This window comes from Nitrosopumilus sp. (assembly GCF_025699255.1).
Lineage (GTDB): Archaea > Thermoproteota > Nitrososphaeria > Nitrososphaerales > Nitrosopumilaceae > Nitrosopumilus.
Genome location: NZ_JAILWA010000002.1, coordinates 171,574 through 227,754, shown reverse-complemented (window position 1 = coordinate 227,754; position 56,181 = coordinate 171,574). Strand labels below are relative to the sequence as shown.

Sequence of the window (56,181 nt, the reverse complement as noted above, 5' to 3'; positions counted from 1 at the left end):
AGGCTCAAAAACTATCGAGGAATCTATTGAAATTAATTTGTCAGTTCATAAAGAACTTCGTAGAGTTTTAGAAAAAGAAGATCCTAATTTTACAAATGGTAGAGGAGATGAAGGTGGATGGGCACCAAAATTAGACAATCAAAAAGCATTAGAAATTTCTGCAAAGGCTTGTGAGAATTTAGGATTTACTTTAGGAAAAGAAGTATCCTTAGGAGTAGACTTTGCATCATCAACACAATGGGATGAAGAAAAAACAAAATATATTTACGATAGAGCAGGATTTGAGAATTCTACAGGAGAACAAATTGATTTTGCAGCAAACATTATTGAAAAATTCAAATTAATTTATGCAGAAGATGCAGTTCATGAGGAGGCTTTTGAGGACATGGCAGAACTAACAAAAAAATTCCCAGACACACTGGTAACAGGGGATGATCTAACTGTCACAAACAAGAATATTCTGAAGAAGGCTATTGATGGAAAATCATGTAATGCTGCAATATTAAAAGTAAATCAAGCAGGGAGTCTTTTTGATGCATTAGAATTTGCTGATGAGGCAACTCAAAACAACATCAAATTAATTACTTCACACAGATCTGGAGAGTCTACAGACTCACAAATATCCCATATTGGTCTTGCTACAAAGTCAAAAATGCTCAAAGTAGGCATTGTAGGAGGAGAAAGAGTAGCTAAACTTAATGAATTATTACGACTATCAGAGCATGATTTAATACGCGGTATGGCAGAGATTTAAAATCGTCATGAGTCAACAAGCTGAAGCAACAGACATCAAAAAGAAAGTTCTAGCTACTGGGATCAGGGTAGGAACACAAGTAAAGACAAAATTCATGAAACCATTCATCACAAAAGCCAGCCCAGAAGGGTTGTACATGCTTGATTTGGACATTACTTTAGAAAAAATTCAAACTGCAGCCAAATTCATCAATAGATTAGGAGCAGAAAACCTCATAGTTTGCTCAGGAAGACAATATGCAGAGACTCCAATTGAAAAATTCTGTGAAAGTTTAGGCTCAAAGAAATTACTTGGAAGATTCATGCCAGGAACATTAACCAATCCATCATTGCCATATTACATTGAACCAAAATTAGTTTTAATTTCAGACCCACAAGTAGATGAACAAGCTATCATTGAAGCAACAAATGCAGGTATTCCAATTATCGGAATTGCAAATACAGACAACATCACATCAAATCTAGATGTGATTATTCCAGCAAATAATAGAGGAAGAAAAGCTCTTGCAACAGTTTACTGGTTATTGGTACGTCAAGTCTTAATTGAAAAAGGAGAATTAAAAGAAGACGATCCAATGAAAAATGAAATCGATGATTTTGAAACAAAAATTACCGAAGAAGAAATCGAATAATCTTTAGAATTAAGTGTCCTATTGAAATCCAAAGCTTCTGCACCTGCAAAAGTTATTCTTTTTGGAGAACACTTTGTTGTTTATGGTGTTAAAGCAATTCTATGTGCAATTGATAAAAGAATCACAGTTACTGCAGAGATTATTAAAGAAAAAAAGATTTCAATTAAATCAAACATTGGGGAGTTAGAACTAGAATGCGACAAAAGAATTTCTGAAATTAATTCACCATTAAAACCATTTTATTTTTTGGCAAACAAATTTACAAAAAATCAAAATTGTGGAATTAAAATTTTTGTAGAATCTGAAATTCCATTAGGAGTAGGTCTAGGATCATCATCAGCATGTTGTGTTGCAGGGGCTGCAGCAATATCACGACTATTTAAAAAAACATCTAAAAAAGAAATTTTGGAACTAGCTATTGAAGCTGAAAAAACTATTTTTGAAAATACATCTGGTGCAGATTGTACTGTTTGTACATATGGAGGAATTATGGAGTATGGCAAAGAAAACGGGTTTAATAAAATAGAATCCGAGCCTAATTTTCATCTAGTTATTGCTAATTCAAACATAGAGCATTCAACTAAATCAGTAGTAGAAGGAGTAAAACAATTTAAAGAAAAAAATGAAGAGAGATTTTCTGAACTATGCAATAAAGAATCAAAATTAGTAGAAAATGTTTTGAATATATTAAAAGAAAATAATTTAAAAGAACTAGGAAAAAAAATATCAGAAAATCAAGAATATTTAGAGACAATAGGGATTTCAAATGAAAAACTAAGAAAGATGGTAAAAATTGGTCAAGACAAATCATACGGTGCAAAAATTACTGGTGCTGGAGGAGGGGGGTGCATCATATCATTAACTGATGAACTAAATCTCAAAGAAACTATGAAACAATTCAAAGATGAGAATTACGAATGTTTTTCTGTGAAAATTGATTTTAGAGGACTGGATACTTTTTAATTGATCAATTAATTTTGAACAACATGATTCTAATCAAATTAGGAGGATCAATAATTACAAATAAAGAAAAACCACTTTCACCTAGGAAAAAAACAATAGAAAATCTTGCTAAAAGTTTAAGGAAAATTGAAGAACCAATCATCATTGTTCATGGAGGCGGCTCCTATGGACATTATTGGTCGGTAAAATACGATATGCATACAAAAGAGAGAAAATATAATCTCAGAGGAGTTTCCATAGTTAAAAATTCAATGATTGAATTAAATAAAATTATTTTAGATTCAATGTTAAAAAACAAACTAAATCCATACTGTCTTCCACCAACAGATTTTATGGATGGAAATAAACCAATTACAAAAAAAATTAAAGAAATCGAAAAAATTGCCAAGTCAGGTCTAATTCCAGTCACATATGGAGATGCGTTATGGTTTGGTCAGAAAAAAACATACATTTTATCAGGCGATAAAATTATGACTCATCTTGCAAAAATCCTAAAGCCAAGACTCTGTATTTTTGCATTAAACGAAGATGGATTGTATTCTGATTTAAAATCAAAAAAATTAATCTATGAATTACATGGAGAACGACCAACAATTTCTGAAAATAAAATGGATGTTACTGGAGGAATGACTAGAAAAGTAGAAGAAGCATTAAAAATTGCCAAGAGTGGATTAAACGTTTTCTTTGTAAACGGTAACAAGCCTGAAAGAATTGTGAAAGCGGTTAAAAATAGGACATTTGAAGGAACACTGTTTAGAGGTAAAAGAAATGTCTGAAGAATTTGTGATTTTAGTTGATGAAAATGATAATCCAATAGGTAAAGAAGAGAAAGTAAAATGTCACTTGCCAAATGGGAAATTACATAGAGCATTTACGGCCTTGTTGTTTGATAATGAAGGAAGGCTGGTTCTTACAAGAAGAGCTAAAGAAAAAATGTTATGGCCAAATGATTGGGACGGAACATTTGCAAGCCATCCAAGAGAATCAGAAACGTATGTTTCGTCAGGAGAAAGAAGAATGCCTGAAGAATTAGGAATTACAGGTACTTTAGATTATTTACATAAATTTGAATATCATGTTCCCTACAAAAATGTGGGTTCTGAAAATGAAATTTGTGGGACATTAATTGGGATTATAGACAAATCAACAGAACTAAAAGAAATCAAAGGAGAAATTGATGAAATTAAATGGATGTCACCTAAAGAATTACTTGAAGAAATAAGGATTAAGCCAGAAATTTATTGTCCGTGGATGTTAATTGCCCTCCAATTATTAGAAAAATCGGATAAATCTATGCTTGAAAAGCATGCAAATATCTTATCTACGTGGATGAATAGTGAAATTAATGATGAATTACAAAAGGCAATCAAGGTTCATCTACCAGTAGACAAATGGAGATTAGTAAATGAAAAAAACTAAACAAATGGAACAAAACGCAAAAACCGTCAACAAATATCTTAATTCAAAACTAAAAGGAAATCCAAAGAAACTCTATGATGCTGCAGGGCATCTAATCGTGAATGGAGGAAAGAGGCTCAGACCATATATGGTAATTAGAAGTTGTCAAATTTTAAAAGGAAAAGTCTCCAATGCAATGCCTGCAGCAAGTGCAGTAGAAATGGTACATAATTTTACATTAGTTCATGACGACATTATGGATAATGATGAAATGCGACATGGGGTGCCAACAGTTCATAAAAAATTTGGAATGCCAATAGCAATTCTTGCAGGAGATGTATTATTTTCAAAAGCATTTCAAGTAATCACAGATTCAAAATTATCAACAGATGCAACTACTCAACTAGTATCAAGACTTGCAAAAGCTTGTGTAGATGTATGTGAAGGTCAATTACTAGATATCAAAATGGCAGAGGAGAAAAAGATACCATCGCAAGCAGAATACATTACAATGATAGGTAAAAAAACGGCTGCACTGTTTGATGTATCTTGTGCAATGGGAGCAATTTGTGCAACAAGTAAGGCAAAAGATATTTCGAATCTTTCATCATTTGGAAGGAATTTAGGAATAGCATTTCAAATCACTGATGATCTTATTGGGGTCATGGGCGATCCTAAAATTACCAAAAAGCCAGTAGGCAATGATCTTAGGGAAGGCAAAAAATCACTTCCAATTCTAATGGCAATCAAATTAGCAAAAGGTAAAGATAAAAAAATCATTCTAAAAGCATTTGGAAATTCAGAAATTTCAAAAACAGATCTGAGCAAAGCGGTTGAAGTCATTAGATCCCTAGGTATTGAGCAAAATGTAAGAAAACAGGCTCTAAAATATGCAGAAAAAGCTGAAAAATCATTAGCGATGTATTCAGGTCCTTCAAAATCAGAATTAATTTCATTATTAGATTTTGTTGTTAAAAGAAGCGTATAGACACAACAGGTTAGATTAGCATGGATGAAGAATTGAGAAAAGAGATAAGAAAAATGTCTCTGCAAAATGCTTTTGAGCATGGTGGGGAAACCAGAGATAAAATTATTTTAGGGAAAATTCTCGGAACAAAACCAGAATTTAGAAGTAAGGTAAAAGAGATATCACCAGAAATTTCAGAAATTGTTGCATCAGTTAATCAATTATCATCTGAAGAACAAGAAAAAGAAATTAAGGAAAATTTTCCAGAACTGCTAACACCCAAAGAAAAAATTGAAGAAAGAGAGGGTCTTCCAGAACTAAAAGGTGCAGAACAGGGTAAAGTGATAACAAGATTTCCTCCAGAACCAAATGGATATCCACATATTGGTCATGCAAAAGCTGCCATCATTAACTCAGAATACGCCAAAATGTATGGAGGTAAATTCATCCTTAGAATGGATGATACAAATCCAGAAGCAGAAAGAATGGAGTATCATGCAGCAATCAAAGTAGGATTAGAATGGTTAGGAATTGAATTTGATGTTGTAAAAAGTACATCAGATGATATGGAATTATTTTATGAGAAAGGAAATGAATTAATTAATTCTGGAAATGCTTACGTTTGTACTTGTAAAAGGGAAGACATAAGCAAAAACAGGAGAGAAAGAAAAGCTTGTAAATGCAGTAGAGAAGATATTGAAAAAAATATTAAAAATTGGGAGAAGATGAATCAAAAATTCAAACCTGGAGATGCAATTGTGAGATATCGTGGAAATATGGAAGCAGATAATGCAGTAATGCGTGATCCTGTATTATTTAGAATTATTGAAGGCAAGCATTACACATTGGGAGAAAAATATAGAATTTGGCCAAGTTATGATATGGCAGTTGCCATCGAAGACAGCATTGACGGGGTAACTCATGCATTTCGTTCAAAAGAATTTGAACTCAGAAAAGAGTTAATCGATGCAATATTAGATGCTCTTAACATGCGAAAACCAATCCAAGGATTTTTCTCAAGGTTAGAATTCAAAGGAATGCCCATTTCTAAAAGAATTATCAAACCTTTGATTGAAGAAGGAAAGGTATCATGGTATGATGATCCAAGATTACCCACACTAGAGGCATTAAGAAGAAGAGGCATCAAGCCCGAGGCCATTAGAAAATTTATCATGTCTTTAGGATTAACAAAAGCCAACACCTTAGCACCATTTGATTCACTTGAAGCATTTAACAGAAAATTTGTAGATGCAAACAGTATCAGATTATTCATGGTAAGTAATGCCAAAAAGCTCAAAGTGAATAACTTATCATTGTCATCAGTTGAAATTTCAAATCATCCAGTAAACGATATGGGTAAAAGAAAAATCGATGTAGATGGAAATTTTTACATTTCTGGTGACGATGTGCAAAATATCAAAGAAGGGACAGAAATCAGACTTTTAGGTTTAGGTAATGTATTAATTAAAAAATCAGGAATTGAATTAGAAGGAGAATTTGTAGAAAATGGTAAAACAGACAACATTTTGAAAATTCAATGGGTTCCTCAAAAAACAGCTCATGAGATTAAAATGATTATTCCAAAAATTTTATTCAATGGTGAAGAGTTTAATGAAAATAGTTTAGAAGAATTAGACGTTTATACAGAACCACATTATCTACAATTAAAGGAAGGAGAAGAAATTCAATTTGTTAGATTTGGGTATTGTAGAAAGGATTCACAGAATCAAGCAATTTTTACACACAAGTGAGTAATAATGAAAATTGCACGATTGTCATATGGAAATAACGAAACATATGGTTTTGTTAAAGGAGACAAAGTATCTACAAAAGATGAAATTACTTACTTAACAGGAGTTCCCATTCCACAAAATGTAAAAGATTTTCTTTTTGACGGGTGGTTTGATGAAATTAAAAATAAAATTAAGGATCTTCCATACGAAGAAAACATTTCAAAATTCAAATTATTGTCACCAATTCCAAATCCAAACAAAATCATTTGTTTGGCATTCAATTATGTAGATCATGCAAAAGAACAAGGATTACAAGCGCCAGAAGATCCTGCCATTGTTATCAAACCACGAACAGCGTTAAACAGTACAAATTCAAATATTGTATGTCCTGATTTTGTGACTCAATTAGACTATGAAATTGAATTAGCCCTGATTATTGGTAAAAATTGTAAAAATATTAGCATAGATGATGCCAATGATGCAATATTTGGCTATATGGTATTCAATGATGTTTCAGCAAGAGACATTCAATTCAAAGATAAACAATTTACAAGAGGAAAAAGTTTTGATTCTTTTGCTCCTTGTGGTCCATGGATAACAACAAAAGATGAAATCCAAGATCCTCAAAATTTGAAAATGACTACCAAAATTAATGGAGAGATGAGACAAAATTCATCAACAAATAACATGTTTATTAAAATTCCAGAAATAGTTTCAAAAATTTCCAAAGTAATGACATTAGAAAAAGGAGACATTATTTCTACAGGTACGCCAGCTGGGGTAATGCTCAACAAACCTAATGCAGTATTTTTGAAAGATGGAGACAAAGTTGAAATGGAAATTGAAAATTTAGGGAAATTAAACAATACAATAAAGATTGTGAAATCTTAGTCTAAAGATTTCTTCATCAAATGAAATGATATTTTATGTTCTAATGTATCAAAAAGAGGTAATTTCTCTTGAGTTAAAATTTGAATTCGTTCATAATTTTTTTCTGTACCTAAATTTTGGATAAATGAAAGTAAATCCAAAACAGATTCATCTGAATGAGAAAACAAAGTTACAATCAAAGTTTTGTCAAAATGTTCAGAATCACAAAGAATAGCAACAGAGTTTTTCTTTGCAACACAAGATTTCACAATACTGTTTTTTTCAGATAAAGTGTTCATGGTTTTTCTATCAATTGGAAACCATCTCCAAGATTTCACATAATGAGAATAAAGTTGCAGATTAAGAGATTTTTCAAATGTGACATTATTAATTGAGTTAATTTTTGGAGCAAGTGAATAAAAATTCCAGGTTTGAAAAATATCATACATTAGTGAATTAGCCATAGAAAGAGATATGGAATTTTCAGTATCAATCAGCATATAAGAAAAAGAAAGATCTTTGTCTTTTCCAATGGTTTCAGCATATGTGATCAATTTGGATGCAATATTTTGACGACGAAAAGAAGGATCAACTCTAATCCCTTCTATCCAAATTTGATCTTTTGAATAAAGAGCATGGCATATGCCTACAGGGTATTCTTTTTCTGCTAAAAACAAATGACCTTCAGAGATCCAAAAATCCCAAACATGTTCAATATAATCACCCCATGAAAAAGTGTTCTTACAAAATTTTAAAACAATATTTTTGTCTGAATTAATTGCATCTCTAATTTTTAGATTCATAAAGTACAAAAAATTATTAAGAATAATCGAATAAAAACTTCGATGGGAAAAATTATAGCTGGTAAAACATCTGAAATTCTGCCTGGAAAAATGATCAAAGTTTCAATTGATGGTAGAGATATCTTAGTTGCAAATATTGATGGAGAATATTGTGCTACAGATGATTCTTGCACACATTCAGGTTCCAGTCTATCCGAAGGAAAATTAGATGGATGTACAATTACCTGTGGATGGCATGCAGCAGAATTTGATTGTAAAACAGGAAAATTAGTTAAATTTCCAGCAAAAATTAGAGATTTAACCTCATACAATGTAGTTGTCGAATCAGACAATGTCTTTGTAGAGATATAACTATATTCTGCTAATTTTTAAGAAAAGGTGTAAAAAATGGCTGATGATACTCAAAATAAAGAATCAATGAAAGAAGCGATTGAAACATTAGAACAGATCACATCAAGTAATTCTACTCCAAAAACAATAAAAAAATCAATTACAGATTTGATTGCTGATCTAAATAATCAAGAATATTCATTATCAGTCAGAGCCGCAAATACAATTAGTTTACTAGATGATGTTACACAAGATCCAAACATGCCATCATATGTCCGAACACAATTATGGCAAGCTGTTTCAAAACTAGAAAGCATAAGAGAATAAATTCTCTACAAATGTATCAAACATAATGAAAATTGAAGAATATTTAGAAACACTTCCAGATAATTTACTCAGTGGAGAAGATGTTCAATTACCTGAAAAAGCATTTAGAGAAATTTTCAGATTTGTGGGTTTAGGTAGTGAAGATATTTTTTTTCATTTAGGTTGTAATGATGAAAAAGGAATTGAAATAGCCATAAATGAGTTTCATGTAAAAAAAGCAATAGGGATTGATAATAATTTAGAAAAAATACAAAATTCAAAGAAAAGACTAGAAGATAAAAATAGTAAAGGAGAATTAGTGTGTCAAAATATTGAAGAAGCAGATATTTCATCGGCTTCGGTAATTTTGTTTTGGTTTACTGATGAAGATGTAATAAGTAAAATGTTAGAAAAATTTGAAAATCTTAAATCAGGAACTAAAATCATTACAATCTGGGGACCTCTTCCTGATTGCCTTCCAGATAAAGTAAATTTTCCATACATTCTAAATCAAATTCCTTTCAAAAAGGCAAAAAACATGCAAGAACAACTTTTGGCAGTATTTGGTGTCAAATGTGTTGATTTTGTTACGGCATGGGAATTTGCTGAAAGATATACTAAATCTATTGGTTCGCCTGAAATCAAAAATGATCGATTTTTAACCATTATCCAAACTTTGACAATTTGGATTAATGCAAAAAAACTAGGTGTGGTGTGTGGTGATGAAATTCCAGAATCTATTAAAACATACATCAACATCATGAAGATGCATTTTGACATAGATTTTGAACATCTATTAAAAGAATAATTTGTGTAATCCTTTTATTTTGTTTTTATGTAAGTGAAATATGGAAAGCAGATTAAACATCAATGTTTCTGCTGTAGATTATGATAAAACTAGTAAAGCGCTAACTCATCAATTATCACTTTTAGAAGAAATGGTTCATGGTGAAGAAGATTTTGTAATGACAGATTCAGAATTTGCTTTTGGATGGCATTTTTTTGTATTGAGTGTCAATAAATCATTGATTCAAAAATTGATGGAAATGATGGGTCCTGATTTTGAGAAATTAAAAGGGAAAGGAACTGACAAGAAATTTTTGGCATGGCTAACAAAAAATGTAGAGACAAAATCACCTAGATTCAAGCTAGCAATTAAAGAAGAGATGGAATCTAGTAAGTTTGGAATTTTTTAAAATTATAGAGGGCCCTCGAGGGGAATCGAACTCCTGTCCGAGGATCCACAATCCTCTATACTAACCACTGTACTACGAAGGCCACAAAAAATAAAATTTGTTTATCCTGTAATAATCTTTAAGATTTTGTTGGAAATAGAGCTGTAGATTTATTATTGACTAGGTTAGAATCAGAGTATGCGAAAATGGTGGATTGCAATGGGAATTTCTATTGCACTAGTCTATGCAGGAACTAACTATTTACTCCCATGGGTACAATGAATAAATCAAATAGGTTAGCCTCAAATTTAATACAACAACTTTTCAAGTAAATCATAATTTTCAAGAACAACTATAGCGATCGCTTTAAATTTGTTAGATCAGGGTATTTTTCAACATGAAGAAAGGATTCATCACCAACAGATTACGTTCAGGTAGAAAATCAATAGAGAGTACTGTTGAAAGGAAGATGGAAACTATTCAAGGAGAGAAATTTGTATGGATTGATTTGCAAAATCCAGACAGAAACGATGTTGAAAAATTGGCTCAAAAATACAATTTCAATGCATTAAACATAGAAGATTGTATGACTAAATTTGAACTTCCAAAATTAGATAGTTATGATGATCATTTCTTTGTAATTCTTCATTTCCCACCACTTGCACAAAAAATAGCAATATCAAAGAATAGTCAATTATCAATATTTGTAGGAAAAGATTTCATAGTAACAGTTCATCAAGGAGATCTCAAACCATTGGTAGAATTAGTAGATATTTGTAAATCTGATACAGATCAACAAAGAAAAAACAAGTTATTGGAAAAATCCTCAGGATTGTTACTTCACGAAATCTTGGATGTATTAGTAGATGATCTTCTTCACACATCAAGAAAAATGATTGCAAATCTAGATGAAATTGAAGACAGGGTGTTTGATGAAACAAAACCAGTTGCAAGAAGCATAGCCTTGCTTAGAAGAGAAATTAATAGATTAAGAAGAATTGCAAATCCACTAAAGAAATTTGTGTTAGAAATTGCAAAAAATGTCAAAAGATTTTCAGAAAATGAAGATGATGAACTAGTATTGTATTATGACGATGTGATAGACCATATTGATAAGGTGATTGAAACTTTGGAAGAATCAAGAGAAACTATGGAAATTTACAAAGACACAGATTTTGTGTTAAGTACGGAAAAAACCAACAAAGTTTTGGCAGTTTTAACTATAATTTTTACATTAGCAATTCCATCCACAGTAATTGGAACATTTTATGGAATGAATGTGGATTTGCCTGGAGGAATTGGAAGTGATTCAACAATTTTGGGGCCATTTACAACTTTCATTGTTGTAATCATTGCATCAGCAACACCAGCAATCATGATGTTTGCATATTTTAAGAAATTAGGTTGGATTAGCAGTTAAATTAACAAAATCAGATCTAGGCATAAAAATAAGCTTAGATAAATACGAGATAATTTAACATAAAACATGGGGAAAATTAGAATTAGAACTGGCAGAGGCACAGGAACTATCGAAGTTGATGAAGATGCTTCAAAATGGTCTGGCGACGAATTTAGAAAGATCCAAGAAGCAAGGAAAAAAGCAACTGCAAATAGGATGGTTCATACAGGACGTGGAACCGGTTCAAGAAAATTAGGAGACATGCCTGAACCTAAAGCAAGACCTTCTACAGAAGGAATGACTAGAAGTACAGGTAGAGGAACTAGTTCAAGGAAAAGTAGAAACAAAGGTAGTTAATTAAAAAGCCTCAATTTTTAATTTTTATTGTTTATTTTTCTAGTGGATACTCTATATTTTGATATCAGAGTTTCCAGCTTTGAGTTTTTCCCAGTCTTTAAGAAAATTTTCTAAACCAATGGTTGTTAACGGATGTAACATCATCTTATCTAAAACTCCAGGAGGCAATGTTGCAACATCTGCACCTACTTTTGCGGCATCAATAACATGCAATGGATGACGAACGCTTGCAACAAGAATTTGAGTTTTGATTGTTTGAGGATAATTTTCAAAAATTTTTTTGATTTCTTTAATTAGTTCCATTCCATCTTGTCCAATATCATCTAATCTTCCAATAAATGGACTAACATATTTTGCACCAGATTTTGCTGCAAGTAAAGCCTGGTTTGCAGAAAATATCAATGTAACATTTACTGGTATACCTTCAGAAGACAGAGATTTGCATGCTTTAAGACCATCTGGAGTCATTGGAACTTTAACTACAACGTTTTCTCCATATTGACGGAGACGTTTGCCTTCTTCCATCATTCCAGAATAATCAGTACTGACAACTTCTAGACTTACATCTCCTTTGATAATTTTTGTAATCTCTGCCATGGCATCTTTTGGATTGCCTCCTTCTTTTGACATTAATGAGGGATTAGTTGTAATTCCATCAAGTAGTCCCATATCATTGAATTTTCTAATAGATTCAAGATTGGCAGTATCTAGAAAAATTTTCATAATTTTTTACTCCTAATTTCTTTGACTTGTTTTGCTATATTAAAAGATGTTATTCCATGTTTCTCCAAGAGTAATGGAATTTCATTATCTCTTGCAGATTCCCCAAACATATCCTGGGCTCCAATTCTTTTAATGGGTACAGCGTAAGATTCAGAAACAGATTCTGCCACAGCTGAGCCTAATCCACCAAAAATATTATGTTCCTCTGCAGTTACTATACAACCTGTTTCTCTTGCAGCTTTTTCTAAAATTTCATCATCAATAGGTTTGATTGAAAACAGGTCTAAGACTCTACAAGAAATTCCTTCTTGTTGTAAAGATTCAGCAGCTTCTAAAGCCATTCTAACTGTAATACCACATGCTGCAATTGTACAATCAGACCCATCTCTTAACATAATTCCTTTTCCGATTTGAAACTCTTGTGATTCTGAATGGACAAGAGGAGTTTTTGATCTTGCCATTCTCATGTAAAACGGCCCATATTCTTTTGCCATTAATTGAGTCAATTTAGAAACTGCTACTGTATCTGCAGGAATAAAGACTCGGAAATTCGGAATTACTCGCATAATTGCAATATCTTCAATTTGTTGATGAGAGCCTCCATCTGGACCTACAGATAGACCACCATGGGAAGTGACTAATTTTACATTTAGTCCTTTTTTTCCAGGAGGAGAAGGGTATGCAACATTGTTTCTGATTTGATCAACTGCTCTTCCAGGCAAAAATATTGCATAAGTACTTGCAAAAGAAATTTTTCCAGAAAATGCTAATCCAGCTGAAACAGTTACAAGATTTGCCTCAGCAATACCCACATTAAAAAATCGATTTGGGAATTCTTTTCCAAATCCAGAAGTTTTTAGTGAATCAGTAGTATCTGCACCTAAAACAACAACATTTGGATTCTCCTTACCAAGTTGAATTAATGACTTTGAATATTCTGAACGCATATCAGTCATTACAGGGTCGTTCAAATGTATCCAACCTCCTGTGCAATTTTTTTAATTTGTTCTTGTTTTTCTCCAATTACGTGTAAGCCAATCCATTTGTTTACTAATTCAGAACCACCTAGTTCGTGTGCTTTATCAAGTAAACTTCGTCTTCTAGATTTCAAAACCTCAGTTCTGAAATCTCTGATAGCGCCTCTAACATCTTGTTGTCCAATAATTGCACCACCACCAACAAAAGCACGTGCACCATCGACAAAAACAGAGCCAATATTTTCAAGATTTACTCCTCCATCAGCCTCAATATAGCCAGTAAAATTATGTTCTTTTAAAATAGAATTTAGTCTGGACATTTTTTCATGAGTTTCCTCAATGTATTTTTGACCAGATTTTCCTGGAACCACAGACATGACAATTAGTTGATCAAGTGTGGGTAAAAATTTGTAAGACCATTCAGGCAATTCGGTTTCAGGGTTTATTGAAAAACCAACACCAACTTGATTTTGTTTTAATAAATCATGAATTTCACCAAAACTAGATTCATCAGTCACTTCTGCGTGTACAGTGATTATGTCACTACCAGCATCAATGTAATCCTTAACATATTTTACAGGTTCATTGATCATCAAGTGAGTATCAAATGGGATTACGGTTAGAGGTCTTAGTTCTTTAATTTTTATATGATCAAATGTTTTAGTTGGAACAAACTGTCCATCCATCACATCAAGATGGATATAATCAGCTCTGCCAGCAACACATCTTTTAACTTCATTTTCTAAATTAGTCATATCGCCAGCAATGATTGATGGAGAAATCATGAATTGTGAATCTAATTCAAGATTAATTATTGGAACAACATCAGAATCAGGAGCTTTTCCGTGCCATTGAGGATTATCTTCCATATGTTCTATAGATTTTCCTTTAATTGTTCTAGAAATTATCATTGTAGGCACTCCTTTTGTTGCATTTGCTTTTGCAATTGCAGCATCAATTTGTTCAATTCTATGTCCATCAATTTCAATTACATTCCAACCAAAGGATCTCCATTTATCACCTGTTTTCCATCGAGATGCATCTTTCCACATTTCTGAAAGATTATCACCTTCTAACTTTTCATCAAGTGGCATAACTTTTTCAGTGTAAGAATCTTGTTGAATAAAATTCCTATCTAGAAAAGCCGTAAGATTATCAACTTTGTATTTAGAAGCAGTCATTGCAGCTTCCCAAACTTGTCCCTCATCCGATTCACCATCTCCGATTATAGTATAGACATGATGATCTTTAGAATCAATTTTTGCAGCAAGTGCAATTCCAATTGAATAGGATAATCCTGTGCCTAAAGAACCCCCACAAAATTCTACTCCAGGACATTTCAAGTCTGGATGTCCTTGTAATTTACTGCCAAATTTTCTCAGAGTTTCAATTTCAGATTCTGGAAAATATCCTGCAACTGCCATATTAGAGAATAATCCAGGTGCGGCATGCCCTTTTGAGAGTACCAGACGGTCTCGGTCTTCCCATTGTGGATTTTTAGGATCAAATTTGAGATATTTGTTGAAGAGACATCCCAAAATTTCAGCCATAGAAAAGGAACCACCTGGATGTCCAGAACCTGCAATATTGGTTCCTTTGATAACTAATTTCCTAGCTCGGAGAACATTTTTCTTAATTTGATAATAGTTAAGCCCCATTCGATCGTATTCTTTTGGAAATTGAATAAAAATCTACTTCTGTAAAATTTTAATTTGATCGCTACTATCCATAATTATGGAAATCAAAGAAGATAATCCAATTGTTTTGTTTGATAATCAATGTTATCTGTGTATAAAATTTGCAAAAATAATGAATTTTTTTTCTAGAGGAAAATTGAAAATAATTGGACATTATTCAGAACAAGGTAAAAAAATTCGAGATGATATTTTAGATGATTCAGCATTGCAGATGTTTTGGTTCATTACTAAAAACAGAGCATATGGGGGAAGAGCTGCTCTAATACCATTGTTTAAAGCAATTTTAGTAAAGAGTACAAACAATAAATCAAAAATTAGATTTGATGAAGAATGCAATCAAGATTGTAAAACAATAAAAGCAGTTTTTGTAAGATCAACTAGTTTGATTACAAATAGTAAGACGATAGAACTAAGTAAATCTAAATAATACTTTGAAAAAAGAGAATCCATATGAAGATTAAGGTTGAAAGTTCTGCGAAAAAGAAAACTAATCTTCTGTGTGGATTTGTGTTAGAAAATACTAACAAACCCATGGGATTGCCAAAATTTGATACTAAAACAACATCAGCGATTAATCAGTCTCTTAAAGACATGGAAGGGAAACTAGGCAAACTAAGCATTATTCCAATCCCTGGAAAAAAACCTATACAGAGAATTCTACTTGCAGGTCTAGGAAAAAAAGAGAATCTTACTAAAGATACCATAAGATTTGTCTCAGGAAAAATTGCTCAGAAAGCCAGAGAATTGAAATTAGCTGAATTTTCAATTATATCACCTCCAAGTTTTGTATCAGAACCAGTTTCAGCAGTTTCTCAGATAATTGAAGGGACCAAAATGTCTCTTTACAAATTTGAAAAATTCAAGAGTGAAAAAGTAGATGCATCGCCCAATCTTACAATTATTGTTTCAAAATCAAATAAAATTTCAAAAGCTGTAAAAACTTCCGAGATTGTTACAGATGGTGCAATATATACAAAAAGTATTGCCAATTTACCTCCAAACGAATGTACTCCTACAACACTGGCAAACTTTGCAAAAAGCATGTCAAAGAAAAATAAAATGAAATGTAAAATAGTTTCAGAACCAGAATTAAAGAAAAAAGGTTTTGGTGGAATTTCAGCAGTTGGTCAAGGAAGTAAGAATCAACCAAGACTAATCATTTTAGAACACAGTCGTGGACCAAAAAATGAAAAACCAATTGTGTTAGTAGGAAAGGCAGTAACATTTGACACAGGAGGCATTTCACTAAAACCGGGAGCTTCAATGGATGAAATGAAATTTGACAAATGTGGTGGATGTACAGTATTGGGAATTATGAAAGCCGTATCAGAATTAAAACTACCAATTAATGTTGTAGGAATTGTACCCTCAGTTGAGAATATGCCAGGAGGAGAATCATATAGACCAGGAGACATCATTAAACTATACAGTGGTAAAACAGCAGAAATTCTAAATACAGATGCAGAAGGCAGATTGATTTTAGCTGATGCATTATCGTATGGAGAAAAACATTATTCGCCAAAGGCAATAATTGATTTTGCAACACTGACAGGTGCATGTATTGTAGCTCTTGGTACTAACGTTGCAGCAATTGTATCCAATGATGAAAAATTAAAAAAGAAAATCAAAGAATCTTCAAAGAATACAACAGAAGAAGTGTGGGAGTTGCCATTAAATCAAGACTACATGGACATGATAAAATCAGATGTTGCAGATATGAAAAATGTTGGTATTGGAAGAGCAGCAGGAACCATAACAGCAGCTGCATTTTTGAAAAATGCAATAGAAAAAACACCATGGATACATATTGACATTGCAGGTGTTGCATGGACACAACAGGCTACAAAAGAAAAATCATACAATCCAAAAGGAGCTACAGGATTTGGCGTCAGATTGATTTTAGATTACTTACAAAATTTGAAAAGTTAGTACCCTCTACTGTTTCTGTCTGGTTTTCCAACATTTGGATTTCTCCAACCATGCTTTTCCATCATGTGATTCATCAATCTAATGTCGTTATCACAAATTTCTCCACAAACAGAACAATTTGGCATGAAAGATTTTGAAAAACTCGATATTAATAGATTGTAAATTAGAAAATGCCAGCACCGTTGCTTCCCAAGAGCTCTCGCATCTTAGTAGCACAACAGCGACGTCAGGTTTGACTTCCAAGTTCGGAAAGGGATTGGGTCGCACCCTAACGCTATGGCCGGCTTGAAATTTCAAGCCAAATTCTCATCTATTAACGTAACGCAGGTTTTGAAAATGCTCAAAATAGGTATAAAGCAAAGAAAATACTCGATTAGAACATGACTCACAGAGTAGCCGTATTAGATCAAGATCTATGTCAGCCTCAAAAATGTGGTCTAGAATGTATAAAATATTGTCCTGTTAACAAATCAGGTGCAGAATGTGTCACCATAAATGAAGAGTCAAAAAAAGCCCAGATAGACGAGGATGTCTGTAATGGGTGTGGAATTTGTGTCAAAGTATGCCCCTTTGATGCAATCACAATTGTGAATCTTGCAAGTGAATTAGCTACAGATAAAATTCACCAGTATGGGATGAATTCCTTTAGACTTTACAAATTACCTACTCCAAAGAAAGGAGAAGTTGTAGGACTATTAGGCAGAAATGGAATGGGAAAAAGTACGGTAGTCAATATTCTATCAGGAAATCTTAAACCAAATTTAGGACGATATGAAAATCCTCCAGAATGGGATGAGATCTTAAAACATTATAGTGGAACAGAACTCAAACAACATTTTGAAAAAATTGAACAAAAGCAAATCCGCGCTTCAATAAAACCACAACAAGTACATCACATTGCAGAAGCATTTGATGGAACAGGAAAAGAACTTCTTGACAAATATGATGAACGCGGAGTATCAAGAGAGTTGATCAAAGAATTAGGATTAGAAAACTCTATGGAGCAAAGTTTGAAGGAATTAAGCGGTGGAGAATTACAAAGAATTGCAGTAGCAGCAGCAGCATCAAAAGATACAGAGTTTTACTTTTTTGATGAACCATCATCATACAATGATGTTTTTCAAAGAACAGGGGTTGCAAGAGTAATTCAAAATTTAGCAAAAATTGGAAAAAGTGTAATGGTTGTAGAACACGATTTAACGTTGTTAGATTTTCTAAGTGATTATATCGAAGTTTTATATGGAGAACCTACTGCATACGGCATTGTTTCAAATATTTTATCTACCAAAGTAGGAATCAATGTTTTTCTAGATGGATATTTACCAAATGAGAACGTAAGATTTCGAGATAAGAAATTTTCTTTTGATGTATCATCAACTACTACAGACATCTTCCAAGAAGGAAGTGAAATTGTTTCATATCCCAAATTAGTAAAAAAATATCCTACATTTTCAGTAGAAATTGAGCCTGGGAAAGTCAGAAAAGGAGAAATTCTAGGCATTATGGGTGCTAATGCATTAGGTAAAACAACAATGATGAAAATGATAGCAGGTGTTGAAAAACCAGATGTTGGAAGTGTTGATAAAAAAATAAAAATTGCATACAAACCACAATATCTTCAAAATGATCTTGATGTGGAAGTAATTTCGATTCTAGATAAAGCAAATGGAGATCCAGTAGAAGGAAGTATGGAAGAAGAGCAAATACTTGATCCGTTAAAAATTAAAAAACTCTATAACAAATCTATCAAAAATCTATCAGGTGGAGAATTGCAAAAAGTGGCAGTTGCCTCTTGTCTATTACAAAAAGTGGATTTGTATGCATTAGATGAACCATCAGCATTTTTAGATGTAGAAGATAGAATTGCAGTTGCAAAATTTTTACAAAAATTTGTCCGCTCTTTTGGAAAATCAGCAATAATTATTGACCACGATTTACAATTAATGGATTTAATGTCAGATTCAATGGTAATTTTTGAGGGAGAGTCAGGTTCTGCAGGTAGAGCAACATCCCCATTACCAAAAGCAGATGCGATGAATAGATTTTTGAAATCACTGGATATGTCATTTAGAAGAGACGAAAAAAGTTTGAGACCACGTGTAAACAAATTAGAAAGTAGACTAGACAAAGATCAGAAAGCAACCGGAAATTTCTACTACAAGCATTGACTCGAATGTTGAAAAAAGCACTAGAGAATGTGCTTACAGAGAAAGAAAGTGATGAATTGATTTCAGCATTTGATCAAATAGGAGAAATAATCATTGTAAGAATTCCAGATTCATTATTATCAAAAAAGAAAATAATTGGAAAAGCATTGTTAGATGAAGTAAAAATCGTACGAAGTGTATTCTATCAGGCATCAGCTGTAGAAGGAGATTTTAGAACAAGAGATCTAGAAATTCTTGCTGGTGAAGACAATACTGAGACTGAATACAAAGAATTTGGATGTAAATTTAGAGTAGATGTTAAAAATGCATTTTTTTCCCCTAGGCTATCAACAGAAAGAGAAAGAATTGCAAATTTGATTCAAGATGGAGAAATAGTAACCAACATGTTTGCAGGCGTAGGGATGTTTTCAATAATGGCTGCAAAAAGGAAAAAATGCACAGTGTATAGTCTAGATATCAACCCAATAGCTTCAAAATTGTGTGAGACTAACATTGCATTGAATAAACTTGCAGGAGATGTAATTTCTATAAATGGAGATGCAGCAAAAATTATCAAAGAACAGCTGATAGACAAGTCAGATAGAACACTTATGTTGTTGCCAGAGAGATCTGATGAATTTTTACAATCTGCAATTGACACTACAAAAGATGGGGGCATAATTCATTATTATTCACATATTCATGCAGATAAGAAAATAGATGCAGGCAAACTTTCAGAACAGCATTACTTGAATGTTACACCAGTAAAATCAGAGATTTTAGATTCCAAAATTGTCAGAGCTGTTGGTCCAAGATACTATCAAACAGTTGTTGATGTAAAAATTTCTAAATAAAATTAATCGTCAGTAATCGAAGCTGGAGAAGGTTTTGTTGTTGCCATAACATATCCAATCCATGCTATAACACCTAAAATTCCACCTGCAATCATTAGTACAGATAATTGTAATACAATAGGACTCCATTCAGACAACATTAACAAATATGCATAGAGAAAAAAGCCGCCAATACATAAAATAAAAATGGTAATGCCCATTCCTTTTCTCTTATCCATGGCGAAGAATTTTTTGTGAGTTATTTATTGGTTTGAACTAATTTAATTCGATTGCCATGAGATATGCATCTTCACCATCTCGATAGTAAGCATTTAGTTGTTGTCTGATAACGAATCCTAGTTTTTCGTACAATCTTACAGCTTCAGTATTACTACATCTAACCTCCAGATAGAACTCATCGCATTTTCTTAATTTTACACCATTTACAGATTCTTCAACAAGTGCATTTCCAATGCCTTTTTTTCGGTGCTCCTCAAGTACGGCAATAGACACAACATGTCCTTTTTTTACAAACCCTAGTTTCTTAAAATTTGAAAATCCAAATTCAGTTTTACACATAATATATCCTACATGTTTGCCACCAATTTCTGCAACAATGAAAGCTTCTGGAAGTTCTGCAAGTAAGCTTTCATAGAAATAATCAGAATAATGTTCAGGTAGAGTTTTTAGATTAATTTCCATTACTGAAATTAGATCGCTTGGCTCTGCTCTTCGAATATTACAATCTCCTAATTGACGTAGGATTACTTGCATGATATTAGATATTTTTATCAATATTTAATTTTAAACCAAAAGACCATTTAATGGAAAAATCTGGTCATAAAGTGTGGAAGACCCCTCACAAGAAGAGATTATTTCGTTAGTAAATTCAATTTTTCAAGTTAGTGACTTTACCAAAACTGAATTTTCATTAGAGTTTCAGATACAAGATACGGATTTCAAATCAAAGTTTGAAGGATTAGCAAGGAGATTAGAAAACATGAGTTATGTTTGCAAATTAGAAAAAATGGAAGATGGTGGACTATATGTTATCATTCAAAAATTTTCTCCGAAAAAACAGAGAAGATGGATGAGTACTGCTTGGACTCCAAGAATATTGTTTGCAATTGTAATAGGATTTGTTATGATTGATGGATACTACAGAACATCTGGAACAAATTCGATTGTAGAGATTGGAGATCCTCTAGAAATGGCAGCGGTCTATACATTGTCGCTTTTGGGGATTTTAGGAATTCATGAACTTGGCCACATTGTTGCAGCAAAAGCCCATGGATTAAAAACAACTTGGCCATACTTTATTCCCGGTCTTCCAGTTATTGGCATTCCAACATTTGGTGCATTCATTCAATCAAGAGGATTAACCATAAATCGTGAGATTTTGTTTGATGTTGCAATTGCGGGTCCCATTGCAGGACTAGTAATTGCGGTAATTGTTTCAATTTATGGGGCATATACAGCACCAGTATTAGATCCAGAAATTGCTGCAGGATTCTTTGAAGAATCAAAATTAATTGAATGGAATCAAGGAGAACCACTACTGATGACTGCTAGTTTGGCATTATTTGGAAAAGGAGGAGCAGGACATGAAGTGATCTTGACTCCCGTAATGTTTGCGGCATGGATAGGATTTCTAATTACATTTTTGAATTTGTTACCAGCTTGGCAGTTAGATGGTGGACATATGGCAAGAACATTGTTAGGAGTAAAACTTCACAGATATGCAACTTTTGGAAGTATAGGAATACTTGTTTTGTTGAATTATTGGTTAATGGCAATTTTGATTCTTGTAATGAGTTCAAGAAATCCTAGTGCATCCCCATTAGATGATGTATCACCACTTTCAAGAAATAGAAAACTTGCATATATTGGAATTATAGTTTTAGCAGTTTTGTGTGCACCGCTACCATCAGATTTTTTGCCAGCTTTTCTACCGTAATAGCAATCTTGCACCATCAGTTACAACTGCAACTTTCTGACGTGCACCTTGTGTTTTTAGAATATAATCCATAGAATATTTTATTCCCTGCATTGATATCATGTTTAGTTTCTTGGCATAAAATTCAGGCAAAATTGAAACCAAACCAATTTGAAATTTCTTTTGAATTTCAGAAAGGAACAAGAGATCCTCCATGCCATTAAGATATTTGGTAGGATTTCTTAGTTGTTCAATAGTTAATCTATCTTCAATGTATTGTTGTAATGCATCAGAGCCCAATCCACCTTTACATTCAGCCACTAAGATTGCAAGCCCATCTTGTTTGATAGCATTTGAACAGTTCCAAAGAGATGAAAAGGAATTACCAAGAGTGTCATTACTTGCATCTTTTCCAGTACTGATCACCATTGTTTTATGCTCACCTACATCCTTGATAGAATTAGATTCAAGAATTTTGGTTGAGGACATAGTTTCTGAAGGGTGACCTATGGTGAAATCTAAAATTCCCTCAGAATTTGCAATAATTTCTATTCCTTGAATTTCAAAATTATCTGTGAATTTTTTTGCTTCAGTCAAACTTTCAGGATATTGTCCAGGTGTTGGAAGATTTCCCTGTCTTTTTGCATATGCTGCAAGCATTGATTCTTGACCAAATTTTTTGACTAGACGAGTAGAAATAGTTTCATAACCAAACAATCCATTAAACTCCATTTCTCCCATGAAAACGAGATTTGAATTTTCCATTCCAACACTATCAAATTCATTGATTGAACTTCCTTCAGGTAGACCAGATTTTACTAAATTCAGGATTTTTTTATCGGTTAATATTTTTGGAAATGGTTTTGACTTTTGTTCACATAATGTAAACAATGATGAGATAATTTTTAGAATAGACTTGGAATTATGTAATACTACTAGTTCCATAGGTTTTGACAAATCAAGAGTGTTGAGTTTTTCATTGATCGCAGAATCATCCAAAACTTTGCCTTCAGAATCAATTTTTTGTTCAAGGTTTTCTGCCTTTATATCCAAAACTACGTCTGTAATTCCATAATTTAACCAGATTTCAGGCATAATTATCACTCAATACAAAACAAAATAAATCCAGTGTAGTTAACTTTTGTATGGAATTTGTAAAAGAGTTTGCAACATTTTTGCATCAAAAAGGCATTATAAAATTCGGTGACTTTACACTAGCAAGTGGAAAGCATAGTTCGTATTATGTTGATTTAAGATTAGTACCAAGTTATCCGATAGAATTCAGAAAAATGGTGAAATATCTTGAAAATCAAATTGTAGAAGATATTGGATTAGATAATTTTGATTCTATTGTTTCAGTTCCAACTGGAGGATTAGTGATTGCATCAGCATTAGCAATTGAAACTGTCAAACCATTGATCTATGTAAGAAGCAAGCCAAAAGATTATGGAACATCCAAATCAGTTGAAGGTAAAATTCATGACAACATGAAAGTTGTAATGATAGATGATGTTGCAACAACTGGAGGGTCAGTGGTTAATGCAATAAAATCTCTAAAAGAAGTCAATATCTCAGTTAAAGATGCATATGTTATTGTGAACAGAATGGAAGGTGCAGATGAAGCATTATTAGAATTAGGAGTAAAAATGCATTCAATTCTAAATATTTTACAGATTACTGAAGCACTGTATGAGCAAAATCTAATTGATCAAGAGATACTAGAAAAAGTCAAAAAGCAAATCAACAAGTAATTTTTGGCAGCTCAGTCAAATGCCTTCCAATCATCAATTCAGATATAACTCTGATTCTTCATTGCGGCCAAATAATTTTTGATGTGCTTATTTTAAAACTAATTGAAAATAATGGGCCCGAAGGGCTTCGATCCCTTGGCTCACCGGTTATGAGCCGGTTACTCTACCAAGCTGAGTTACGGGCCCTAAGCAAAGGAATTTTTTCTCAGGTATAAAATGTTATGAGATTAGCAGTATTCTTCGTAACAACTGTCAAGTAACAAGTTTTGTGCAGATATTGATTTGTCTGCAATTTCAATCAATTTTTCTGAATCAACTGAAGATTTCTCAAGTATATTTCTCCATGATGCAGCATGTCTAATATCAGCTTCAGTATGAAGTTTGAAATATTCTGTTGCTTCATTGCTTGTCAATCCATAGAATTCTGCTAGTCCATCAAGTTTGGTTTGGCTAATTTTTGGAATTTCTTTTTCAAATGCATACATTGCACATGCACCTCCATCAAAAGTATCCATTAATTGATTCAAGTCAGATACTGCTTTCTGGGTTTTAGATGTTCCAGAATATGAAACCAATTCATCTTCAGAAATTCCAAGTTCTCCAGCAAAAGCAATCCATGGTTTAATATGATCAGATTCCTCTTGTTGATTCTCAACTAATTCACTAATTACGCCATCAGGTGATTTTTCAATTATAGGAGTCATAAAAGAAGGAACTGCTTTCACAAGTTGAAAATATTCTTTAGAATATCCTGCAAGAGATTCCTTTGTTAATTTTCCATCAGACCACATTTGGTAAAATGGGTGTTTTAGTAAACTTCTCTCTTCAATCATTTCATCAATTTTCTGTATTATATTCATGATTCATCATCAATAATGCCAATAAAAAAATCTTTGTGGTTTACAAAAGATTTTATGATGATAATGCAGAATTTTCATGGGTTCCAGTGGTGTAGACCGGTCAAGCATACTGCCCTTTCAAGGCAGTGATCCCGGGTTCAAATCCCGGCTGGAGCACCAAGATTTATTTACTTATGGGAAAGTTTTTTGATCAGGCTCATCTTGGACAGGAAAAATATCGAGATTAATCCTTTGCTTGAAACCTATGGAAAATATATTCAACGAATAGACAAGGCGTTAGAAAATGAATTGTCTATTTATTCTGAATCTGAATTTATTGAACCTCTAAAGTATTCCTTAGAAGGAGGTAAACGAATCAGACCAATTATTTTGAATTTAGCGGCTGAAAGTGTGGGTAAAATTGATGAAAATGTACTAGCCGCATCATGTGCCGTTGAATTTCTTCACATGGAATCAATCATTCATGATGATATTATTGATAATGAAACAATGAGAAGACAAAAAGATCCATTCCATGTGAAATATGGATACAATACCAGTGTATTAACTGGTGATTTCGTACTAGGGTTGATTCTTGCAATATCGTCTAGATTAGACAATGCTAGAATTACTAAAGATTTGGCTACAACTGCTATGTTAATGAGCGAAGGAGAAATGATAGAGGGGAGATTAGAAACAGGTGAAGATGTAACATTTGATGATTACCTAAAAGTAATAGAATACAAAACTGCAGTAGCTTTTGAAGTTGCTGCAAGAATTGGTGCAATTATTGCAAATGGAACAGAAGAACAAATTGAAGCCTTAACTGAATATGGGAAAAATATCGGAATTGCATATCAAATTAGAGATGATTTGTTAGATTGGAAAAATGAAGACAAGTTATTCAATTTGCTAATTAAGAAAAGCTCTGATCCAAGAGATGTTTTTAATAAAATGGAAGAATTGCTTAAAGAATATTCAGAAAAAGCTAGATCAGGTTTAAGAAAAATCCCAGATAGTGATGCAAAAATAAATCTAGATAATTTAATTAAATTTACTTCGTTTAAGGCATAAGGCCTAAACTAATTACTGGAGTTGCAAATTCTACAAATTTGAGTAGTGGTTCTGGATATACACCAAATCCGACTAAGAAGATTGTTGAAAAGATCATTACAGCTATTACAGATTTTGGTTCTGCAATTCTCTTTTCTGTTTCTCCTTCAAAGTACATTTTTCTTGTAATCCAACCATAGTAAGCAAGAGATAATGCACTGTTAAGAACACCAGCGATTGCAAGCCAAGGTGCCCACCATAAAGCAGAAGTTGCATCTAATGCACTTCCAAATAACATCAATTTACTCCAAAATCCAGATAATGGAGGTACACCTGCAAGTGCGAACAAAGCAATAACTAGACCTAAAGCAGTGATTGGCATTCTTCGTCCTAATCCTTTTAGTTTGTCAATGTGAGTAACTGCAAGAGTTGTAACAATACCAGCGATTGCAATAAAGGCAGCACCTTTCATCACAGCATGGTTCATGATTTGGTACAGAGAACCTTGTAAACCTAAAGAACTATGTGGAGCAACTGCAAGTCCAATTAGGATATAACCTGCATGTGCAATACTGGAATAAGCCAACATTCTTGAAATGTTCTTTTGCATAATTGCGGCAACATTTCCTACAGTCATTGTCATTACTGCAAGAATACCAAGAGCTAGTGTCCAATCAAGATTTAGAACAACCATACCAAGAACTACAATTCTAATTGTTGCAGCAAAACCTGCTTTCTTTGTTGCAGCAGCTAATAAGGCAGTAATGGTAGGAGGAGCTCCGTCATATGTATCGGGTAACCACTGATGGAATGGTACAAGACCCATTTTGAATCCGAATCCTGCAATAAACATTCCAACAGAAAGTAATGCAAGAGGCAACATGGAAGGATCAAGTGTTGAATAACCGTGAATAACTTCTCCAATGTTTGTAGAACCAGTTAATCCATAAGATATTGAAATTCCGTAAACTATGATAGCAGAAGACAGTGCACCAAACAAGAAATATTTCAGAGCTGCTTCGTTTGAGCTTGGATTCTTTTTCATATATCCAACCAAAATGTATGTTGGAATACTCATTAGCTCCCATGCAACAAATAGCATGATCAAATCAGTTGAATATGCAACAAGCACCATACCAATGGTGGCAAGTAAAATTAGTGAGTAGTAAACAGCAGGCGAATTATGTTTTCTCATATAATTGAAAGAGCCAACAGTTGTGAATACAGCAACAATTAACATTGCAATTGCAAAGAAACCTCCAAAGGCATCATCAACAATTACATCCTCTGAGAAAAGAGCAGATGAAGCAATGTTTTCATTAATGAATTGATATCCAACATATCCCATGGATACAATTAGGGCTGCAAATGCAATTACTGCATAAAATGAATTAGAACCTTTTTCTTTTCTTGCAATGCTGATTATTGGAAGAAGAATTCCAACGGTACCCAAAATTGCAATTATTATCAATGGAGTTGAAGTAATTTCGATCATTTCATAATTCTCCTATATCAACAATATCAGAACTACAAATAGTAATCCTGCTCCAAATACGAATAGATATGATTGTGAAACACCGGTTTGAGTTCCTTGGACAACTTTGGCACTCCAACCAACTGCTTTTTGAACTCCAGCATTCATACCGTAATCGATAGCCGTCTTTTCAAAGTATCGTGAAATTGCTCTTGCCAACCACAGTGGTGCCACTACAAAGCACCAGTAGATTATTGCATTAAGATACCATCTGTTTAAGATAACTTTGTGAATTGCATAAAAGAAAATATTTGAATTGATAAATTTCACTGGATCAACCCATCTTCCAATGTAAAATATGTACCCAAGTCCTATACCTGTTGCAAATGCTACTAATGATGAACCAAGTGCAACTGGGTTAAGTCCTTGTAAGAATTCTGGTAGTATTGATGCTTCATCAGTACCATGAGCAGTGTGAATACCAAATGAGTGTTCAAGATAATCAGTAAACAAGTGATGCAATCCTTCTTCAGTAGATAATCCAATAAGCCCAATACCGATTGTAAGAACTGCAAGAATTCCATATGGAACCCACATTGATAAAGATGCTTCATGAATGTGATGTCCTTCTTCTTCCATCTTTTCGATATGTCTACTCTTCTTTCCAAAGAAGACCATACCAATCATTCTTGTTGTATAAAATGCAGTTATGATAGCAGTAAGTACTGCAATTATGTATAGTGGTAAAGCCCATTCATTACCTGATTCATAGACTGCTGCAAAGATTGCATCTTTACTCCAGAAACCTGTTGTGATAAATGGAGCACCCATCAAACCAAGTCCTGCAGCCCACATGAATGCATAAGTTTTCTTCATCTGTTTTCTTAAACCACCCATATCAGTCATGAATCTAGAACCAACAATATGCAACAAAGAACCTGCTGCCATAAACAATGAAGCCTTGAACATAGCGTGAGAAATCAAATGGAAAAATCCTGCAGTGTAACCATCTACATATTGGTGAGATAGTCCTGCAACACCTAATGCCATCATCATGTAACCAATTTGTGAACCTGTTGAATAAGCAAGGACTTTCTTAATTTCAGGATTAACCATACCTTGTGTTGCAAGTAATAATGCAGTGATAGCACCAACCCAAGCAACAATTTCAAAGAACTGATCTGCCATAATTCCTGCAGCACCCAATGCAAATACAAGTGGACCAATTCTTGCAACCAAGAAGACACCTGCTTTTACCATTGTAGCAGCGTGAATTAATGCAGAAACTGCAGTTGGACCAGTCATTGCTTCTAGTAACCATTCATTTAGTGGGAATTGTGCAGATTTTCCTACAGCTCCGCCAAATAACAAAACAAATGCAGGAACTAACAATCCTTGAGCATTCATAGCCATTGCCCAATCAGTAGAACCCATTAATTCCTTGAATCCAAATGTTCCTGCAAATAAGAATATCAAAAGCATACCTGCAATCATCATTACATCTCCAACCTTGGTCATGATGAAGGCCTTCATTCCAGCGTGTGTTGGTGCATAGTAATCTAACATTCCTAGAACAGTACGTCCTTCTGTACCAACATGATCTTTCTTTTTGTCACGATACCAAAAGCTGATCAAAGCATATGATGCAAGTCCTACACCTTCCCATCCAAAGAATACTTGCAACAAGTTATCAGACAAGACAATCAATTGCATTGAACCAATAAAGAACATCATCCAGAACCAGAATCTTGTAATGTCTTTGTCACCTTTCATGTAACCAGTACTGTAAATCATAATCAAGAAGGAAATCCAACCAACTACATTTGCCATAATTATTGAAAGTGGATCAGCTAGAACACCTGCTTTGAGACCAATTGCCTCAATCCACATTATTTGATCATGAATTTCATGTGCTTCTAAAGCCATTGGTAGCATTGATGCTGCAGAAAGAGCACTCATTAATGCAAAACCAACTGCAACAAAGCCAGTTGCATTCTTGGATAATTTTCCAATTCCTGGCATAATCATTGCAGCTGCAAAGGGTAAAATCCAAACTAGCCAAGCACTTGCAGCTCCAACTTCAAATGGTAATCCAATAGCTTCGGTTGCCATAATCTATACTCCCAACACTCCGTTCATGTATGGAATAATTGTCTTCAAGAAAATATCTGGATAAATACCAACTACAATTGAGAAGCCTGCTAATACCATCATTGGAGCTGTCATGTACCAACTTCCTTCTTTGACATTTTCTAGATGTTCTGGAGTCTTTCCAAAGAAGACACGTTTTAGCATCCAAAGCATGTAAGACATTGTAAGTGCAGTTGCAACAAGACCCAAACCAAATGTTACAGCTCTTAATGTTGAACCTTCTTCGATGGCAGTCTCTAATGCACCGTAAAATAGAATCCATTCTCCCATAAAGCCACTTGTTGGTGGAACTCCCATGATAGTCAATGCACCAATAACTGCACATACTGCAGTAATAGGCATCTTTCCTGCTAATCCGCCTAATTTTGAAATACTTCTAGTTCCAACTTTAACAATAATAATTCCCGCCATCATGAAGAGAATGCCTTTTCCAATTCCGTGTGTTACATACATCATCTCTGCGCCTGTAAGACCAAGTGAGGACATAGAACCAATTCCAAACAAAAGATAGCCCATCTGACTGATACTAGAATAAGCAAGGAGACGTTTTAGATCATCTTGCATTAACGCCATTGCGCCACCATAAATCATAGTGACAAGACCCCAGATATGGAACCAAATTGAAAGTTCTGCAAATGTTAAGGGTAAAAATTCTACAATTAATCTGAAAAGACCATAAGCTCCAATTCCGATCATTGCAGGTGACAACAATGCACTGATTGGGGTAGGTGCTGAGCCGTGGACGTATGGTAACCAAACATGGAACATAAAGACTGCTAGTTTGACCCCAAGTCCTATTGAAATCGCAACAGCAGAATACATCGCAATGTCTGCAGGGATTTCAGATTCTTGAATATCTGCAAAGTCAAAGCTGCCAATAGTAAGCCCTATCATCAAAAATCCTAAGAGTAAAACAACTGCACCGGCATGAGTCCAAAACAGGAACATTAAACCAATCTTTCTTCGTGGACCATCACCCCAAAGAGCAACCAAGAAGAAACCAGGAATCAACATCACTTCAAAGAAGATGTAAAATTCAATCAAGTTTGTTGCAAGAACTGTTCCAAGCATTCCCATTGCAAATACAAGATAGAGTGCAAAGTAAAGACCAGATTTTGCATTTACATAATCAGATAGAGATGAAGATTCAACAACTGAAGTTTGGCCACTTCCAGAACTATGGAGATTCTTTTCTTCCTCAAATTGTTCATGGAATTTGTGAATCATATATGGTTTTGAGTAGAGTGCTAAGATTGTAGACAGCACATAGATGATAATTGCAAACGGAGATGCCAATCCATCCAGTAAGAAACCAAACTCACCAAACTGTTCAGTCCATGGGTAATGTTCTTCTACGGTTCCAGAAAGTGCTGCATTGATTACAAGAATTGTAGTGTATAACAAAATTGCAAATGTAAACCACATTGCAGGAGTTGGTCCTACTTTTCTACCGATAATGTATGCTACTGGTGATAATAATAGTGGCAAGAAAACTGCCTGTAGTAATGCGTATTCCATTATCCTTTCAAGCTCCTGAAGTCTGCAATATCGACATTCTGATACATTCTGTATGCTACAATGATTAATGATAGTCCAACTGCAACTTCTGCTGCAGCAATTGCAATGGAGAATAATGCCATGGTTTGGCCACCACTATGAGGTAAGAATCTACCAAATGCAACTATATTCAAATTTGCTGCGTTGATTATGATTTCAACGGCAAATAGCATTCTGATAAAGTTACGTTTAACTGCAAGGCCATAGATTCCTATGCCAAGTAAGGCTACAGATACAAGTGTGAAATCAACTAGCTCGCTGGTCATTCTCCACATCCTCACGTTTGGCTAAAATTAGTGCACCAGTAACAGAGCCAGCAAGTAATAATCCCATCAAGATTAATGCAGGCCAATAATACGTTACAAAGTCAGTTCCTATATCTCTAAAGTCAGTTGCAGGTTCATCAGTAGTTATTGTTTTGATTCCTGAATCCAAAAATACTGCCCCTAATGAAACCATAATCACAAGCATCAAACCAATACCTGCAAATTTCCTTCTTTTATCTTCAATTTTTTTGAAGATTAATTCTCTTTTTACTAACATCACAGTAAACAAAATCAAAACAGCAATGGAACCTACATAGACAGCTAATTGGAATAATGCAACAAATGGTGCATCAAGCAAGAAAAAGAATCCGGCTATTCCACCCAAAGTTCCCATCAAAGCAATAGAACCATAAATCAACGAACGTAATTCTAGTGCAGCAATTGCTGAACCAATTGTAATTACAGTTAATGCAAGAAATGCTGCATCAGCCATGTGTTGCACCTCTATCAGATATTTGGATTTCACTGTCCTGAGCAACATATGGTTTTACCTGAAGTTGTGCAGGGGTGTAAATCAAACCTTCTTTCGTAAATGAAGATAATTCATAATCATTTGTCATGTAAAGTGCATAGAATGGACATGCATCTACACAAAGACCACAGAAAACACATTTTCCATAATCAATTTGAGGCATGATTGATTTTTTATTTTGTTTTTGTTCTTCTGGAACTTTTACCATTGCAATAGCTTCTGCCACACCTTCACATGCAATAGAACACAATTGACAACCAGTACAGTGATCATGGAATAACATATGTCGTCCTTTTAATCCTGCAATTCCAACCCCAGTAGATGGATCAAACTGATAACCATCACCTACAAACTTTAGTTTCTCTTCAGGATAACGTAATGTAAATCGTTTTGTTGCAATATGTTTAATTCCAGAATTGAGTGCACGAATAATTCCAGTTGCAGTTCCCATTATTGTAATCCTCCCGGTCCTAACACTCCAGCGTAAAGCAAGCCAAGTGCAATAAAGATGTTAACGAAAGCTAGACCAATTAATTTGGTCCATCCAAGACTCAATAACATATCAACTCTGATTCTTGGGAATACACCTCTTGGTAACAATATGAAGAATATGACACCTACAGTTTTTAGAACAAACCAAAGTGTACCATTAAGCATCTCTTGAGTAAATAATGGCAATCCAGGGAATGGTCCTGCAGTGATAGGACCCATTTCAATTCCTTTTTCAAGAAGCTCTGCTGGGAATGGAGGTACAACCATCGGACCATTCCATCCACCCAAGAAAAGTACAACAAACAATCCTGCAAATGCATAGAGTTTGAGATAAGTTCCTAATTGGACAAGTCCATACATCATTCCAGATAATTCAGTTAACCATCCGGCTACAATCTCACTTTCTGCCTCTGGCAAATCAAATGGAATTCTTTCCAACTCTGCAAGCATGGTTATGAAAAATACAATTGCACCAACTGGCAAAAATACAATCCACGGAAAACTAGATTGACTAGCAGCAATCTCAGATAAATTGAGAGAACCGGTTAACATTACAACTCCCAATAACGACAAAATTAGTGGAATTTCAAATGAGACCATTTGGAATAATGCTCTGATGCCCCCAATGAATGGGAATTTGCTGTTTGCAGACCATGCAGAAAGAATTGTAATAATGGGGAAGAATCCAATTACTGCAAATACTCCTAGCAATCCCATCTCTACATCTGCAACAACCCAACCAGGTGCTACAGGAATGAATGCAACAAATGCTGCGGCAGTTGCAACAAACAATACAGGTGCAGCCCAGAAAATTGGTTTATCAGCTTTTGCTGGAATGATAATTTCTTTTGAGATTAATTTTAGACCATCACCCATCAATTGTAAAATACCTTCAACCTTTCCACAGTAGAAAGGTCCAACTCTTAATTGTAATTTTGCAAGCATCTTTCTTTCAACAAAAATTGTAGCTGCTGCCAATAGTGCTGCAAATCCAAATCCTGGAAATGCCATAACTCTGAAAATATCAGTTGCCATGAATGCTTTAATAATTGGAAGAGTACGTGACGGATCCGCTATCCAAGTTAATGCAAGGAATGGTGTAAGTAATTCTCCATCGATAACAGGCATTTCGATTACAAACAGAACCATGAACACTGCTGGAATACCAATCAAAACTAATAGAAACACAGCCCAAAAGGCATTATCAAGTAATGATTTGATAAATTCACTAAGTTTGAAATTTGGTGCAATAACTGACATTTATCGGTCTGCCTCCACTGGCCAATAGTTTAGACTCCAATAAACTGATGGCATATTTCCAAGTTTTTCACCTTTGAGAAGATTTGGTAAAGCAATCAAGTTTCTAAAAGAAGGAACGCTCAATTTTACTCGATATGGTTCTGTTTTAGCATCAGATACAATATAGCAACCAAGTGAACCTCTACCAGACTCTACACGTTTGTAGACAGATTCAAGTCCCTTAGTTTTTGGATTTGGTTTTAGTTTTACTCTTACAGAACCAGACTTTGGCATTTTTTGTAATGCTTGTCTAATAATATTACAACTCTCAAGCATGTCAAGCCATGGAATTCTGGATCTTGCATAAGAATCTCCTTCTTTCATTACATTGGTGTGGACATCTAATTCATCATAGACATCATATGGTTCCTTTATTCTAAGATCATAATCAACACCACTTGCACGAAGCACAGAACCAGTTGTTCCATATCGAATTGCATCTTCTCTAGATAAAACTCCAGTATCTCTTGTTCTTGAAATTAAGATAGGATTATCATAAAAGACTGCAGCATATTCTTTGATACGCTTTTCAAAATAGTTAACTTGACGTAAACAAACATCTTCAAAGTTTGGTGGCAAATCATTTCTAACTCCACCTGGAACAAAGTGTGCATGTGTTACTCTAGCACCAGTCATTTTTTCCATAAGATCAATTAAGAGTTCACGATCTCCTGCAGGCCACATAAACATAGTAGAGTGTCCTAAGAAGATTCCATAGATTGCAAGCCAGTACATGATGTAAATACATCTGTTTAATTCAGATGCAATTACTCGAACATACTTTGCACGTTCTGGAACTTCAATTCCAAGAAGTTCTTCTGCACCCAAAACATATGGGTATAAGACATTACACGAATCGTGAATTACTGGTCTTTCTAAGTGAGGAATATTTGTAATGTAATTTCTATACTCGGCCATTTTTTCTTCTCCACGATGAACATATCCTGGATCTGGATCACAAGCAACAATGTAATCACCATCAATTTGTACAACAATTCTCATGTGCCCTGAACCTGGATGTTGTGGACCAACATTGAGAGTCATGATTCTCTCATCGACTTTTTGGAGTGCTAATCCTGGTGGTAATTCTGTAGTCATATCTATCGTCCCTTTATTGCAAAGTCCTTTCTAAGAGGTGGTAAATCTGCCCAATCTTCAGGTAAAAGTAATCGTCTATTATCAGGATGACCTTCAAAGAAAACGCCAAACATTTCAAAAACTTCTCTTTCATGAAATTCAACACTGTAGAAAACATCTCTAAGTGTTGGAAGTTTTGTTGCATCATTTCCTGGAATTGGATTTGTCTCTCTTTGAGCTCTTGTAGCCAAAACTAGAATTTGTCTTGCTAATGAAGAATCAGAATAAGATCCGATATGATAAACAACTTCAATTTCATTATCTTGAGGGTAATCTACGCCTGAAACAGATTCAACATGATCATAATTTAGCCCATCACGAATGAATTCAGCAACTTCGTGAACATTTTCTCTTCCAACATTAATTCTAACTCTATCTTCTTTTACAAATGCAACTTCTACTTTGTCACCAAATTTTTCAACAATTTTATCTGAAATACCTTTTTCAAATGCAGGTAATTCTACAGGTGCGGGCTCTGGTTTTTTTGGTGCAGCTTTAGGTGGAGGTGATTTTGTTTCAGGGTTGGCAGATGCAGAAGGATTTTCAGTTTCAGTACTCATTATACAAACTTCCTAGCCTTCATTCTCTTAATTTTTTCTTGCAATAACATACATCCTTGAATGAGAGTTTCAGGTCTAGGTGGGCAACCTGGAACGTAGACATCAACTGGAATAACTCCATCAATTCCTGGAAGTACATTGTATGAATCAAAATACAATCCTCCAGTAATTGCACAAGCTCCCATAGCAATTACATACTTTGGTTCTGGCATTTGATCATAAACTAATCTGAGACGTGGTGCCATCTTTCTTGTAATAGTTCCTTGAACAACTACAAGATCACATTGTCTGAGTGAACCAAACGCTTCAATGATACCAAATCTTTCAACATCATATCTAGGACTTGATGCTGCACCAAATTCTACACTGCAACAAGCTGTTTCAATGTGGACAGGCCAGAGTGACCAAATTCTACCCCAATTAATGGCATAGCCCAATGGTTTATCAATTGCTTTTTCTAAAATGTCTCCTAACTTTCCGACAAAGACATTTGCATTTTCTGGTGTAACTAAATCTTTAAGCAATTTTATCCCCTATCCTCGTAAATGCAATTTATATAAAAAACTACCATATTCTTCTCCTCCCGGATTGGTATAATGCAAACGCCATTGCACCAAACATTATAGCTAAGAACCCCATCATTGGTAAAGTTGCAATTTTTGGAATTTCTAAAAGTGCACTTCCCCATGCGTACAAGAAAATTGCCATCACATCAAATACTACAAACATTAGGATATACGGATAATATTGCATCATGAAATGTGTTCTTCCTTCTCCGGATGGGACTTGGCCACATTCCATTGGCAAAAATTTTACAGGATTACTTCTTTTTCGAGGAGAGATCATTCTTGAAATAACTAAAGCTGGTGCCATTGCTACTATGCCAAACGCAAACATCAATACAACGGTACTATAATTGCCCGCTAATTCCCCGACCAATTTAGCTTTTCACCCTGATTTTTGTATAAAAAGGTATGTTTCGTTTTTGGATCAAAATTTGAAAAAATTAATTTTTGTAAAGAACTTAATAGGATAACACCAAATGGCGATCATGTCATTAAACGTAGGTGATACTGCTCCAAGTTTTGAACTAGCAGATACAGAATTGAAAATGAGGACTTTGGATGAATTTAAAGGTGGAAAAATAGTCCTGTCATTCATAGTAGCAGCTAGTTCTCCTGTTTGTGAAGTAGAACTTTGTACATTTAGAGACTCTTGGAAAGAAATTTCAGATATGGGTGCCAAAGTCATAGCAATTAGTAATGATGGTCCATTTGCAAACAAAGCATTTGCAGAAAAACACAACTTTAACTTTCCATTATTAGCAGACTATACAAGCAAGACAATCAAAGATTATGGTGTTTTAATGCCAGATTTACTTCACATCAAGGATTACAATGCAGCTAAACGTTCTGTTTTCATAATTAATGAAGATGGAAAAATTGGTTACAAATGGGTTTCAGAAGATCCTCTAAAAGAACCAAACTATGAAGAGATTAAAGATTTCTTAAAGTAAGAAAAAAGAATTATTTTATTCTAAATCTGTTATAATGTCACCTTTAGCAACAGTTGCACCTTCTTTGATTTTGAGATTTTTAACAATCCCATCTTTGTGAGCTTTTACTGCAACTTGCATTTTCATTGATTCTAGTGTACATACAACATCTCCTTTCTTAACCGAATCATCTTCAGCAACTGCAATAGATACAACTTTTCCTGGAATTTGGCTCTTTAATGCTAACTGAGCGCTGCCAGTTCCACCACCACCAGAATTTTTGAAAACAACTTCATCGAAATGAGTGTTCATGTTAAGTGTAATCGGAACATGATCAATTACAAGATTCATTTCATTTGTAAAAGTCTCAAGATATTTTGCTGTATGATATTGTTGATCTAAGATAAACTCTATTCCTTTTGCATTCATGTTAATAATTTTTAATTGATGTTCTTTGTCATTTATCTTAATTACATAATCATTGTTACCCAAGTTTTCAACAATTCTTCCATCAAATGATTTTTCAATATCAGATATCTTATAGTTCATTAATCATCAATCCAGTTTATTTTTCCATGTTGCATTGCCAGTAGTGTTACTTTGAACTCTGTTTTTAAAATATTCAGAATGAATAATGGCTGCAGCCAAAGCAGCTTCACTTTTCTCTTCTTTTTCTTTCTTAAGGTCTTCAGATAATTTATCAATCATATCATAACGCTTCAAAAAGTCAGTTGATAGTTCACCCTTTTTGTATTCTTCAGAGTTTAGAATTGTTTTGTAAAGAGGAATAGATGTTTCAACACCTTCAACATACATATCATTTAATGCAGTAAGCATTCTTGTTCTAGATTCTTCAAATGTTGGTCCCCATGTACAGAGTTTTGCCATTAATGAATCATAAAATGGGGATACCGTGGATCCGGGATAAAGGTAAGTGTCACATCTAACATTTGGTCCTGCAGGAATTGTTACGTCTGGAACAGGCCCAGTTGAAGGTGCAAAGTCCAAAAATGTATCTTCTGCATTAATTCTACATTCAATAGCATAGCCGTTCATCTTAAGATCTTTTTGTTTGAACGGAAGTGGTTCTCCGTTTGCAATATCAATTTGTAATTTTACAAAGTCTAAACCTGAAACCATTTCACTAATAGGGTGTTCAACTTGAAGTCGTGCGTTAATCTCAATAAAATAAAATTCACCATTATCTGCTCTCAAGAATTCGGCTGTACCAAGATTAGTATAATCAACTGCTTCTGCTGCTCTAACAACTATTTCACCAATTTCTTCTCTTTTTGCATCATCTACTACAGGTGATGGAGTTTGTTCAATTAGTTTTTGGTTTCGTCTTTGAATGGAGCATTCTCTTTCAAAAATATGTACTGCATTCCCATGATGATCTCTACACATTTGATATTCAATGTGTCTTGTTTTTTCTAGAAATTTTTCAACAATAATAGCAGATTTTCCAACAGCAGCAATAGATTCAGAGGTTACTGTTTCAAAACCTTCATGTAATTCTTTGTCATTAGTTACTATTCTAATTCCTCGACCACCACCACCATAAACTGATTTTAACATTACAGGATATCCAATATCATTTGCAATTTTTGCTGCATCATTTGCATCTTTAACTAATCCTGGGCTCCCAGGAACAGTCGGAACTTTAGCTTTGAGCATTGCAGCTTTACATTCCATCTTATCACCACACAAATTCATAGAGTCAGCAGAAGGACCAATGAAAGTAATTTTATTTTTTTCACATAATCTTGCAAAGTCATCATTTTCAGATAGAAAACCATAACCAGGATGTACAGCATTAGCACCTGAAGATAACATAACATCAAGAATTTTTTCTTGATTTAGATAGGATTTTGCAGGAGCTGCCTCACCGATATGATAAGATTCATCAGCTTTCTTTACATGTAATGAATTGCGATCTTCATCAGAATATACTGCAACAGTCTTGATTCCTAATGCATTGCATGTTCTAATTACTCTAAGTGCAATTTCTCCTCTATTAGCAATTAGTACTTTTTCAATCATCATTAATCACAAATTGATATTACCATGTTTTCTTGGAAGTTGTTTTTCTCTCTTGTTTACAAGCATTTTGAGTGCTTTAATCAACATAGGTCTTGTTTCAGCAGGATCAATTACATTATCAACAGTTCCATGAGATGCAGCAACGTAAGGATTTTCAAATTTTTCTGCAAATTCATCAATTAATTGTTTCTTAAGTGCTTCAGGATCTTCAGCAGTTTGTAATTCTTTTCTATACATGATTTTTACAGCTGCTTCTCCACCTAGAACTGCACATCTAGCAGTTGGCCATGCATAATTCATATCAGTTCTAAGATTTTTACTCCCCATTGCAATGTATGCACCACCATATGCTTTTCCAATTACTAAAGTAATTCTTGGTACAGTTGCTTCACAATATGCATACAACAATTTACTACCATGTCTAATGATACCATTATGCTCTTGATTAGAACCAGGCATGTATCCAGGAGTATCTACCAAAGTAATTATTGGAATGTTAAATGAATCACAAAATCTAATAAAACGTGCTGCTTTGTTTGATGAATCAATATCAAGTGCACCTGCAAGGTGCATTGGGTTATTTGCAATAATTCCAACAACTTGTCCATCCATTCTTCCATAACCTACAACAACATTTGGTGCAAAGAGTTCATGTACTTCAAAGAACTCATGATTATCTACAATTGAATTTATGATTTCTTTCATATCATAAGGTTGTAATGGATTTTCAGGAATTATATTGATGAGATTATGATCTAATCTATTTGGATCATCATCTGTTTTTGTTTTAGGTGGTTCTTCAGTATTATTTTGTGGGAGAAATGAAATTAATTTTTTAATGTAATCCATACACTGGTATTCATTATCTGCAACAAAATGTGCAACACCGCTTTTTGAACCATGAGTCATTGCACCTCCAAGATCATCAAAAGATATTTCCTCACCTAATACTGTCTTAACAACATCAGGTCCTGTAACAAACATAGTTCCTGCTTTTTCTACCATGATAACAAAGTCTGTCATAGCAGGTGAATATACAGAACCACCTGCAGAAGGTCCTATACTTGCAGTAATTTGTGGAATTACACCTGATGCAAGTTGATTATGATAAAAGATATCTGCAAATCCATCAAGACTCATTATTCCCTCTTGAATTCTAGCGCCACCAGAATCCATAATTCCAATAATTGGACATCCAGTTTTAACTGCATGATCCATTAGTTTACAGATTTTTTTAGCTCCCATCTGACTTAGTGTTCCACCAAGAACAGTAAAATCATATGCAAAAACAAAGATTTGTCTGCCATTTACATTTCCATATCCTCCAACTACACCATCAGTAAAGAATTTCTTTTTCTGCATATCATATTCATGATAATGATGTGTAGTCATTGGATCAATTTCTACAAAAGAGCCCTCATCAAGTAGTAAATCAATTCTTTCACGAGCTGTTAATTTTCCCTTATCATGTTGTGCCTTGATTCTATCTTGGCCGCCACCTTGTAATGATGTGTTTTTCTTTTTAGTATAATCCTCAATCTTTTCAGAATGCACGGTATTCTAAAGCAAGACGGTTTCCTATATTAATTTAGTTTGAGAAGAACAAATTATGAAATTTTTACAAAATATCAATGATCGTTGTTTTTTTTAGAATTTCAAGTGTTAAGAATTGGAAATTTCTTGTTTACAGATTTTTGATAAGTACTAAAAGTATCCTTTTCTTCGCTACATTTCTTACAGATACACAGTTGAGATACATTTGGTATATCACAATTTTCTTGGAATTCACATTGAGAACAACCTGCAGGACTTCCACATACAATGCATTGTAATTCGTTTGTTTGGGCACATTTCTCATGCTTTACGCCCAACCCTTTTGCCCAAAGACCAATTTCATTTATAGATATTTTTTCATTGCAAACAATACAGGTTCCAGGAAATTTCATTGGAATTTTTCTCCAACTCATTTTATTAGTTCAATCTCCTTTTCAATAATATCTCCAAAAGTTTCTTCCAATTCTAATTCAAGTGTTTTATTTTTGATACAAAATAATGCAAACGGTAAACATAATGAAACAAAAGAACTTGAAGACAAATGTAATTTTCTTGACATTATCGATGACAGAGCTTTGATTTTTGCGCCATCCCAACGAATTCTATTAAGTAATGGCCATGATAAATTGTATTGTGCGTATCTGATTCTATCATCATTTTGATATAATTTAATTAAAATGTCATTTAGATAACGAAGTAATCTCCAATTTTGCGTTTTCATTATTTTGCCAAAAAGCATATCAGCTTCGGACATAATTTCTAAATATTTTGCAAGAGTATCATTATCTAATTCACTTGTTATGATACTAGAATAAAATGCATTGATTTTTTCTCTAGGATCGATTTGCATCGAATACAAAACACTTCTAGCTTCTTCAATGGAATTTGCTTTAAAGAATGCATTTACTCCATCTTCAACATTGATAGTTTCAAAAGTGTTTTCAGTCTGAGGATTAAATCCTGTTACCAACGATTGCGTAAAGTTGATCATAGAGCGAATATCTCCTTTTGATTTGTCAATTACTTTTATTAATGCTCCAGGACTTAGTTTTGCACTTTGTTTTTGCAAAATATTTTCAAGATAGACTCGTAATAATCTTGGTGGAATTTTTTTGAATTGAATTGTTTTTACAACTTTTTTGATACTTTTCATTTTATCAGAATCATCACTATTTGCAGCAAGGACAATTGGAACTGTAGGCTCTTTGAGAATATCAACAAGTGCTGATGCACCACCATAATCACCACGACCATGAATTCCATCAACTTCATCTACAAAAATCATAGGAGTTCCCATGACACTCACATTTGACAATACAGGCATAAGAATTTCATTTATTCGTGATTTGCTTCTTACATCACTTGCATTAAGTCCAATCATATCATATCCAAATTGTTTGGCTACCAGATATGCTATCGTAGTTTTTCCAATTCCAGGAGGACCTACTAAAAGTAATGGTTTTGTGCCTTTTTTCCATTTAACAAACCATTCACTAATTGCTGCTCGTGCTTCTTCGTTTCCCACCATGTCAGAAATATTCTGAGGTCGGTATTTTTCAGACCACATCAATGTAATCACTTGGGAAGTTTAGATTGATACTCTAACCATTTATTGGCTTTGTGTAATTTATTGTACCAAAATTGATTGTAATGCTCTACAGTCAAAAATAAAAATTCTAGGAATTCTTTGTGTGAAAAATTATCAGGAAGTAAATCAAGTGTAAGTCTTGCATCTTTTAAATATAAATTACTTTTTTCTAAAGTAACTTCAAATCCTTTTTTGACGTCATTTGCTAATAGTGAATAATAAAGTGGCCAAGAGGGTATTTTTACAAAACCATTTTTAATTGAATCTTCAATTTCATTACCACATCCAACGCCTTCAGCTGCACGAGCCATTCCAAGATAGAAAATTTCTCCCAGAGGTCTTTCTGCTAAAGCCATGTTTCTACCAGCAGTTCCCATTACAGCACGATATTTTTTGTAAGACAATGTCATTTCTTCTTCGGTAATTTCTGTTGGTTTTGATTTTAATTTTTCATCAAGATATTGTCCAACTCTCGCATCTTCAAATCCAGCTTCAAATTCTTTTAGAACTTGTTCCCCACCTTTTGAAATTTTATCCCTTGCCAATTTCAAAATATATGGATTCATCAATTTATAATCATCTAGAAATTCTAAATCTTCATCCTTGTCAACAATTCTATCCATAGGTTCACTAAGATCAATTGCAAGAATGTGTCCTTCAACCATATCTTGTTTTAATTGAGGATCATCTCTACCAGAATATTCTGCTGCGGCATCAAACAATCCATTAAAAACTGGAAATGTCATTTTTACAAAATTTGAATTCAGTATTCGATTTACTCTATCTTGTATTACTTCAAGACTAGCTAATTTTGATTTTATAGGCTCAATTTCAGATGCATTTAGTATAATTTCAGTAGAACCTACTTCATTTCCAAAAGATTGTTGTGTGGAATTTGGATTTGTATCAGATTCAATTTCATGTAATAATCCCTTTGCAAATCTTTCTGCAAAGTTTGGGAATTGATTTTCAGTTTCTTCTTTGTATTTGTTAAATAATTTGTAACCTTTTGATTTAAACAAAGCTTGTTTCATAATCTGTTTTCCAGGTTTTGTACTCATCAAAGCTTCCTTACTAATTACAGATTGATCCTTGCCACTCACAAACGTTTAGCTTCTTTATTGTTATTTATGCTTTCAAAACAATAATTTCTTCACTTAAATTACGAATGAGTGATTTGACAGCATGGAAGTAATAGAAATTCTGCGTGAAGCTTCAAACAGAATTTATGAAAACGTAAAAGAACTTGCAGGTACAGATGATGCCGCAGGAGATTTTGGGATAGGAGCAGGAGGAGATATTTCAAGAAACATTGACATTATTGCAGAAAAAACTGTGTTAGATTATCTTAAAGAAATTAATTTTGAGTGTGTTGTATTAGGCGAAGAATGTGGACGAGTTGAATTATCTGACAACCCTAAAGGATTTATCATAATGGATGCAATTGATGGTTCTGCAAATGCAGTAAGAGGTGTTCCTTTTTTCTGTAGTTCATTAGCATTTGCAACCAAAAACAAACTTAGTTCAATATCAGATGGTGTAATTACAAATCTTTCAAATGGTGAAACGTATTGGGCATCAAAAAATCATGGAGCATTTTTTAATAATAAACAAATCAAAGTTCACACAAAAAATCCAGTTTACAAAATAGTTGGAATTAACACATCAGGTGCGTCAATTGAATTGATGAATAAACTCTATCCAGTTTTTGAAAAACATGATCATACTAGACATTTTGGCGCAAATGCATTAGAGATGGCAATGTTTGCAAGAGGTTTAATGGATATTTTCATAGATTTGAGAAATAAAATTAGAATTCAAGATATTGCAGCAGGATATGTAATTGTGAAAGAGGCAGGAGGCATGCTTTTAGATTCTAATTTGAATCCTCTTGATGCAGATCTTAGTTATGAAACAAGAGTTTCATTTGTTGCAGCAGCTAATCAAGAAATTCTTGATGAAATAATGTCTCAAATTAAAAAGTAATTTTTTGAATAAAAAATTGGAAAATTGCTAATAGTTTGATGATTTATTTAACATTCTTGAGTTTTCATCAGATCTTGCAAGTCGGTAGATAAGAGAAATATATTTAACCAAAGTCAGGAAAAAACTTCTTGTATGGTATCTGAGATGAAAGCAAAGGTCGTCTATAGCGAATTGCTCAAAGAAGATCTTGTAATTATTAGATTAGTTCCAGAAAATGGAATGCCAGAATACAAAACAGGGCAGTTTTTGACGATAGGACTTCCAATTCCTGCAGAAAAAAAAGTTGTAAGAAGAGCATACTCAATTGCATCACATGCAGAAAATAGAGATTATTTTGAATTTGTTATTAGATGGGTAAGAAAACCACTTCCAGGTCGTGTAACTACTGAATTATTTTATCTAAGTGTAGGAGATGAAGTTTCTCTTGGGGAACCAACAGGAGCTGCACTGCAAATTAGTGACAAATTACCTAATGGTAAAAAAGATAATCGTAGAGTAATTTGTGTTGGTGGTGGAACAGGATTGGCACCATTTATTGCATTTGCAAAACATTTCCATGATACAAACGATAAACGGGAAATAGTTGTTCTTCATGGTGCAAGTTATGTTGATGAGTTAAGCTACAAACGTTTGTTAACAGATTTAGAATTAGAGAGTGAAAAAAGAGGAAGAGACAAATGGAATTTCCGTTACAGGGCTGCAATCAGTAGACCAAAAGAATATTTCAATAGATCATGGAATGGTCATGTAGGAAGAGTAGAATCATTTTTCAAACCAGACAAAAAATCAGGGCTATCACCAGTAGAAGAAATGGTTGGAGAAGAATTAACTCCAGAAAACACCATTATCTACATTTGTGGCTATCAAGGAACTATTGATGGAGTCATCGATTACTTGGGACCAAAAGGGTTCGTTACGGAACATGAGAAAAAACCTGATGGAAGTTTTGGTATCAAGTATGAGTCATATGGATAAAAAATTCTAAAAACATTAGATAAAATTTCATTTTTTACTCAATTTTAAAACTAGTTGTCTCTATTCATTACTTACCTGTGGATTTTTATATTGATTATTTTTCATCAAAGTATGGCAAAACTCAAGTGTAACGATTATGGATTTGAATGTGATTTCGTTGCAGAGGGAGAAATGGAGTCAGTAATTGATGAATTTCAAAAACACACTGATGAAGAACACGGAATAGATTATTCTAAAGAAGCCATAATGCAATTTCTCTTAAGAAAGCAAGGATTATAGATTAAGCATCTAGTCTTTTCATTCTAGCAGACAAAACAGGTAATTCTTTGTCAATAATTTTCTCTACAGCAGGAACAATACCCACTCTAGTTTTTACACTTTCTTCATAAATTTCTGCAATTTGATCTCTGAACAATAATTTGATTCCAGGGAGTGCAGTTATTCCTTCATCTACAGTTCTAGGTTCTGATAAATCTAAAATCAGTGTACCTTTTTTCTTTTCTTCCATCACCAATCTAATTCTCTCATATGTAATTAAGAAATAATCAGAAGTTGTTGCAACAAAGATAATGTCATATTTATCAAAACCTGCTAGTACATCATTAAAATCAACAGGAGTTCCACCAAGAATTGTTGAGAAACCAGTAGCCCTATCCAAACTTCTACTGGTAACATCAAATGCAACATCTTTTTTTGCCAGTGTTTTTGCAAGCATAGCTGCAGGTTCACCAGTACCAATTACAAGAACTTTTTTCTTTGAATCAAGACCAGCTTTTTCTTCAACAAGTTTCACTGCTATGTCACCTAATGAGATTACATCTTTTGCAATTCCAGTAGTATCTCTCATTCTTGCAGCTAGACGTATTACACTATCAAACAATTTGTTGAGGATATTTCCAGATACGCCTGCATTCTTTGCATCCGTAATTGCTTTAGTGATATCATCAAAGACACTTTGCCATCCAATGACTAACGAATCCAATCCAGATGCCAATCTTAAAAGATGCAAATATACATCATCACCTTTGTAAACTTCAAGTGTTTGATCAAAGTGATCAATATCTATTTGTTCCAAAGAAGATAAAGAAACCCAAGTATCTTTAATTTGGTTTAAAACAAGTGTTTTACCTTCAACTCTTCTTGCATCAGGAGAATCATCAGTTTCAACATTACTTACTGTAAATATTTCAACTCTAGTTGCAGTTTGAATAATAACACATTCCTCAACACCAGGTATTTTTTTAAATTCTGCACATGCTGCAGCAATATCTTTGAAAGCAAATTTTGAAATAGTATGAATAGGAACATTTTTGAAAGTTACTCTCGCATTCATTACATCAAAAGATACGTGACTCAAATCATACACACCTATGCCTTAATCTTATTCCGTCCACCTTTAGCAGTTCTAAAAACATTCATTCCAATAAAGTAATTCTCATGTAAAGATTCCAAGTAGATGATTTTATCTTCTGTATCTTTAATTTCTTTTTCTGTAGCCTCTGGATTATTTTTTAATTGTTCAAGTTTTAGTTTAGTTTCTTCTAAGAAAGAATCAACTCCTCGTTCATAATTTGAAACACCTTCAAATTCAGGGCTCAAAACATTTTCCGGTTTGTATTCAGGAGTTTGATCTTTAGGAATTTCTGCTTGTCTAGTAAGAGATTCTTGTTCATCAGCAGAAAGAATTGGTCGTGGAAAACGATCTTTCTTCTCTAACCAAAATTCAGGTTCACCCATATCTCTTCTAAAGATTTCTTCACCTTGTCTCTTAAATGTAAAATCAGATTTTGCTGCAGCATCTGCTTTAACTTCAGCAGCAATTGCTTTGTATTCTTCTTCAGCAGCTGCTTCTGCTTCAGCTTTAGCAGCTTCTGCTTTTGCAAGTGCTTCTTTAACTGCAAGTTCTGCTTCTTCAGCTGCTTTAGCTGCTGCTTCAGCTTTCAAAATTGCCTCTTCTGCAGCTTTTGCTTCTTCGGCTGCTTTTGCATCTTCAGCTGCTTTAGCATCCTTAACTGCTTTTTCTGCTTCTTCAGCTGCTTTTGTTGCTTCTTCTGCTTTGGCAACAGCTTCTTCTGGAACTTTATTTTCAATTTTGTCTTGAGATGTATTATCAGATGTTGAATCATTAGTTGGTTTTGTTTCAACTTCAGATTCTTTTTTCTCGTCAGACAACAAATTTCACTAAAATTCCCTGAATTTTAATATTCTTGTGAGATTCATCTTCAATTCATCATTATTCATCAAAAATTTCTGAAAATGTAATTTTGATCGGTACAAAATGATTTTCAACTATAATAATAGAGATAATGGCGCCCTCGGCGGGATTTGAACACGCGTCTCAGCCGTGACAGGGCCGAATTCTAGACCGGGCTATACTACAAGGGCACAAATTCATTGAATCAAATTGCCAGATTAAAAGTTTCTGTCACAACAAAATATTTTGTAAAAGACTAAATTATACAGTTAAAGCATTTTTTACGAGGGTCTATGGCGCAGCCAGGTAGCGCACCGGACTTTTAATCCGGTTGTCAAGGGTCCGAATCCCTTTAGACCCGCTCTCTTATTTTATTCATTTAATGATTGCATTGATTTGTTTTTTCAACTCATCAATTGAAGAATTAATTTTATTTTCTCTTTTCAATACGTCGGATCTATATTGATTAATTTTTTGAATTCTATCAGAAATCATTCTTTTTTGTTCGTCATAACCAGATGAACCTAAAGAGGTTCTCTCTTTTAATGATGAAACTACAGTAGTAGTAGAAATAATTTTTGAGACAAGATTTGGATCAACTTTAGTATCTGATACAGATTTTTTAATTTCAGCTAAAGTGAGTTTTGAAATAGGTTTTTTTGAAATATGAGCCAGTTGAACCAAAGTTCCAGAAATTTTATGAGTCACTCTAAATGGAATTCCTTCTTGCACTAATTTTTCAGCAATATCTAATGCTATCAAATTGCTTGCTTCAGTAACTTTTTTCATTTGTTTTTCATTTACTTTCAAAGTAAGAAGAATAGATTTTAAAATTAACAATGCGCTAATTGAAATTTTTGATGTTGACCAAATGGAGGATTTTACCTGTTGTAAATCACGTCCATAACCAGATGCTAATCCTTTAACAGTTGTGAGAATTGCAGTTAAATTTCCAATGATTTCTGATGTTTTACCTCTAGTTAATTCTAGAATATCAGGATTCTTTTTTTGAGGCATAACACTTGAAGGTGAAGTAAATTCATCTGAAAGTTCAATAAAAGAAAATTCAGATGTTGACCAAATTACAAAATCTTCAGCAATCTTACTAAGATTGGTCATCAAAATAGAAATCATTGCAACATACTCTGCGACAAAATCACGTGTGCTTGTAGCATCAATCGAATTTTCAACAAGCCCGTCAAAACCCAACATCTTTGCTGTACTGTATCTATCTATAGGAATGCTTGTCCCGCCAACCGGACCTGCTCCAAGAGGACTTTGATTGATTCTATCAAATGTACCATACAATCTTTCAAAATCTCTTGTTAGAACATCAGCATGAGCTAAAAGATAATGTGAAAAAAGACCAGCTTGAGCTTGTTGAAGATGTGTATACAAGGGCATTATGGTTTTTTGGTGATTTTTGGCCACAGATACTAAGGCTTCAATAGTATCTAAAAGACAATTACATACAATATTGATGTCATCTCTAATTTTCATTCTAATATCTAAAACTACTTGATCATTACGAGATCGTGCAGTATGCATCTTTCCACCACTTGCCATTCCTGCTTTCTTAATGACCAATGTTTCAATTAACTCATGAATATCTTCGGCTCCAGACGATGCATCAAATTTTTCATTTTTCAAATTTTCTAATGCAGATAAGATTTTTTTTGCATCATTTTTTGTAATGATATTTTTTTCAAATAACATCAGAGCATGAGCTTGACTTCCAAGTATATCATAAAGAGCAATTTCTGAATCGTCATTTATCGATGAAACATAATCTAAAGTAATATCACTCAAATCAGTACCAAGACGAGAACGATACATTACCTAAGGTTCTAGAATGGTTATATATAGCATCGACGCTTTTGCGGACATGAGCCAAGATATCAAACAGATGCGAGTCAAAATATTTGATGAGCTATCAAAGATTGTGGATCCGGAAATTAACACATCAATTGTAGAATTAGAATTAATTGATGAGGTTGATATTGATAACAGCAATGTTAAAGTTGATTTACATCTAACAAGTCCATTCTGTCCAGCAGTATTCGGTTTTAAGATTTGTCAAGATGTTCACGATAATCTATTGAAAGTAGATGGTGTTGAAGACGTTAAAGTTAATGTTTCAAATCACTTTATGGCTGAACAGATTAACAATCAAGTAAACAATAGTCCAAAACCAAAAAAGTTAGGTTAACTTCTAAAACCTAACAAATAGCCTCGAAGTAGTTGAATTCCCATTGCAGGATCAACACCTTTTGGACATACTTGACTACATGAACCGGCAAAATGACATCTCCAAATACCATGCGAATCATCAATTATTTTTAATCTAGAATCCTTGCCCTTATCTCTAGTATCAGCAACATAACGATATGCTTGAGCTAATGCTTGAGGTCCAACAAAAGAAGAATCAGTGGCCATTGTAGGGCATGCAGAATTACACAGACCACATTTGATACAATTTGCAAATTGGATGTATTGTTCTACTTCTTCAGGAGACTGTAAGAATTCCTTTTCATTAGATTCTAGTTCAGTGTCATCACGAATTAGATATGGTTTAATTTTTTGATGAGTGTCAAATAATTTTTCAAATTTTACAGCTAAATCACGAATGATAGGAAAATTATTCATCGGTTCTACTGTAACAACATCAGAGTTTAATTCACTAATTTTTGTAAAACATGCTAATCTAGGTTTTCCATTGATTATCATTCCACATGAACCACATGTTGCTTGTCTACAAGAATATCGTACAGCAACTGAATGATCAAAATGTTTTTTGACTTCTAAAATTGCTTCAAGAACAGTTGTCCATTTTTGATATGGAATTGTAAACTCCATAAATCCATTAGTTTCATCATGTTCTGGATTAAATCTTGAAATTCTAAGCGTGATAGATTTTGAAGAAGATACTGCAGTAGTATTTTGTTCATTTGCAATACTAGAAACTTGAGCCATTTCTATACCATCCCCATGTTAGTCATAATAATTGTTCTTGAGCCGTAGGCTATTAATCCAATCATTGCTGCAAGACAACCATAAGAAACAGCTTTTTCATACATCCTTCCTTGTTTTAACTCAAGTAAGATTACTCGAAGTCCATTAAATCCATGTACAGATAATAAAATCAAGATTAATTCCAGCATTGCAGCATATGGTATGAATTTGTAATTTGCAAGTACACTTTCATACTCCAAAGATTCCGCAAATCCCTGTGTTAGACGCATTAAGATGTGAACTGCAACTAAGGCAACAGCTGCTAAAGCCGTACCATAGTGAATTTTCATTATTGTACTTTCTCTCATATTACTCACCAAACATTACCGCTAAACCGTACATCATTGCAATTGCTGCTAAAAGGATTGCAGAATAAATTCCTATTTTGTGTCTGTAATTTTGTGATGCTGGATCATATGGATAATCAGGTCTTGCAGGTTTCCCTACACCAACTCCTCCATGTCCCAACATTACTCTAATTCCATTAACAGTATGAAATACACACATTGCAATTACAATTGCCAAAATTATGTGTCCTTCTGTAGTTTGAGTTAGTTCAAGAAATTCATCCCAACCAACTTGTCCTCTTAGAATATTGCTTGTTTCATAAATATGACCAATAAAATATGCCAACAGCCCTAATCCACTTAATCTCATTAACCAATATGCAACACGTTCAATTCCATATCGGCTTGGATTAGCCATTCCTTTGATACCTTCTCTATGATCATCGCTTGGCATCTAATACTTCCTCTCCACTGGCTGATATTTAGTAATTGTAACTGGATGTGTCTTCATGATAGGGCCATTAGGATCATAATATGCAAGAGTGTGATGTAAAAAGTTTGCATCATCACGTTTTGGATAATCAGTTCTTGCATGTGCACCACGAGATTCTTTTCTATTGATTGCACCAAGCAATACAATTTCTGCTACTCTGAACATAGAATCAAGTTCCATCACATTTGCAAAATTTGTATTGTACTCTTTTGCTTTATCATCAACATGTTTCCAAGTTTGTTGTTTTAATTCACGAATTTTTTTGAGGCCTTCAACAAGATTTGTTTCGTTTTTGTAAACATATGCTTTTTCATTCATTGTATCTGTTAATTGTTGTCTAATTTCATAGGGATTTGCATCTCCATTTCCTCTGAATATTCCGTCATAGATTCTCTTCTCTTCAGATGCTACCAAATGGTGGGGCCAAGGATTTGAAAAAGTATTCTTTTGAATATAGTCAATTGCCAATTCACCCGTAATTTTTCCCCATACAATACATTCAGAGGTAGAATTTGCTCCTAGTCTATTTGAGCCATGGACACTGTTACATGCAGCCTCACCGGCAGCCCAGACTCCTTGAATTTCAGTAGCACCATCAATATCAGTATGTAGTCCACCCATCATATAGTGACATACAGGTCTAATGTCAAGCAAATCTTGTGCAGGATCTTGTCCTGAAAATTTAATTGAAATTTCTCTAATTCCTCCTAATTTTTCTTTAATTTTTTCATCTCCAAGATGACGTAAATCAAGTTTCATACAATCAACACCAGTTTCATGTTTGAATCCGCGTCCTTCTTGAATTTCTGTCATAATAGATCTTGAAACAATATCACGCGGAGCTAATTCCATTTTTCCAGCTGCATATGTTTTCATAAATCTCTCTCCTTTGTTGTTAAGAAGATAACCTCCCTCTCCTCGTGCACCTTCTGTAATTAAAATTCCAGATGGTAAAATTCCTGTAGGATGGAATTGTACAAACTCCATATCTTTTAGTGCCATACCAGCACGTAATCCCATATCCAAACCATCAGGTGTAGAAGAAAGTGCATAAGTAGAAAAGCTGTATAACCTTCCAGCTCCACCTGTTGCAATGATGAGTGCTTTTCCTTTTATTGTGTAAAATGTTCCAGAACCTAATTCAATTGCAGTAACTCCCATGAATCGTTTTCCATCATGAATAATTGATGTTACAAACCATTCGTTAAGATATTCAATATTTTCATATTTTTGACATGTATCATACAATGTTTGCATTTCAAAGAAACCGACTTTGTCTGAGGCATATGTTGCTCTAGGAAAACTGTAACCACCAAAATTTCTTTGATCAATTCTGCCATCATCTCTTCTGGACCATGGCATTCCCCAATGATCTAGTTGGCGGATTTGTTGTGGCATTTCAACACATAATCTTTCTGCAACATCCTGATCTGCAAGAAAGTCACTTCCTTTGACAGTGTCATAAACATGAGATTCAATTGTGTCACCTTCATCTTCAAAAAGCACTGCAGCTGTCCCTCCTTCAGCAGAAACTGAATGTGAACGCATTACTTGCACTTTAGATACAATTCCGATTTTGAGATTAGGTGCTTTTTTTGCAGCAGCTATTGCAGCCCTTAGGCCTGCAAGGCCAGAACCACAAATAATTAAGTCAAATTCAATAGAATCTACCATTTTTCAGTCAAACTTGCTTTGGGCGGGATAAATATGTAGTAATTGTTACGCATGATCCAAAATATTAAAATATATCACTAGTGATATCGCTAGTGATGATATCTGAATGGTTTCAAAGAGTAGGAAGTTCAGTGCCAAGAGGATTTTCTAGATATTTCATATTAGAATTATTAAAGAAAACTCCACATACTGGAAAAGAGATTATTGATTATGCAGTAGAACAAAGTAATGGAATCTGGAAACCATCTCCTGGATTGATTTATCCATTGTTAGGGAGATTACTTGATGAAGGATTGATTGAAGAAACTAAGGATGGAAGATATCAGTTAACAAAAAAAGGAAAAGAGACAGCGCAAGATGTAGACAAAATAAATGATATTATAAAAAATCAACTAGATGTTTTGTTTAGATTAGGAAATGTGGGTAGATTTGTTGCAATGGACTTACTTGAGAAAATTTCTTCATTAGGTTCTATTCTGAGCTCAAATGTAGCAAATATGACTGATGAAGAGACACAAAAATATAGAAAATTCCTAGAAGAAGAATTAAAGAAGATTAATGAGAAAAATTCTAAGAAAAAAGGAAAAGAGATCAGAATAGATTAATTATTTTGAAAAGTAAAAATTAATCTATTTTTTTAATGATATTGTGACATCACTAACAAGACAACAAAAATCCATAGTTTTTGGTTCATGGCTTGGATGGTCTCTTGATGGTTATGATCTAGTTTTGATGTTACTTGTTATTCCACTAATCAGTACATTATTTTTTCCTGCAGAAGATGCTACATTTTCACTTTTAGCAACATTTGCAGCTTATATTATCACACTAATTATGCGACCATTTGGTGGTGCATTTTTTGGAAACTATGGAGACAAACATGGAAGAAAAAAAGCAATGATCATTACAATTATGGGATTTGCAGCTGCAACATTTGCAACAGGATTACTACCAACATGGCAGATGGTTGGATTTATGGCACCTGTATTACTAATTGGATTACGATTCATGCAAGGATTTTTTGCAGGAGGAGAATGGGGAAGTGGTGCAGTAATCACAATGGAAACTGCACCAAAAGAAAAGAGAGGAATCCTGTCTGGATTTTTGCAAAGTGGATTTAATTTTGGCTTTGTAATAGCCTCAGTAGTATTCTTTGGAGCAGTTTCAGCATTTCCAGGAGAACAGTTTGTAGATATTGGATGGCGAATTATGTTCTTTACAGGAATAATTCCAGGTCTAGTAGCGTTATTTGTAAGATTTAGAATGAATGAATCAGATGTATGGCTTGCAAAACAAAAACAAGAAAAGAAAACAAAATCACCATTAAAAAAATTATTTTCAAGTAAAGAAGGAAGAAAGAAGTTTATTTTTTCGTTGATTCTAATGACAGGCCTGATGTATGCATATTATACATCAATTGGATTCTATCCAACATTCTTACAAAATTATGTAGAAATTGAAAAATCTGAAGTTTCTTTGTTAATGATTGTTGGAACAACGACTTCATTGTTTGGTCAAATTTTTACAGGATTTCTAAGTCAAAGAATTGGAAGAAGAAAAACTATTGCATTTTTTGCAATTGCAGCAATTATAGTTGCAATACCTACATTCTATGGATTGTATAATGCAGAATCATCTTATGAAAGAGTAACATACACTATAGTTTTGATTATTGTTGCAACAACAGGATTTGGACCAATTCCTGCATTTTTGTCTGAAAGATTCCCAACTGAGGTAAGAAATAGTGCAAGCGGATTTATCTACAACGGTGGATTGATTTTTGGTTCATGGGCCCCACTAATTGCAGTAACAATGCTATCAAAAGGTACAGAACTAATTCCAATTTTATTAGGAATTAATGTGATAATTGGTTCGATCATCATTTTGATTGGCGCAAAAATTAATCCTGAAACAAGAGATGTAGATATTTCTAAATAATTTTTAAAATCATAAATAATTCAGAAAAAATAGAAATTCATGAAAAATTTACGTAGCATGTTAAAGTCAAAAAAACCACTTGTAATTCCAGGTGTCTATGATGCCTTGGGTGCAAAAATTGCCCAAAAGGTAGGATTTGATGCAATGTTCCAAACAGGTTATGGAACTTCTGCTACTTTATTTGGAATGCCAGATTATGGATTCATTGGAGCTACTGAAACTGTAGATAATGCTAGAAGAATTTGTAGAGCTGTATCAATACCAGTAATTGTTGATTCAGATACAGGATATGGAAATGCATTGAGTGTATGGAAATTAGTTAAAGAGTTGGAATCTGCAGGTGCTTCAGGTATTTTTCTAGAGGATCAGAAATGGCCAAAGCGTTGTGGACATATGCAAGGCAAGGATGTTGTTTCTCAAGAAGAATATACTGAAAAACTATCTGCTGCAATTGATGCAAGAGAAAATAAAGATTTCATCATAGTTGCAAGAACAGATGCAAGAGCTACAAAAGGATTAGATGAAGCAATTGAGCGTGGAAAACAAAACAAGAAAACAGGAGCAGATGCAGTTTTTGTTGAAGCACCTAGATCAGTAGATGAAATGAAAAAAATTGGAAAAGAAATCAAGGCTCCATTGGTTGCAAATATGATTGAGGGAGGGGCAACACCATTAAGTTCTGCTGAAACATTAAGTAAAATGGGATTCAACATAGTTCTTTATCCATTATCAGTTTTGTATGCAAATACATTTGCAACAATGAATATCCTCCAAGAATTAAAGAAATCAGGAAACACAACAAAATACAAACAAAAAGTTGTCAATTTTGATCAGTTCAACGATTTGGTAGAACTTCCTAAATTTAGAAAGATGGAGAAAAAGTATGAAAAATCAAAATAATAAAATAAAAAATTTCAAGTAAAGTACAATTAACTTGCGTTTTTCTTTACTTCAATTTCTATTGTGGAAACATTTCTTGTTCTACCGTCTTGTGACTCTAATGATTCTGAGCCAATTTTGATTTCTCCGATAGAGTAGCCTGCATTTTCTGTCTTTCTTGCAATGATTTGAGCTACATCGACAGCACGTCCAATGCTGAGTCCTCTAGCTTTGATGTTGACGGAAGGTAAGTTTGCCAATTGAATTAGCGTTGATGTAACATATGCCATCAATGGTTTCTTACCAATGAATACGGTGTCTCGAGTTTCACTTGACATGCAAAAATTGGTATTTAAGGATAATTTAAAGCTAAAAGTATATTTTCGAATTAAATGAAAAATTTTTGAAAAATTTGAACCATTATTAACTAGAAACAAGGAATTTAGTCATAACTTGGAAAATATTTCAAAAGTTTTAGAAAATGGAAGTAGTAAAGAAAAAATCAAAATTTTAGAGACTTTGGATAATGTAAACAATCCAGAAATTTTGGGAAAAATTATCTCTCAGTTAGATGATGATGATATCAAAGTAAGAGGGGAGGCATTTAGTTCTCTAATATTAAACAAAAACAAAATTTCAAATTTTTTAATTGATAGTTTAAAAACTGCAAATAAAAACATCAGAGGATTTGCATCATTAGTTTTAGCAAACAGAAATGAAACTGAAGCAATTCCTGAAATAATCAAACTTGTAAATGATGAACGCTCTATGGTAAGATCATGTGCACTAGGAGCATTAGGACATCTCAAAGCTAGAGAAGCTAGAGAAATATTTCTGGAAGGATTAGCAGATTCTAATTTAGAAGTAAAAAAAAGTGCATTACAAGCAATTATTGATTTAAAAATTTCAATTTCTGAAGAAAAAATTAATGAGATTTTAACAGAAAAAGATTCTGAATTAGAAAAAATGGTTTCTTTAATTAAAAAAATAAGTGGACCGGAAGGGATTTGAACCCTCGATCCGA

General features: G+C 33.8%; 64 protein-coding genes, 6 tRNA genes and 1 rRNA gene (2 of these 71 cut by a window edge). 33 read left to right on the top strand and 38 right to left on the bottom strand.

The window, feature by feature from the left end:
• The 8 genes in view from K5781_RS03390 to K5781_RS03355 are tightly spaced (at most 23 nt apart) and all read left to right on the top strand, a layout consistent with a single transcriptional unit that may run on beyond the window.
• A protein-coding gene (locus K5781_RS03390) for an enolase (protein ID WP_297440719.1) crosses the window boundary here: on the top strand, positions 1–754 show its 3' portion. The gene continues 485 nt to the left of window position 1, outside the view; the window shows 754 of its 1,239 coding nt (coding positions 486–1,239); its start codon lies beyond the left edge, outside the window; it ends in the stop codon at positions 752–754.
• Positions 755–761: 7 nt separating this feature from the next.
• Positions 762–1,385: a 30S ribosomal protein S2 gene (gene rpsB, locus K5781_RS03385; protein WP_297440717.1), complete on the top strand. Its 624-nt coding sequence runs from the start codon at positions 762–764 to the stop codon at positions 1,383–1,385.
• A 21-nt stretch (positions 1,386–1,406) separates the two neighbouring features.
• Positions 1,407–2,348, top strand: coding sequence for a mevalonate kinase (mvk, locus tag K5781_RS03380; RefSeq protein ID WP_297440715.1), 942 nt, complete (start codon positions 1,407–1,409; stop codon positions 2,346–2,348).
• 23 nt (positions 2,349–2,371) lie between these two features.
• Positions 2,372–3,124, top strand: coding sequence for an isopentenyl phosphate kinase (locus K5781_RS03375; protein ID WP_297440713.1), 753 nt, complete (start codon positions 2,372–2,374; stop codon positions 3,122–3,124).
• Entirely contained in the window at positions 3,117–3,767 is a 651-nt protein-coding gene (idi, locus tag K5781_RS03370; protein WP_297440710.1) for an isopentenyl-diphosphate Delta-isomerase, read from the top strand. The genes K5781_RS03375 and idi overlap by 8 nt, the downstream gene beginning before the upstream one ends.
• Entirely contained in the window at positions 3,754–4,734 is a 981-nt protein-coding gene (locus K5781_RS03365; RefSeq protein ID WP_297440708.1) for a polyprenyl synthetase family protein, read from the top strand. Before idi ends, K5781_RS03365 begins: the two co-directional genes overlap by 14 nt.
• Positions 4,735–4,754: 20 nt before the next feature.
• Entirely contained in the window at positions 4,755–6,464 is a 1,710-nt protein-coding gene (locus K5781_RS03360; RefSeq protein WP_297440706.1) for a glutamate--tRNA ligase, read from the top strand.
• 6 nt (positions 6,465–6,470) lie between these two features.
• A complete protein-coding gene (locus K5781_RS03355; protein WP_297440704.1) occupies positions 6,471–7,337 on the top strand; it encodes a fumarylacetoacetate hydrolase family protein in 867 nt (288 codons plus the stop codon).
• Here the strand turns inward: K5781_RS03355 and K5781_RS03350 are convergent.
• Positions 7,334–8,119 carry a GNAT family N-acetyltransferase gene (locus K5781_RS03350; protein WP_297440702.1) on the bottom strand — a complete coding sequence of 262 codons (786 nt, stop codon included), beginning with the start codon at positions 8,117–8,119 and terminating at the stop codon, positions 7,334–7,336. The two genes, K5781_RS03355 and K5781_RS03350, sit on opposite strands and share 4 nt — an antisense overlap.
• Positions 8,120–8,161: 42 nt before the next feature.
• On the opposite strand from K5781_RS03350, the gene K5781_RS03345 reads away from it, so the two are divergent.
• From K5781_RS03345 to K5781_RS03330, 4 genes are read left to right on the top strand one after another with little or no spacing between them, the layout of a single operon-like run.
• Entirely contained in the window at positions 8,162–8,470 is a 309-nt protein-coding gene (locus tag K5781_RS03345) for a non-heme iron oxygenase ferredoxin subunit (protein ID WP_297440700.1), read from the top strand.
• A gap of 36 nt (positions 8,471–8,506) precedes the next feature.
• A complete protein-coding gene (locus K5781_RS03340; RefSeq protein ID WP_297440698.1) occupies positions 8,507–8,776 on the top strand; it encodes a UPF0147 family protein in 270 nt (89 codons plus the stop codon).
• Between the two features lie 25 nt (positions 8,777–8,801).
• Positions 8,802–9,563: an SAM-dependent methyltransferase gene (locus tag K5781_RS03335; protein ID WP_297440696.1), complete on the top strand. Its 762-nt coding sequence runs from the start codon at positions 8,802–8,804 to the stop codon at positions 9,561–9,563.
• Between the two features lie 40 nt (positions 9,564–9,603).
• Positions 9,604–9,951, top strand: a complete 348-nt coding sequence (locus tag K5781_RS03330; protein ID WP_297440694.1) for a hypothetical protein — start codon at positions 9,604–9,606, stop codon at positions 9,949–9,951.
• 10 nt (positions 9,952–9,961) lie between these two features.
• Here K5781_RS03330 and K5781_RS03325 read toward each other — a convergent pair.
• Positions 9,962–10,033: transfer RNA gene (locus tag K5781_RS03325), tRNA-His, on the bottom strand.
• Between the two features lie 294 nt (positions 10,034–10,327).
• Here K5781_RS03325 and K5781_RS03320 point away from each other — a divergent pair.
• Both K5781_RS03320 and K5781_RS03315 read left to right on the top strand, forming a co-directional pair.
• Positions 10,328–11,350, top strand: a complete 1,023-nt coding sequence (locus tag K5781_RS03320; protein WP_297440692.1) for a magnesium transporter CorA family protein — start codon at positions 10,328–10,330, stop codon at positions 11,348–11,350.
• 66 nt (positions 11,351–11,416) lie between these two features.
• Complete coding sequence (locus K5781_RS03315; protein WP_297440690.1) at positions 11,417–11,686, top strand: hypothetical protein; 270 nt, start codon at positions 11,417–11,419, stop codon at positions 11,684–11,686.
• 51 nt (positions 11,687–11,737) lie between these two features.
• Here K5781_RS03315 and fsa read toward each other — a convergent pair whose 3' ends face one another.
• From fsa to K5781_RS03300, 3 genes are read right to left on the bottom strand one after another with little or no spacing between them, the layout of a single operon-like run.
• Positions 11,738–12,409: a fructose-6-phosphate aldolase gene (gene fsa, locus K5781_RS03310; protein WP_297440688.1), complete on the bottom strand. Its 672-nt coding sequence runs from the start codon at positions 12,407–12,409 to the stop codon at positions 11,738–11,740.
• Positions 12,406–13,380: a transketolase family protein gene (locus K5781_RS03305; RefSeq protein ID WP_297440686.1), complete on the bottom strand. Its 975-nt coding sequence runs from the start codon at positions 13,378–13,380 to the stop codon at positions 12,406–12,408. The genes fsa and K5781_RS03305 overlap by 4 nt, the downstream gene beginning before the upstream one ends.
• Positions 13,377–15,044, bottom strand: a complete 1,668-nt coding sequence (locus tag K5781_RS03300) for a ribulose-phosphate 3-epimerase (protein ID WP_297440684.1) — start codon at positions 15,042–15,044, stop codon at positions 13,377–13,379. Before K5781_RS03300 ends, K5781_RS03305 begins: the two co-directional genes overlap by 4 nt.
• Before the next feature lie 76 nt (positions 15,045–15,120).
• Between K5781_RS03300 and K5781_RS03295 the strand changes: the two genes are divergently transcribed.
• Both K5781_RS03295 and K5781_RS03290 read left to right on the top strand, forming a co-directional pair.
• Positions 15,121–15,510, top strand: a complete 390-nt coding sequence (locus tag K5781_RS03295) for a hypothetical protein (RefSeq protein ID WP_297440682.1) — start codon at positions 15,121–15,123, stop codon at positions 15,508–15,510.
• Positions 15,511–15,533: 23 nt separating this feature from the next.
• A complete protein-coding gene (locus K5781_RS03290) occupies positions 15,534–17,012 on the top strand; it encodes a leucyl aminopeptidase (protein WP_297440681.1) in 1,479 nt (492 codons plus the stop codon).
• Here K5781_RS03290 and K5781_RS03285 read toward each other — a convergent pair.
• Positions 17,009–17,137 (bottom strand): hypothetical protein, encoded by a 129-nt coding sequence (locus tag K5781_RS03285; RefSeq protein ID WP_255430846.1) that lies wholly within the window; start codon positions 17,135–17,137, stop codon positions 17,009–17,011. The genes K5781_RS03290 and K5781_RS03285 overlap by 4 nt on opposite strands.
• 43 nt (positions 17,138–17,180) lie before the next feature.
• Positions 17,181–17,300 (bottom strand): 5S ribosomal RNA (rrf, locus tag K5781_RS03280).
• A gap of 92 nt (positions 17,301–17,392) precedes the next feature.
• On the opposite strand from rrf, the gene K5781_RS03275 reads away from it, so the two are divergent.
• Together K5781_RS03275 and K5781_RS03270 are read left to right on the top strand one after the other, a co-directional pair.
• On the top strand, positions 17,393–19,180 hold the full coding sequence (locus K5781_RS03275) for a ribosome biogenesis/translation initiation ATPase RLI (protein ID WP_297440677.1): 1,788 nt from the start codon (positions 17,393–17,395) through the stop codon (positions 19,178–19,180).
• Between the two features lie 5 nt (positions 19,181–19,185).
• On the top strand, positions 19,186–20,013 hold the full coding sequence (locus K5781_RS03270) for a class I SAM-dependent methyltransferase family protein (protein WP_297440675.1): 828 nt from the start codon (positions 19,186–19,188) through the stop codon (positions 20,011–20,013).
• Positions 20,014–20,015: 2 nt separating this feature from the next.
• Here K5781_RS03270 and K5781_RS03265 read toward each other — a convergent pair whose 3' ends face one another.
• Both K5781_RS03265 and rimI read right to left on the bottom strand, forming a co-directional pair.
• Complete coding sequence (locus tag K5781_RS03265; RefSeq protein WP_297440673.1) at positions 20,016–20,231, bottom strand: transcriptional regulator; 216 nt, start codon at positions 20,229–20,231, stop codon at positions 20,016–20,018.
• A gap of 37 nt (positions 20,232–20,268) precedes the next feature.
• Entirely contained in the window at positions 20,269–20,766 is a 498-nt protein-coding gene (gene rimI, locus K5781_RS03260; protein WP_297440671.1) for a ribosomal protein S18-alanine N-acetyltransferase, read from the bottom strand.
• Positions 20,767–20,839: 73 nt separating this feature from the next.
• Here rimI and K5781_RS03255 point away from each other — a divergent pair, with 73 nt between their 5' ends.
• A complete protein-coding gene (locus tag K5781_RS03255) occupies positions 20,840–21,949 on the top strand; it encodes a site-2 protease family protein (protein WP_297440669.1) in 1,110 nt (369 codons plus the stop codon).
• Here K5781_RS03255 and K5781_RS03250 read toward each other — a convergent pair.
• Positions 21,941–23,023 carry a transcriptional regulator gene (locus K5781_RS03250; protein ID WP_297440667.1) on the bottom strand — a complete coding sequence of 361 codons (1,083 nt, stop codon included), beginning with the start codon at positions 23,021–23,023 and terminating at the stop codon, positions 21,941–21,943. The genes K5781_RS03255 and K5781_RS03250 overlap by 9 nt on opposite strands.
• A 50-nt stretch (positions 23,024–23,073) precedes the next feature.
• On the opposite strand from K5781_RS03250, the gene pyrE reads away from it, so the two are divergent.
• Positions 23,074–23,679 carry an orotate phosphoribosyltransferase gene (gene pyrE, locus K5781_RS03245; RefSeq protein ID WP_297440665.1) on the top strand — a complete coding sequence of 202 codons (606 nt, stop codon included), beginning with the start codon at positions 23,074–23,076 and terminating at the stop codon, positions 23,677–23,679.
• Between the two features lie 112 nt (positions 23,680–23,791).
• On the opposite strand, the gene K5781_RS03240 is transcribed toward pyrE, so the two are convergent.
• Positions 23,792–23,865 (bottom strand) — tRNA-Ile (locus tag K5781_RS03240).
• A gap of 41 nt (positions 23,866–23,906) precedes the next feature.
• Positions 23,907–24,539 (bottom strand): iron-containing redox enzyme family protein, encoded by a 633-nt coding sequence (locus tag K5781_RS03235; protein WP_297440663.1) that lies wholly within the window; start codon positions 24,537–24,539, stop codon positions 23,907–23,909.
• 80 nt (positions 24,540–24,619) lie between these two features.
• Between K5781_RS03235 and K5781_RS03230 the strand changes: the two genes are divergently transcribed.
• A tRNA-Glu gene (locus K5781_RS03230) sits at positions 24,620–24,698 on the top strand.
• Positions 24,699–24,770: 72 nt separating this feature from the next.
• Positions 24,771–25,592: a polyprenyl synthetase family protein gene (locus tag K5781_RS03225; protein WP_297440661.1), complete on the top strand. Its 822-nt coding sequence runs from the start codon at positions 24,771–24,773 to the stop codon at positions 25,590–25,592.
• Here the strand turns inward: K5781_RS03225 and K5781_RS03220 are convergent.
• Genes K5781_RS03220 through K5781_RS03170 form a run of 11 tightly spaced genes read right to left on the bottom strand, consistent with a single transcriptional unit; the run spans position 25,582 to position 35,936 of the window.
• The gene (locus K5781_RS03220) at positions 25,582–27,066 is read right to left on the bottom strand and encodes an NADH-quinone oxidoreductase subunit N (protein WP_297440659.1); all 1,485 of its coding nucleotides are present in this window, start codon (positions 27,064–27,066) and stop codon (positions 25,582–25,584) included. The genes K5781_RS03225 and K5781_RS03220 overlap by 11 nt on opposite strands.
• 12 nt (positions 27,067–27,078) lie before the next feature.
• Positions 27,079–29,157: an NADH-quinone oxidoreductase subunit L gene (locus K5781_RS03215; RefSeq protein WP_297440657.1), complete on the bottom strand. Its 2,079-nt coding sequence runs from the start codon at positions 29,155–29,157 to the stop codon at positions 27,079–27,081.
• A 3-nt stretch (positions 29,158–29,160) separates the two neighbouring features.
• Positions 29,161–30,714 (bottom strand): NuoM family protein, encoded by a 1,554-nt coding sequence (locus tag K5781_RS03210; protein ID WP_297440655.1) that lies wholly within the window; start codon positions 30,712–30,714, stop codon positions 29,161–29,163.
• Entirely contained in the window at positions 30,714–31,019 is a 306-nt protein-coding gene (nuoK, locus tag K5781_RS03205; protein ID WP_014964447.1) for an NADH-quinone oxidoreductase subunit NuoK, read from the bottom strand. The genes K5781_RS03210 and nuoK overlap by 1 nt, the downstream gene beginning before the upstream one ends.
• Positions 31,000–31,512, bottom strand: a complete 513-nt coding sequence (locus tag K5781_RS03200; RefSeq protein WP_297440653.1) for an NADH-quinone oxidoreductase subunit J — start codon at positions 31,510–31,512, stop codon at positions 31,000–31,002. The genes nuoK and K5781_RS03200 overlap by 20 nt, the downstream gene beginning before the upstream one ends.
• Complete coding sequence (locus tag K5781_RS03195) at positions 31,505–32,002, bottom strand: NADH-quinone oxidoreductase subunit I (RefSeq protein WP_297440650.1); 498 nt, start codon at positions 32,000–32,002, stop codon at positions 31,505–31,507. Before K5781_RS03195 ends, K5781_RS03200 begins: the two co-directional genes overlap by 8 nt.
• Entirely contained in the window at positions 32,002–33,303 is a 1,302-nt protein-coding gene (gene nuoH, locus K5781_RS03190; protein WP_297440648.1) for an NADH-quinone oxidoreductase subunit NuoH, read from the bottom strand. The genes K5781_RS03195 and nuoH overlap by 1 nt, the downstream gene beginning before the upstream one ends.
• Positions 33,304–34,440 (bottom strand): NADH-quinone oxidoreductase subunit D, encoded by a 1,137-nt coding sequence (locus tag K5781_RS03185; RefSeq protein ID WP_297440646.1) that lies wholly within the window; start codon positions 34,438–34,440, stop codon positions 33,304–33,306. It abuts the gene before it with no gap.
• A gap of 2 nt (positions 34,441–34,442) precedes the next feature.
• Positions 34,443–35,039, bottom strand: coding sequence for an NADH-quinone oxidoreductase subunit C (locus K5781_RS03180; RefSeq protein WP_297440644.1), 597 nt, complete (start codon positions 35,037–35,039; stop codon positions 34,443–34,445).
• Entirely contained in the window at positions 35,039–35,563 is a 525-nt protein-coding gene (gene nuoB / locus K5781_RS03175; RefSeq protein WP_014964441.1) for an NADH-quinone oxidoreductase subunit NuoB, read from the bottom strand. The genes K5781_RS03180 and nuoB overlap by 1 nt, the downstream gene beginning before the upstream one ends.
• Before the next feature lie 40 nt (positions 35,564–35,603).
• Complete coding sequence (locus K5781_RS03170; RefSeq protein WP_014964440.1) at positions 35,604–35,936, bottom strand: NADH-quinone oxidoreductase subunit A; 333 nt, start codon at positions 35,934–35,936, stop codon at positions 35,604–35,606.
• 154 nt (positions 35,937–36,090) lie between these two features.
• Here K5781_RS03170 and K5781_RS03165 point away from each other — a divergent pair, with 154 nt between their 5' ends.
• Complete coding sequence (locus K5781_RS03165) at positions 36,091–36,555, top strand: redoxin domain-containing protein (RefSeq protein ID WP_297440639.1); 465 nt, start codon at positions 36,091–36,093, stop codon at positions 36,553–36,555.
• Positions 36,556–36,570: 15 nt separating this feature from the next.
• On the opposite strand, the gene K5781_RS03160 is transcribed toward K5781_RS03165, so the two are convergent.
• The 5 genes from K5781_RS03160 to K5781_RS03140 all read right to left on the bottom strand — a co-directional run bounded on the left by K5781_RS03160 (position 36,571) and on the right by K5781_RS03140 (position 41,698).
• Positions 36,571–37,083: an acetyl-CoA carboxylase biotin carboxyl carrier protein subunit gene (locus K5781_RS03160; RefSeq protein WP_297440637.1), complete on the bottom strand. Its 513-nt coding sequence runs from the start codon at positions 37,081–37,083 to the stop codon at positions 36,571–36,573.
• Positions 37,084–37,089: 6 nt separating this feature from the next.
• Entirely contained in the window at positions 37,090–38,577 is a 1,488-nt protein-coding gene (locus tag K5781_RS03155; protein ID WP_366847872.1) for an acetyl-CoA carboxylase biotin carboxylase subunit, read from the bottom strand.
• A 6-nt stretch (positions 38,578–38,583) separates the two neighbouring features.
• A complete protein-coding gene (locus K5781_RS03150) occupies positions 38,584–40,131 on the bottom strand; it encodes an acyl-CoA carboxylase subunit beta (RefSeq protein WP_297440633.1) in 1,548 nt (515 codons plus the stop codon).
• A gap of 101 nt (positions 40,132–40,232) precedes the next feature.
• On the bottom strand, positions 40,233–40,544 hold the full coding sequence (locus K5781_RS03145) for a hypothetical protein (RefSeq protein ID WP_297440631.1): 312 nt from the start codon (positions 40,542–40,544) through the stop codon (positions 40,233–40,235).
• Positions 40,541–41,698: an AAA family ATPase gene (locus K5781_RS03140; protein WP_297440872.1), complete on the bottom strand. Its 1,158-nt coding sequence runs from the start codon at positions 41,696–41,698 to the stop codon at positions 40,541–40,543. Before K5781_RS03140 ends, K5781_RS03145 begins: the two co-directional genes overlap by 4 nt.
• A gap of 258 nt (positions 41,699–41,956) precedes the next feature.
• Here K5781_RS03140 and cas5 point away from each other — a divergent pair, with 258 nt between their 5' ends.
• The 4 genes from cas5 to K5781_RS03120 all read left to right on the top strand — a co-directional run bounded on the left by cas5 (position 41,957) and on the right by K5781_RS03120 (position 44,959).
• Positions 41,957–42,040, top strand: a complete 84-nt coding sequence (cas5, locus tag K5781_RS10135; protein WP_366847871.1) for a CRISPR-associated protein Cas5 — start codon at positions 41,957–41,959, stop codon at positions 42,038–42,040.
• An 864-nt stretch (positions 42,041–42,904) separates the two neighbouring features.
• Entirely contained in the window at positions 42,905–43,705 is an 801-nt protein-coding gene (locus tag K5781_RS03130) for an inositol monophosphatase family protein (RefSeq protein ID WP_297440627.1), read from the top strand.
• Positions 43,706–43,837: 132 nt separating this feature from the next.
• Entirely contained in the window at positions 43,838–44,680 is an 843-nt protein-coding gene (locus K5781_RS03125) for an FAD-binding oxidoreductase (protein WP_297440625.1), read from the top strand.
• 111 nt (positions 44,681–44,791) lie between these two features.
• A complete protein-coding gene (locus K5781_RS03120) occupies positions 44,792–44,959 on the top strand; it encodes a DUF1059 domain-containing protein (RefSeq protein ID WP_297440623.1) in 168 nt (55 codons plus the stop codon).
• Between the two features lies 1 nt (position 44,960).
• Here K5781_RS03120 and K5781_RS03115 read toward each other — a convergent pair whose 3' ends face one another.
• From K5781_RS03115 to K5781_RS03105, 3 genes are all read right to left on the bottom strand, one after another.
• Positions 44,961–46,037, bottom strand: coding sequence for a glutamyl-tRNA reductase (locus K5781_RS03115; RefSeq protein WP_297440621.1), 1,077 nt, complete (start codon positions 46,035–46,037; stop codon positions 44,961–44,963).
• Between the two features lie 11 nt (positions 46,038–46,048).
• Positions 46,049–46,852, bottom strand: coding sequence for a hypothetical protein (locus K5781_RS03110; RefSeq protein WP_297440619.1), 804 nt, complete (start codon positions 46,850–46,852; stop codon positions 46,049–46,051).
• Between the two features lie 135 nt (positions 46,853–46,987).
• Positions 46,988–47,065, bottom strand: a tRNA-Asp gene (locus tag K5781_RS03105).
• 96 nt (positions 47,066–47,161) lie between these two features.
• Between K5781_RS03105 and K5781_RS03100 the strand changes: the two genes are divergently transcribed.
• Positions 47,162–47,235: transfer RNA gene (locus K5781_RS03100), tRNA-Lys, on the top strand.
• A gap of 14 nt (positions 47,236–47,249) precedes the next feature.
• Here K5781_RS03100 and argH read toward each other — a convergent pair.
• A complete protein-coding gene (gene argH, locus K5781_RS03095) occupies positions 47,250–48,710 on the bottom strand; it encodes an argininosuccinate lyase (protein WP_297440616.1) in 1,461 nt (486 codons plus the stop codon).
• A gap of 49 nt (positions 48,711–48,759) precedes the next feature.
• Here argH and K5781_RS03090 point away from each other — a divergent pair, with 49 nt between their 5' ends.
• Positions 48,760–49,083 carry an iron-sulfur cluster assembly protein gene (locus K5781_RS03090; RefSeq protein WP_297440614.1) on the top strand — a complete coding sequence of 108 codons (324 nt, stop codon included), beginning with the start codon at positions 48,760–48,762 and terminating at the stop codon, positions 49,081–49,083.
• Here the strand turns inward: K5781_RS03090 and K5781_RS03085 are convergent.
• Genes K5781_RS03085 through K5781_RS03070 form a run of 4 tightly spaced genes read right to left on the bottom strand, consistent with a single transcriptional unit; the run spans position 49,080 to position 52,340 of the window.
• Positions 49,080–49,847, bottom strand: coding sequence for a succinate dehydrogenase/fumarate reductase iron-sulfur subunit (locus K5781_RS03085; RefSeq protein ID WP_297440612.1), 768 nt, complete (start codon positions 49,845–49,847; stop codon positions 49,080–49,082). The genes K5781_RS03090 and K5781_RS03085 overlap by 4 nt on opposite strands.
• A 2-nt stretch (positions 49,848–49,849) precedes the next feature.
• Positions 49,850–50,194, bottom strand: a complete 345-nt coding sequence (locus tag K5781_RS03080) for a succinate dehydrogenase (protein ID WP_297440610.1) — start codon at positions 50,192–50,194, stop codon at positions 49,850–49,852.
• Position 50,195: 1 nt separating this feature from the next.
• Positions 50,196–50,627, bottom strand: coding sequence for a succinate dehydrogenase (locus K5781_RS03075; protein ID WP_297440608.1), 432 nt, complete (start codon positions 50,625–50,627; stop codon positions 50,196–50,198).
• Positions 50,628–52,340, bottom strand: coding sequence for a succinate dehydrogenase/fumarate reductase flavoprotein subunit (locus K5781_RS03070; protein ID WP_297440606.1), 1,713 nt, complete (start codon positions 52,338–52,340; stop codon positions 50,628–50,630).
• Between the two features lie 95 nt (positions 52,341–52,435).
• Between K5781_RS03070 and K5781_RS03065 the strand changes: the two genes are divergently transcribed.
• The 3 genes from K5781_RS03065 to K5781_RS03055 are packed head-to-tail and all read left to right on the top strand — an operon-like array spanning position 52,436 to position 55,178.
• A complete protein-coding gene (locus tag K5781_RS03065) occupies positions 52,436–52,945 on the top strand; it encodes a PadR family transcriptional regulator (protein WP_297440870.1) in 510 nt (169 codons plus the stop codon).
• A 43-nt stretch (positions 52,946–52,988) separates the two neighbouring features.
• A complete protein-coding gene (locus tag K5781_RS03060; RefSeq protein WP_297440604.1) occupies positions 52,989–54,278 on the top strand; it encodes an MFS transporter in 1,290 nt (429 codons plus the stop codon).
• 57 nt (positions 54,279–54,335) lie between these two features.
• Complete coding sequence (locus K5781_RS03055; RefSeq protein ID WP_366847870.1) at positions 54,336–55,178, top strand: isocitrate lyase/PEP mutase family protein; 843 nt, start codon at positions 54,336–54,338, stop codon at positions 55,176–55,178.
• 29 nt (positions 55,179–55,207) lie between these two features.
• On the opposite strand, the gene K5781_RS03050 is transcribed toward K5781_RS03055, so the two are convergent.
• The gene (locus tag K5781_RS03050; protein ID WP_297440600.1) at positions 55,208–55,495 is read right to left on the bottom strand and encodes a DNA-binding protein; all 288 of its coding nucleotides are present in this window, start codon (positions 55,493–55,495) and stop codon (positions 55,208–55,210) included.
• 115 nt (positions 55,496–55,610) lie between these two features.
• Here K5781_RS03050 and K5781_RS03045 point away from each other — a divergent pair, with 115 nt between their 5' ends.
• Positions 55,611–56,168 (top strand): HEAT repeat domain-containing protein, encoded by a 558-nt coding sequence (locus K5781_RS03045; RefSeq protein ID WP_297440597.1) that lies wholly within the window; start codon positions 55,611–55,613, stop codon positions 56,166–56,168.
• On the opposite strand, the gene K5781_RS03040 is transcribed toward K5781_RS03045, so the two are convergent.
• Positions 56,150–56,181 (bottom strand) — tRNA-Ala (locus tag K5781_RS03040) (it continues 42 nt past the right edge of the window). The two genes, K5781_RS03045 and K5781_RS03040, sit on opposite strands and share 19 nt — an antisense overlap.

Excerpts from the sequence above, each read along its gene's own strand:
- rpsB (WP_297440717.1), top strand. The coding sequence starts at position 762 with ATGAGTCAACAAGCTGAAGCAACAGACATCAAAAAGAAAGTTCTAGCT.
- K5781_RS03375 (WP_297440713.1), top strand. The coding sequence starts at position 2,372 with ATGATTCTAATCAAATTAGGAGGATCAATAATTACAAATAAAGAAAAA.
- idi (WP_297440710.1), top strand. The coding sequence starts at position 3,117 with ATGTCTGAAGAATTTGTGATTTTAGTTGATGAAAATGATAATCCAATA.
- K5781_RS03365 (WP_297440708.1), top strand. The coding sequence starts at position 3,754 with ATGAAAAAAACTAAACAAATGGAACAAAACGCAAAAACCGTCAACAAA.
- K5781_RS03360 (WP_297440706.1), top strand. The coding sequence starts at position 4,755 with ATGGATGAAGAATTGAGAAAAGAGATAAGAAAAATGTCTCTGCAAAAT.
- K5781_RS03355 (WP_297440704.1), top strand. The coding sequence starts at position 6,471 with ATGAAAATTGCACGATTGTCATATGGAAATAACGAAACATATGGTTTT.
- K5781_RS03350 (WP_297440702.1), bottom strand. The coding sequence starts at position 8,119 with ATGAATCTAAAAATTAGAGATGCAATTAATTCAGACAAAAATATTGTT.
- K5781_RS03345 (WP_297440700.1), top strand. The coding sequence starts at position 8,162 with ATGGGAAAAATTATAGCTGGTAAAACATCTGAAATTCTGCCTGGAAAA.
- K5781_RS03340 (WP_297440698.1), top strand. The coding sequence starts at position 8,507 with ATGGCTGATGATACTCAAAATAAAGAATCAATGAAAGAAGCGATTGAA.
- K5781_RS03335 (WP_297440696.1), top strand. The coding sequence starts at position 8,802 with ATGAAAATTGAAGAATATTTAGAAACACTTCCAGATAATTTACTCAGT.
- K5781_RS03330 (WP_297440694.1), top strand. The coding sequence starts at position 9,604 with ATGGAAAGCAGATTAAACATCAATGTTTCTGCTGTAGATTATGATAAA.
- K5781_RS03320 (WP_297440692.1), top strand. The coding sequence starts at position 10,328 with ATGAAGAAAGGATTCATCACCAACAGATTACGTTCAGGTAGAAAATCA.
- K5781_RS03315 (WP_297440690.1), top strand. The coding sequence starts at position 11,417 with ATGGGGAAAATTAGAATTAGAACTGGCAGAGGCACAGGAACTATCGAA.
- fsa (WP_297440688.1), bottom strand. The coding sequence starts at position 12,409 with ATGAAAATTTTTCTAGATACTGCCAATCTTGAATCTATTAGAAAATTC.
- K5781_RS03300 (WP_297440684.1), bottom strand. The coding sequence starts at position 15,044 with ATGGGGCTTAACTATTATCAAATTAAGAAAAATGTTCTCCGAGCTAGG.
- K5781_RS03295 (WP_297440682.1), top strand. The coding sequence starts at position 15,121 with ATGGAAATCAAAGAAGATAATCCAATTGTTTTGTTTGATAATCAATGT.
- K5781_RS03290 (WP_297440681.1), top strand. The coding sequence starts at position 15,534 with ATGAAGATTAAGGTTGAAAGTTCTGCGAAAAAGAAAACTAATCTTCTG.
- K5781_RS03285 (WP_255430846.1), bottom strand. The coding sequence starts at position 17,137 with ATGCCAAATTGTTCTGTTTGTGGAGAAATTTGTGATAACGACATTAGA.
- K5781_RS03275 (WP_297440677.1), top strand. The coding sequence starts at position 17,393 with ATGACTCACAGAGTAGCCGTATTAGATCAAGATCTATGTCAGCCTCAA.
- K5781_RS03270 (WP_297440675.1), top strand. The coding sequence starts at position 19,186 with ATGTTGAAAAAAGCACTAGAGAATGTGCTTACAGAGAAAGAAAGTGAT.
- K5781_RS03265 (WP_297440673.1), bottom strand. The coding sequence starts at position 20,231 with ATGGATAAGAGAAAAGGAATGGGCATTACCATTTTTATTTTATGTATT.
- rimI (WP_297440671.1), bottom strand. The coding sequence starts at position 20,766 with ATGCAAGTAATCCTACGTCAATTAGGAGATTGTAATATTCGAAGAGCA.
- K5781_RS03250 (WP_297440667.1), bottom strand. The coding sequence starts at position 23,023 with ATGCCTGAAATCTGGTTAAATTATGGAATTACAGACGTAGTTTTGGAT.
- pyrE (WP_297440665.1), top strand. The coding sequence starts at position 23,074 with ATGGAATTTGTAAAAGAGTTTGCAACATTTTTGCATCAAAAAGGCATT.
- K5781_RS03235 (WP_297440663.1), bottom strand. The coding sequence starts at position 24,539 with ATGAATATAATACAGAAAATTGATGAAATGATTGAAGAGAGAAGTTTA.
- K5781_RS03220 (WP_297440659.1), bottom strand. The coding sequence starts at position 27,066 with ATGATCGAAATTACTTCAACTCCATTGATAATAATTGCAATTTTGGGT.
- K5781_RS03215 (WP_297440657.1), bottom strand. The coding sequence starts at position 29,157 with ATGGCAACCGAAGCTATTGGATTACCATTTGAAGTTGGAGCTGCAAGT.
- K5781_RS03210 (WP_297440655.1), bottom strand. The coding sequence starts at position 30,714 with ATGGAATACGCATTACTACAGGCAGTTTTCTTGCCACTATTATTATCA.
- nuoK (WP_014964447.1), bottom strand. The coding sequence starts at position 31,019 with ATGACCAGCGAGCTAGTTGATTTCACACTTGTATCTGTAGCCTTACTT.
- K5781_RS03200 (WP_297440653.1), bottom strand. The coding sequence starts at position 31,512 with ATGGCTGATGCAGCATTTCTTGCATTAACTGTAATTACAATTGGTTCA.
- K5781_RS03195 (WP_297440650.1), bottom strand. The coding sequence starts at position 32,002 with ATGGGAACTGCAACTGGAATTATTCGTGCACTCAATTCTGGAATTAAA.
- nuoH (WP_297440648.1), bottom strand. The coding sequence starts at position 33,303 with ATGTCAGTTATTGCACCAAATTTCAAACTTAGTGAATTTATCAAATCA.
- K5781_RS03185 (WP_297440646.1), bottom strand. The coding sequence starts at position 34,440 with ATGACTACAGAATTACCACCAGGATTAGCACTCCAAAAAGTCGATGAG.
- K5781_RS03180 (WP_297440644.1), bottom strand. The coding sequence starts at position 35,039 with ATGAGTACTGAAACTGAAAATCCTTCTGCATCTGCCAACCCTGAAACA.
- K5781_RS03170 (WP_014964440.1), bottom strand. The coding sequence starts at position 35,936 with ATGTTTGCGTTTGGCATAGTAGCAATGGCACCAGCTTTAGTTATTTCA.
- K5781_RS03165 (WP_297440639.1), top strand. The coding sequence starts at position 36,091 with ATGTCATTAAACGTAGGTGATACTGCTCCAAGTTTTGAACTAGCAGAT.
- K5781_RS03160 (WP_297440637.1), bottom strand. The coding sequence starts at position 37,083 with ATGAACTATAAGATATCTGATATTGAAAAATCATTTGATGGAAGAATT.
- K5781_RS03155 (WP_366847872.1), bottom strand. The coding sequence starts at position 38,577 with ATGATTGAAAAAGTACTAATTGCTAATAGAGGAGAAATTGCACTTAGA.
- K5781_RS03145 (WP_297440631.1), bottom strand. The coding sequence starts at position 40,544 with ATGAGTTGGAGAAAAATTCCAATGAAATTTCCTGGAACCTGTATTGTT.
- K5781_RS03140 (WP_297440872.1), bottom strand. The coding sequence starts at position 41,698 with ATGTGGTCTGAAAAATACCGACCTCAGAATATTTCTGACATGGTGGGA.
- K5781_RS03130 (WP_297440627.1), top strand. The coding sequence starts at position 42,905 with ATGGAAGTAATAGAAATTCTGCGTGAAGCTTCAAACAGAATTTATGAA.
- K5781_RS03125 (WP_297440625.1), top strand. The coding sequence starts at position 43,838 with ATGGTATCTGAGATGAAAGCAAAGGTCGTCTATAGCGAATTGCTCAAA.
- K5781_RS03120 (WP_297440623.1), top strand. The coding sequence starts at position 44,792 with ATGGCAAAACTCAAGTGTAACGATTATGGATTTGAATGTGATTTCGTT.
- argH (WP_297440616.1), bottom strand. The coding sequence starts at position 48,710 with ATGTATCGTTCTCGTCTTGGTACTGATTTGAGTGATATTACTTTAGAT.
- K5781_RS03090 (WP_297440614.1), top strand. The coding sequence starts at position 48,760 with ATGAGCCAAGATATCAAACAGATGCGAGTCAAAATATTTGATGAGCTA.
- K5781_RS03085 (WP_297440612.1), bottom strand. The coding sequence starts at position 49,847 with ATGGCTCAAGTTTCTAGTATTGCAAATGAACAAAATACTACTGCAGTA.
- K5781_RS03080 (WP_297440610.1), bottom strand. The coding sequence starts at position 50,194 with ATGAGAGAAAGTACAATAATGAAAATTCACTATGGTACGGCTTTAGCA.
- K5781_RS03075 (WP_297440608.1), bottom strand. The coding sequence starts at position 50,627 with ATGCCAAGCGATGATCATAGAGAAGGTATCAAAGGAATGGCTAATCCA.
- K5781_RS03070 (WP_297440606.1), bottom strand. The coding sequence starts at position 52,340 with ATGGTAGATTCTATTGAATTTGACTTAATTATTTGTGGTTCTGGCCTT.
- K5781_RS03065 (WP_297440870.1), top strand. The coding sequence starts at position 52,436 with ATGATATCTGAATGGTTTCAAAGAGTAGGAAGTTCAGTGCCAAGAGGA.
- K5781_RS03055 (WP_366847870.1), top strand. The coding sequence starts at position 54,336 with ATGTTAAAGTCAAAAAAACCACTTGTAATTCCAGGTGTCTATGATGCC.
- K5781_RS03050 (WP_297440600.1), bottom strand. The coding sequence starts at position 55,495 with ATGTCAAGTGAAACTCGAGACACCGTATTCATTGGTAAGAAACCATTG.